The sequence below is a fragment of the Pseudomonas sp. NPDC089534 genome (assembly GCF_044749305.1).
GTDB lineage: Bacteria > Pseudomonadota > Gammaproteobacteria > Pseudomonadales > Pseudomonadaceae > Aquipseudomonas > Aquipseudomonas ekonensis.
On the sequence record NZ_JBIVHR010000007.1, the window covers coordinates 57,672 to 104,321 of the forward strand.

Below are 46,650 nucleotides of genomic sequence, written 5' to 3' on the forward strand. Positions count from 1 at the left end.
GCTACCTGGCGTTCTATTTCTGGCTGCGCCGCACTTACGGCGCCCATGCGCTGATCCACGTCGGCAAGCACGGCAACCTCGAATGGCTGCCGGGCAAAGGCGTGGGGCTGTCCGACCAGTGCTGGCCGGACGCATTGCTCGGGCCTTTGCCGAACATCTATCCGTTCATCGTCAACGACCCGGGCGAGGGCGCCCAGGCCAAGCGCCGCACCCAGGCGGTGATCATCGACCACCTGATGCCGCCGCTGACCCGCGCCGAAACCTACGGCCCGCTGCGCAACCTGGAGTTGCTGGCGGACGAGTATTACGAAGCGCAACTGCTCGACCCGCGCCGCGCCCGCGAGCTGCAGCGCGACATCCTGCAACTGGTGCGCGAGACGCAGATCGACCGGGAACTGCAACTGGACGCCGCGCTCGACAGCGATGCGGATGCGGCGGTATGGCTGCCGCGTCTGGACACCTACCTGTGCGACCTTAAGGAATCGCAGATCCGCGATGGCCTGCACGTGTTCGGCGAGTCGCCCACCGGACCGCTGCGCACCGACACGTTGCTGGCCTTGCTGCGCATTCCGCGGGGCGACGGCAAGGGCGCGCAGTCGAGCCTGCTGCGGGCGCTGGCCAAAGCGTTCGGGCTGGGTTTCGACCCGTTGGATTGCGCATTGGCCGAACCGTGGGCGGGGCCGCGTCCGGATGAACTGCAAGCGGTCAGTGACGACGCCTGGCGCACCTGCGGCGACACCCGCGAACGCCTGGAACTGTTCGCCGCCCAGTTGATCGCCTCGACGACGACGTCCCCCGGTGGGAGCGGTGTGTCCGTGGAACGCAATGCTGAAGGCTCAACCGATTCACATCCAAAGGAACCTCGCTGGGCGCCGGTCAATGAGATCCTGGCGAACCTGCGCGAGGTCATTGCTCCGCGCCTGGACGCCTGTGGTCCTGCGGAGATGCGCGGCCTGCTCGATGCCCTGGACGGTCGCTTCGTGCCCGCCGGCCCCAGCGGCGCGCCGAGCCGCGGCCGCCTCGATGTGCTGCCCACCGGGCGCAACTTCTATTCGGTGGACGTGCGCAACCTGCCGACCACCACCGCGTGGCGCATCGGCTTCCAGTCCGCCAGCCTGATCCTTGAGCGGCACTTGCAGGATCACGGCGACCATCTGCGCCAGATCGGCCTGTCGGTGTGGGGCACGGCGACCATGCGCACCGGCGGCGACGACATCGCCCAGGCCATGGCGCTGATGGGCGTGCGTCCGGTGTGGGCCACCGGCAGCCAGCGGGTGGACGATTTCGAGATCCTGCCGCTGAGCCTGCTCGACCGGCCCCGGGTCGACGTGACGCTGCGGGTGTCCGGGTTCTTCCGCGATGCCTTCGCCAACCTGATCCGCCTGTTCGACGCCGCCGTGCAGGCGGTGGCCGAACTGGACGAGCCGGACGACCTCAACCCGCTGGCCGCCAAGGTGCGCGCCGAACGTGAAGCGCTGGTGCAGTCGGGGCTGGACGAAGACGCCGCCCGGCGCCAGGCCGGTTGGCGGATCTTCGGCGCCAAGCCCGGTGCCTATGGCGCGGGCGTGCAGGGCGCCATCGATGCGCGGCTGTGGCAGACCCGCGAGGATCTGGCCGAGGTCTACCTGAACTGGGGTGCCTATGCCTACGGCGGCGCGGACGAAGGCACCGCCGCCCGTGACCGTTTCGCCCGGCGCCTGAGCCAGGTGCAGGCGGTGCTGCACAACCAGGACAACCGCGAACACGACCTGCTCGATTCCAACGACTACTACCAGTTCCAGGGCGGCATGCTCGCGGCGGTGGAAAGCCTGCGCGGCGAGGCCGCCGCCAGCTATCACGGCGACCACAGCCAGCCAGACCTGCCGAAGATCCGCACGCTCAAGGAAGAGCTCAACCGGGTGATCCGTTCCCGGGCGGCCAATCCGAAATGGATCGACGGGGTCAAGCGGCACGGCTATAAAGGCGCGTTCGAACTGGCGGCGACCGTGGACAACCTGTTCGCCTTCGATGCCACCACGCAACTGATCGACGACCACCAGTACGCGTTGCTCGCCGACGCCTACCTGCTGGATCCGTCGACCCGCGAGTTCGTGCGCGAGCACAACCCCCATGCCCTGCGGGACATGACCGAGCGGATGCTGGAGGCGCAGCAGCGGGGGATGTGGCAGGATCCGGGCGCGTACCGCGAGGCGCTGGAGAACCTGTTGCTGGATATAGAAGAAGAGACCTGACCCATGCCCCTGTAGGAGCGAGCCTGCTCGCGATAGCCTTGCCCCAGAACTTGCCTGTTCCACCGTGATCGCGGGCAGGCTCGCTCCTACAGTTGCTTAAGGCCCGACCTTGATTGAGTACCGAACGATGACCGACACCTTCCATTTCCCCCTGTCCGCCGTGGTCGGCGCCGATGACCTGAAACTGGCCCTGTGCCTGACCGCCATCGACCCGAAGATCGGCGGCGTGCTGATCGAAGGCCCGCGGGGCATGGCCAAATCCACGCTGGCACGGGGGCTGGCTGACCTGCTCAACGGCGGTCAGTTCGTCACCTTGCCGCTGGGCGCCACCGAAGAGCGGCTGGTGGGCACGTTGGATCTGGACGCCGCGCTGGGTGAAGGCCGGGCGCAGTTTTCGCCGGGCGTGCTGGCCAAGGCCGACGGCGGCGTGCTGTACGTCGATGAAGTGAACCTGTTGCCCGACCACCTCGTGGACCTGCTGCTCGACGTGGCCGCCAGCGGCACCAACCTGATCGAGCGCGACGGCATCTCCCACCGCCACTCGGCGAAGTTCGTCCTGATCGGCACCATGAACCCGGAAGAGGGCGAACTGCGGCCGCAACTGCTCGACCGCTTCGGCCTCAACGTCGCCTTGGGCGGCCACACGGCGCCGGCCGAGCGCGGGCAGATCATCCGTCGCCGGCTCGATTTCGACAGCGACCCCGAAGGGTTCTGCGCGCACTGGGAAGGCGAGCAGCAAGCCCTGCGCGAGCGCTGCCGCAACGCCCGCGACAGGCTTGCGGACGTTCCGCTGGACGATGACGCCCTGGCGCAGATCACCGAGCGTTGCTTCGCCGCCGGCGTCGATGGCTTGCGGGCGGACCTGGTCTGGCTGCGGGCGGCCCGGGCCCATGCGGCCTGGCGCGGGGCCAGCGCGATCGACGGGCAGGACATCGACGCGGTGGCCGAATTCGCCTTGCGCCATCGCCGCCGCGAACACCCTTCGGCCCCTGCGCAGCCACCGGCGCATTCTCCGGCCGACAGCCAGGCCGACCGCCGCGAAGGGCAGGGCCAATGGGGCGAAATGCCCGCACCGGCGCAAGCCACCGGTGCCCGCCGCGAAGTGCCGCACTGGCCAAAAAAGCCCTAGGCATTCGCCCCCGGTCCGACGCGGGGGCGAATGCCAGACCCCGCGCCGGACGGCTGGACAACGGCAGGCAAGGCAAGCGCCACGCCGCCCGCAGCGGCTCGGTGAACTGGCCGGGCACCTTGCTCAACGGCCGGCCCCGGTGCCGGGCCGACCTGCTGTTGCAGATGCGCACCCGCACGGCCCATGAACTGTGGCTGGTGATCGTCGATGCGTCCGGCTCGACCCGCCGCCATCAGGCCCTGAGCGATGCCAAAGGGTTGCTCGCCCAGGTGTTCGACGACGCCTACCGGCAGCGCGCGCGCCTGGCGTTGCTCACCGCCAGCGGCGCAGCGCCGAAGTGGCAGGTGCAGGGGCTCAAGTCCGGCAGTGGCCTGCGGGCCTGGCTCGACGGCTTGGGGGCCGGCGGCGGCACGCCGCTGCTGGCGGCGCTCGGGGAGGCCGGGCAATGGCTGACGGTGCGCCGCCAGCGTTTCCCGGCGGAACGGCAACGGTTGCTGGTGGTGACGGACGGGCGGTTGAAGGATCTGGTAGGGCTGCCGGCACTGGCGTGCCCAGGCCTGCTGATCGACATCGAACGCGGGCCGATCCGCCTGGGCCGCGCCCGGCAGCTCGCGGCGGCGCTGGAAGCCGAATACCGGCACATCGATGAACTGCCCCTGAACTGACCCACCGCCATCGCCAGCAGGCTGGCTCCCACCAGGGATCACGGGTGTATGCAGAATCTGCGGCCACCCCAAAACCCTGTGGGAGCTGGCTTGCCAGCGATGAGGCCAGCACAGCCGACATCCCTGTTGCCTGACCCACCGCCATCGCCAGCAGGCTGGCTCCCACAGGGATCACGGGTGTATGCAGAATCTGCGGCCACCACAAAACCCTGTGGGAGCTTGCCTGCAAGCGATGAGGCCGGCACAGTCAGCATCGCTTTTGCCTGATCTGCCGCGTCAAACCCGCCGCGCTGCTCTATGCTCCACCCCAGTCCATCACAAGGAGTGAACCATGCGCGTACTGGTCGCCAACCCCCAGGACGATTTTCGCGTCAAGGCCTACGCCGGCACCAACGGCGTGCTGCTCGCCATGGACGTCGCCGAACCCCGGCGCAAGGGCCTGCTCGGTTTCGCCATCGAGAAGCAGCAGGGCGACAAGCCGTGGCTGTTCCTGTTCAACAGCCTGACCTTTCCCGGCAAGGCGCATACCCGGCCGGAGTTCCACGCCACCCCCAGCGACCTGGCCCCCCTGCAGAAATTCCGCTGGGCCGACTACGCCGTGAACCCCGGCATGACGATCCATTACCGCGTGCACCTGGCCTACGGCACGCCGGACGCCCCCGCGCTCGGCGAATCGCTGGAGCTGAGCATCCGCTCCGACGACGGCCACCCGGCCAATCAAGGCGTGATCTTCAACCGCGCCGTGGCGGCCAGCCAGGCCTTCCAGCGCAAGTTTCCCGACCTCGACGCGCAGATCAGCGCCAACCGCAACCTGCCCATCGAAGCCTGGCCCGACGCGGCGCGCCAATGGCTGGAGAACGGCCTGCTCGGGCGCTTGCAGGGGTTCATCCAGCGCGCCACCGACGGCCAGTGGGCGCTGGACATCGCGATCTACGAGTACCAGCTGCAAGCGATCATCGACACGGTGAACGCGGCGTTCGACCGCGGGGTGCAGGTGCGGGTGCTGTACCACGCCCGGCCCGACGACGAAGACACCACGATCAACCAAGCGAGCCTGGCGCACCTGCCAGAGGCCAGCAAGCGCGGGCGGGTCACCCACAACATCTTCCACAACAAGTTCATCGTCTTGAGCCGCCTCGATGCCGGCGGCGTGCGCCAGCCGCAGGCGGTGCTGTGCGGCAGCACCAACTTCACCGCCAACGGCGTCTACCGCCAGGCCAACGTGGTGCATGTGCTGGACGATCCGGCCATCGCCGCCAGCTACCTGCGCACCTTCGAGGAAATCTGGGCGACGCCCGCCGATGTCGGCGCCACCCGCGACTGGATCACCGACGTCAATCCGATGGATCCGGCCAAACCGCTGTTCGCCGGGTTTTCGCCGCGCACCGGCGGCGCCGACCTGCGCGAGTTCGTCGACATCATCAATGCGGCCAAAAAGGACGTGCTGTTCGTCACCGCGTTCGACTTGCCTGACTCGATCCTCAACGCGTTGCTCGGCCAGCCCCACGACGACATCCTGCGCTACGGCCTGCAGAACACCGCCAGCCGAATCACCGGCTTCCACGCCGACCGCACCGCCGAATTCGCCGCCACCGCACTGCTCAACACCGGCCTGGAAGGCTGGCTGCGGGAAAACATGAAAGGCCAGAAGGGCAACCTGCTGGTGCACACCAAAGCGGTGGTCACCGACTTCACCACCGACGCCCCGACCATCATCAGCGGCAGCCACAACCTCAGCACCTCGGCCAGCAACGGCAACGACGAAAACTTCCTGATCATCCGCGGCGACACCGACCTGGCGGACCGCTACGGCCTGGAACTGCTGCGCTTCTACGAGCATTACCGCTTCCGCTATTTCGCCAAGAAGCTGGATCTGAAGCAGGTGCAGCCGCTGACCCCGGATGACAGTTGGGCCGACAAGTATTACGCCGAAGGGGATTTGCGGCAGTTGTCGCGGTTGCGGTTTTCCGGGCGGTAGCAGGCAGACAGGAAGGGGGCAGGCCCTCACACCTGAATGACTTCTAATGTCGTACATACGAGGCGGAGTGTTTCGTGAACACAAATGACGATGAACCCACAAGTCGTGACGATCAGTCGAGACCATCGGCCCCCTCAAGGAATCAAAAAGCAAAATACAATGCGTCTTCGCCATCGAGTTCCGATCTGCGAGAAGCGCAGCAGCGATCGCGGTATCCAGACCAGGATGCTTCTGCGCCACAGGAAAACGATCCGAACGGGCCGCCAGAGTCCAAAGAGAAGCCGGGCGATAGTGGGAACACCCTGACTCGGGGGGAGGAACCACCGGTTACCCGTCCGGGCACCACCTCCATCGCCATCACCCAAAACGACGACCCATGGGCGTCTGACCTGGATGACCGTCTGGGCGCCAATGATGAGGCGAAAGCCTTTGCGCGCCTGGCCGTGGCGAAGGATTTCATACCACCTCTGGCTATCGGGCTGTTCGGCAACTGGGGCAGCGGCAAATCGTTTTTCATGCGCCTGATTTATCAGCACATCGAACGTCTCAGCCAGGGCAAGGCAAGTGTTCAGGCCCCTGAAGCTGGCTCCACGGCGTTCCACACGGACGTTGTGCAGATTCGGTTCAATGCCTGGCACTACGTGGAGACCAATCTGTGGGCCAGCCTGGTGAGTCACCTGTTTATCGAATTGGATCGTTGGTACATCAAGCACAATGCCGAAGTTCGCGACCCGTTGCTCGAACACCTGTCAACTTCGCGAATGCTGACGCTGGATGCTGCCAAAGAGCTGGTTCGTCGCCGTCGCGATCAGCGTGCGGCCGCAGAGCAACTGCTCAAGGCCCGCCAGGAGCTCGCAGAGGTTCAAGCCAATACCGCGACTTCGCCGTCTGTCTATCTTGCGGCGTTGAGTGAGGTGTTCAACGGTGAGGATCCCGGCGAAGAGATCAAAAATGCGAAAGACGAGTTCGCGAAGGCTGCCAAGGTACTTGGAATCGATGCCTTGACCGAGCGTACCGAGGCCTTTCAGAGCGTATCCGATGCCCTGCATGAAGAAGCGGGAAAGGCTAAGTTGCTTGCCAGTGGATACAAGTCCCAACTGCTGAGCTGGTGGAACGTCGGTGCCTTTGTCGCGATTGTCTTGGCATTGCCGTGGATTGCGACAGAGGGCGTGGCAATCCTCAAGGCACAATTCCCTTCCCTGCAAGGTCTGCATGACGGCTTGATGTTGGCGAGTGTTGCGGTGGCGGCGGTGACTGCCCGGCTGCGCTGGGTCTGGGGCAAGGCCCGTGGGGCGTTGAAACAGCTGGAGGCGGGTAAGAGGGCGCTGGACAAAGCCATCGATAGCCGACTTGCCGAACAAAAGAAAGCATTTGAGCAAGCCGTTCAGCGACAGGCCAAGGCGAATGCCGGCGTCGAAGAGGCCAAGGCCTTGGTGCAAGTCACCAGTGAACAGTTGGCGCTTGCCACTCACGATTTCTCTCAAGGAACCGGTGCCGGGCGCCTGAAGAAGTTCGTCCGGGCCCGGGCGACGGACGGCGACTATGCGCAACATCTGGGATTGATCGCCACGGTACGCAAGGACTTCGAGGAATTGGCCTTCAACGTGACGGGGGCGAGTAGTCTCCGGGCTTCGGTCGAGGCGGAACGCTCGGCGTTTGTGTTGAAAATGGATGCGTTCCTGGAGGCCAACAAAGCATTGCTGGACGACGAAGACATCCAGAAGCTGCGGGCGGCCGCCGCTCATTCCCTTGAGGAAGTACGATCCTTCAAACGGATCGCGCTGTACATCGACGACCTGGACCGCTGCCCGCCGGACAAAGTCGTCGAGGTGCTGCAGGCGGTGCATCTGCTGCTGACTTTTCCCTTGTTCGTGGTGATGGTCGCAGTGGATGTGCGTTGGGTGCGCCAGGCGCTGCTCGATCACTATCCGAACTTGATGGCTGCGAACGGCGAGCAGCAACAGACGGCCTCCGTGTCCGATTACCTGGAAAAGATCTTTCAGATTCCCTACTGGATGCGCCCGATGGATAGCGTATCCAGTGAGCAGTTTTTGCAGAGCCAGTTGAGCCGGATAAAAGGTGGAGATCAGACTGACGGCGACGTACCGGTAGCTGATGGGCCTGGCACAGGCGAAGCCGTCAAAATTGAAGACGTCAAGACGACCATGCTGAGCATCTCTCCCGGTGAAACTGACGCGCTGCAACTGCTGGCCAGGTACATGGGATCTTCCCCTCGACGCGCGCTGCGTTTTCTCAATGTCTATCGCCTTATCAAGGTCAGCCTCAAACCCGATGACCTCGCGGCACTCGAAGCGGGTGAATACAAAGCGTTGCTGACCTTGTTGGCGATAGCGCTGGGCACTCCGTTGTGTTTTTCGAGTTTGCTTCAGTCTCTCGATTCGAAGAATGACACCGTCGAAATGAGCGAGCTAAAAGCGCTGATCAACTTCAACCCATCTGATGGAAACATCGCTGAATTCGAGCGGTTCAGGGAAATAATGGCGATTTACACTGACTTGATCGCCAAGCAGAGGAAGCCGCCTCGCCATCGAGTGAAGAAGTACACCGCCATCATCCAGCGCTACTCGTTTGACGGCTGACGCAACGCAGGAGCGGTCTGGCGACGGCAAGTGTCGCAAATGACGGGCATCAGCCAGACATCGCCTGCCGGTACTGCCGCGTACGCCGCCCCAGGTATACCCGGTCGAGGATTAGCGCCCACAGCGCCGAGACCTCGGGCCTGGGCTTGCGGCCACGGCTCAGGCGCGCCATCTGGAAACGCACCACGGCCATGTTGGCGAGCGACGCCAGCGGTTTGCGCTTCCAGCGGATCGGCGGCAGCTGCGGCTCGCTCGGGCGGCCGGCGCGCCAGTGGTTGACCAGGTCCGGCTCGATGGCCAGCGCCGTGGCGATGCCGGCCATGTCGATACCGCTGTCGAGCACCTGCTCGACGATCGGCAGGCGGCGGATGCCACCGGTGACCATCACCGGCATCCGAGCCGCGCTGGCCAGTTCGCTGGCCATCTCCAGGAAGAACGCCTCGCGGGCCAGGGTGCGGCCGTCCCGCGCCTCGCCCTGCATGGCCGGGGCCTCGTAGCTGCCACCGGACAGCTCCAGCAGATCGACGGGCAGCGCGTTGAGCCATTCGATCACCTGGCGCGCATCGTGGGTGTCGAAGCCGCCGCGCTGGAAGTCCGCCGAATTGAGCTTCACCGCCACGCAGAACTGCGGCGAGACTGCCTGACGCACGGCTTCGATCACCGACAGCAGCAGGCGTGCGCGGTTTTCCAGCGAGCCGCCCCAGCGGTCGGTGCGGCGGTTGGTCAGCGGCGACAGGAACTGGCTGAGCAGGTAGCCGTGGGCTGCGTGGATCTCGACCCCGGTGAAACCGGCCTTTTCCGCCAGGGCGGCGCTGGTGGCGAAGCGCTGGATGACCTCTTCGATGTCGCTTTCGCTCATCGGCCGGGGTTCGGCGAACAGCTTGGAGAACGCGCCCATCTCCAGCGCCACCGCCGACGGCGCCATGGCCGGCTGGCCCATGTTGGCGAAGGTCTGGCGGCCGGGGTGGTTGAGCTGCATCCACAACTGCGCGCCGCCGGAGCGGCCGATCTCGGCCCAGCGGCGGAACTGCTCCAGATGACGCTCATCTTCCAGCACCACACCGCCGGGGCCGGTCATGGCGCGGCGGTCGATCATGACGTTGCCGGTCAAAAGCAGGCCGGCGCCACCATCGGCCCAGGCCTGGTACAGGCGGTACAGGGCGGTGGAGGGGGCCTGGTCGGCGTCGGCGAGGTTTTCCTCCATGGATGCCTTGGCGATGCGGTTGCCGACGGTCTGGCCGTTGGGCAGATTCAGGGTGTTGAAGGGCGACATGCTTGACTCCTCATCAGTGATGCAGCGAGGCTAAGCTTAAAGTCAAGTTTAAGGTCAAGCAGGAATGCGAGGTATCCATGAAAATCGGTGAACTGGCGCAACAGAGCGGGCTGAGCGCCTCAAGGATCCGTTTCTACGAGGCCCAGGGCCTGATCCCCAAGGTCGAACGGCTGGGCAACGGCTACCGGCGCTACTCGCCGCAGGTGCTGCAGACCCTGCACATCATCCAGAGCGCCCAGCGCGCCGGGTTCTCCCTGGATGAACTCAAGCTGCTGTTGCCGAACGCCGTCACCGGCGAGTACGACCAGGACGAACTGGTGACCAGCCTGCAGGGCAAGGTCCAGGAGATCGAAGCCATGCAGCGGCACCTGGCCGAGAGCCGGGCGCGCTTGCTGGAGGTGATCGACGGCATCCTGTCGCGGCCCGAAGGCATGAGCTGCGGGGCGAATGCCGAGCGGCTGCTGTCGGCGATCAAGCCTTAGCCTCCAAAACTGTGGGAGCCAGCCTGCTGGCGATGGCGTCAGTCCGGGCCCCATCGCCAGCAGGGTATCTGTCGCCCGGTGTTTTACAGATTTTGAAATGATTTGCCGCTGTGGCGATGGCCGCGTGAGCCTGTACTCTCCAAGTCCTTTTTCCCATTCAGGACTTGCATGAACACCCTCACGGAGCCTCCCAGTCGCCCCTTTCTTTCGCGCCCAGGCGCGGTCTTGACGCACTCGCAGCATCCGGTCTTCCGACGCCCGACTATCGTTGATGGCGCAGCCTTCGGGCTTTCGCGCCGCGCTTTGCCGTGCCCGGCAGCCCGAAAACACTGAAGAGAGACCGAGACAGAATATGGAATGGTTAGCGGATCCCACGGCCTGGCTGGGCCTTTTGACGTTGATCGTGCTGGAGCTGGTGCTCGGCATCGACAACCTGGTGTTCATCGCGATCCTGGCGGACAAGCTGCCGCCGCATCAGCGCGACCGCGCGCGGATCATCGGCCTGTCCCTGGCGCTGATCATGCGCCTGGGCCTGCTGGCGAGCATCTCCTGGCTGGTCACCCTGACGCAGCCGCTGTTCGAGGTGTTCGGCAAGAGCTTCTCCGGCCGTGACCTGATCATGCTGTTCGGCGGTGTGTTCCTGTTGTTCAAGGCCACCATGGAACTGCACGAACGGCTGGAAGGCCACGTCGGCCAGCGCTCGGCCAACACCGCTTACGCGCTGTTCTGGCCGATCGTGGCGCAGATCGTGGTGCTCGACGCGGTGTTCTCGCTGGACGCGGTGATCACGGCCGTGGGCATGGTCGATGAGCTGGCGGTGATGATGATCGCGGTGATCGTCTCCATCGGCCTGATGATCGTGGCCAGCAAGCCGCTGACCCGGTTCGTCAACGCGCACCCGACGGTGATCATGCTGTGCCTGGGCTTCCTGATGATGATTGGTTTCGCCCTGACCGCCGAAGGCCTGGGTTTCCACATCCCTAAAGGCTACCTGTACGCCGCCATCGGCTTCTCGATCCTGATCGAGGTGTTCAACCAGATCGCCCGGGCCCGGCGCAAGCGTTCGATGCAGGGCCTGCGGCCGATGCGCGAGCGCACGGCCCATGCGGTGATGCGCCTGCTGGGCGGGCGCAAGCTGGCGGTGGAGGAGGTGGGCGAGGAGATCTCCGACCTGCTGGATGACGGCGACGCGCCGAGCGCCGAGCTGTTCGACCGCCGCGAGCGGGTGATGATCAGCGGCGTGCTGCAACTGGCCGAGCGCCCGATCCGTGCCTTGATGACGGTGCGCGCCGATGTCGACCACATCGATCTGGCCGACGATGCCGAGACGATTCGTACCCGGTTGATGCATTCGTCCTACTCGCGTTTGCCGCTGATCCGCAACGGCGCGGTGGACGAGCCGCTGGGCTTCGTGCACAAGAAGGAACTGCTCAAGGAGTACCTGGCCGGTCACGAACCGAACCTCGAACACCTGGCGCGCAAGACGATCAACCTGCTCGACAGCTATTCGATCCTCAACGCGCTGGAGCAGATGCGCGCCGCCTCGACCCACATCGCGTTCGTGGTCAACGAGTTCGGTGACTTCGTCGGCGTGCTGACCATGACCGACATCCTCGAGTCGATCGCCGGCGAACTGCCGGACGCCAGTGAGATCGAGGGGCCGGACGTGGTCGAGGAGCAGGGCGGTTTTCTGGTCAGCGGTGCGCTGAACCTGGCGCGGATCCGTGAGCGCACCGGTTTCGGCGCGCCCGCCACCGAGGATTACCAGACTCTGGCCGGCCTGGTGATGAGCCTGCTCGACCGGTTGCCGATGATCGGCGACCGGCTGGAGCACGACGGCTGGCGGATGACCGTGATGGCGGTCGAGGAGCGGCGGGTGACGCGGGTGCTGCTGGTGCGCGGGGCGGCGTGAGGGCGGCCTTGAGTGAAAACGCCGCCCGTACCTGTTATTTCTGACAGTAGACGGTCGTGATCGGGGCTTTTAGATTCGTCTGGACGAGAAGGGTGGGTGGCCGGTCGCTGCTTCACCCAGCGTACCGACAATCTGCAATGGAGCACTGTGATGAACAACACCGTTGACGGTTCCTTTGTTCCGGCCGCCCCCATGAATGTTCCGCGGGCCTCTCACTCGGCCACCGTGCTGCCGGATGGCGATGTGCTGGTGGTGGGTGGGTTCAATGGCATGGCGCTCGCTTCATGGGGGATGGGCGGTACACGCGGGACGACCGGTCAGGCTCCTTGGCATCACCTCGGCAAAGGGCTGTCCGGCGCTTTGGCGGACGTCGAACGCTACAGCCTTTCAAACAACGCCTGGACGCGGGTGGCTGCGCTGCCTGAACCCCGTTCGGGGCATCAGGCTGTTTGTCTGAACAGCGGGCAGGTCATGGTCATTGCCGGCAGCGGGGCGGCGGGCTCGATCAACGGCGTCGAGCTGTACTCCCCGGCAACGGATCAATGGGCGGCGGCGGCGCTGAAGACTCCGCGCTTTGCCCATACGGCGACGCTTCTGGACAGCGGACATGTCATGGTCTGCGGAGGCAACAATCTGTCCCAGGTGCAGGGGCAGGTGCTCGCCAGCGTCGAAATCTACGATCCGGTCGCAAACCGGTGGAGTGCAGCCGCCGATGTTCCGTTCGCCCGCATGAATCACACAGCGACCTTGTTGGCGTCGGGCAAAGTGCTGGTGTCGGGAGGGTATTCGGCGCAACTGAATGCGGCCATCGATGACGCTGCATTGTTTGATCCGGCCACGGGTGAATGGAGTACCGTCCAGCCGTTGCCCGAAAGACGCATGCAGCACACGGCAACGCGGTTGGCCGATGGCCGGGTTCTGGTGGTTGGCGGGGCGGATGCCCCGTTTTATCCTGGACGGGCGGACGCGTACCTCTACGATCCGCAAGCGGACCGCTGGAGCCTTGCCGGGACAATGGTTCATGGCCGCACGGGGCACGATGTCACCCGACTGCTTTCGGGGCGCGTCATGGTCACCGGTGCTGCTTCAAGCGTGGAGGCCGGCCACATGACGGAACTGTTCGATCCCGACACCCGAGAATGGACAATCGGTGCCGAACTGGTGACGGAACGCTTCGAGCACACTGCCAGTTTGCTGTCTGGGGGCCAGTTGTTGGTGTCGGCCGGCCTTCTGTCCGCAACGAGCCATCCCGGCTACCTGGCCAGCACCGAGCGTCTGACGGAGTGAAGGAGGGCGGTCAGAACGACCGCACGATCCGTCCCAGCGTTTCCATCGCCTTCTCCGACGCCTCGGTCCACGGGCTGCCGTAGTTCAGCCGGATACAGTTGCGAAAGCGCTGGGCCGGCGAAAAGATCGGGCCGGGGGCGATGCTGATGCCTTGGGCCAGAGCCATCTGGAACAGTTTCAGCGAGTCCATCTGCGGCGGCAGTTCCAGCCACAGGAAATAGCCGCCCGCCGGCTGGCTGACCCGGGTCTGCGCCGGGAAGTACCGGGCGATGGCCGCCAGCATCGCGCTTTGCTGTTCCTCCAGGGCATAGCGCAGCTTGCGCAGGTGTCGGTCGTAGCCGCCGTGCTGCAGGTAGTCGGCGATGGCCGCCTGGGCCGGCATCGAGGCGCACAGCGAAGTCATCAGTTTCAGCCGTTCGATCTTCTGCGCGTAGCGCCCGGCGGCGACCCAGCCGATGCGGTAGCCGGGGGCCAGGCTCTTGGCGAACGAGCCGCAGTGCATCACCAGGCCCTCGGTGTCGAACGCCTTGGCCGGTTTCGGCGCCTGCTGGCCGTAGTAGAGCTCGGCGTAGACATCGTCTTCGATCAGCGGCACCTGATGCCGGCGCAGCAGCTCCACCAGTTCCTGTTTCTTGGCCTCGGGCATGGTCGCGCCCATGGGGTTCTGGAAGCTGGTCATGCACCAGCAGGCCTTGATCGGGTGGCGCTCCAGGGTCTGGGCGAGCACGCCCAGGTCGATGCCGTCGCGCGGGTGCACGGGGATCTCCACGGCCTTGAGCTTCAGGCGCTCCAGCACCTGGAGGCTGGCGTAGAACGCCGGGGCCTCGATGGCCACCAGGTCGCCGGGCTCGGTCACCGCTTGCAGGCACAGGTTCAGGGCTTCGAGGGCGCCGTTGGTGATCAGCAGTTCTTCCATCGGCAGCATCAGCCCGCCGACCATGTAGCGCAGGGCGATCTGCCGGCGCAGTTGCGGGTTGCCCGGCGACATGTCGGTGACCACCATGCGCGGATCCATCTCCCGCGCGGCGTGGGCCAGCGAACGCGACAGGCGCTGCAACGGAAACAGGGTCGGGCTGGGGAAGGCCGAACCGAACGGCACGGTGCCCGGATCCTTGATCGACTCCAGCACCGAGAACACCAGTTCGCTGACGTCGACCTCGGTGGACTCGTTGACCTGGCTGCTGATCACCGGCTCCGAGAACGGGCTCGGGGCGTGGGTGTTGACGAAGTAGCCCGAGCGCGGCCGGGCGCGGATCAGCCCGCGGCGCTCCAGCAGGTAATAGGCCTGGAACACCGTGGACGGGCTGACGCCGTAGGTCTGGCTGGCATAGCGCACCGACGGCACGCGCTGGCCGGGCCCGAGGACGCCGGAGCGGATCAGTTCAGCGATGTCGTCGGCGAATTTTTCGTAGCGTTTCATCGGTATCCCGCGATGGACTGAATTCGAAGGGCGTTGCTTGCGCACGGAGCAGAGGAACCTGTGGCGAGGGAGCTTGCTCCCGCTGGGCTGCGCAGCGGCCCCAATGACGGTGAGTGCTGCGCACTCAAGCGGGAGCAAGCTCCCTCGCCACAGGGCTCCGCGCTTCGGGGGCCGTTGCTACAGGTTTCCGGTCCATGCCCTGGCTGCACTGGGCAGCCATCTTACTGGCTCAGCGGTTCATTGGCGCGACAAACCGGCTCTTGGCCACGCTGTAGACCTGCGGATCGTCGCTGTCGGCGATCCTGAAGCTCAAGGTCTGCGAACTGCTGGCGGCGCGTTCCGTGGTCATGGCCACCGACACCGGCACATCGACGATTTCGCCTGCGGCCAGGCTCAGTTCGGTGCGGCCCTGCAACTGGAAGCCGTCGCCGTCCACCAGGCTCAAGGTGTAGTCCTGGCGCTGCTGGGTCTTGTTGATGACTTTGAGGGTGTAGATGTTTTCGATCTGGCCCTGGCCGTTCTCGCGGAACAGGCCGCGGTCCTTGGTCACGTCCAGCGACACCATCGGCCGCTCGGCCAGCGCCAGGGCGAGGGCGCCGATCATCACCACCAGCACGGCGGTGTAGCCGATCAGGCGCGGGCGCAGCAGGTGGGTCTTGCCGCCCTGCAGCTCGCGCTCAGAGGTGTAGCGGATCAGGCCGCGGGGGTAGCTCATCTTGTCCATGATCGAATCGCAGGCGTCGATGCACGCCGCGCAGCCGATGCATTCCATTTGCAGGCCGTCGCGGATGTCGATGCCGGTCGGGCACACTTGCACGCACATCTGGCAGTCGATGCAGTCGCCGAGACCCGCTTCGGCAGGCTTGATGTCGCGCTTGCGCGGGCCGCGGTTCTCGCCGCGGGCCGCGTCGTAGGAAATGGCCAGGGTGTCCTTGTCGAACATCACGCTCTGGAACCGCGCATACGGGCACATGTGCATGCACACCGCTTCGCGCAGCCAGCCGGCGTTGATGTAGGTGGCGGCGGTGAAGAACAGCACCCAGAACAGGCTGACCCCGCCGATCTGCAAGGTGAACAGCTCTTGGGCCAGCGGCCGGATCGGGGTGAAGTAGCCGACGAAGGTCAGGCCGGTCAGCAGGCTGATGCCCAGCCACAGCGTATGCTTGGCCACACGCCGCGCGAGCTTGTTCACGCCCCAGGGGGCGGCCTGCAGCTTGATCCGCTGGTTGCGCTCGCCTTCGGTGACCTTTTCGCACCACATGAAGATCCACGTCCACGAGCTCTGCGGACAGGTGTAGCCGCACCAGACCCGGCCGGCGAACACGGTGATGGCGAACAGGCCGAAGGCGGCGATGATCAGCAGCGCCGACAGCAGGATGAAGTCCTGCGGCCAGAACGTGGCGCCGAAGATGTGGAACTTGCTTTCCGACAAATCCCACAGCACGGCCTGGCGACCGCCCCAGTTCAGCCACACGGTGCCGAAGAACAGCAGGAACAGGAAACCGGCGCCGCTCATGCGCAGGGTGCGGAACAGGCCGGTGAAGCTGCGGGTGAAGATCTGGTTGTCGCTGGACTTGGCCGTCGCCTTCATTGGGCGTGCGGGCACACTTTTTATGTTCGGTGTCGCGGCTGGATCAATGGTTCGGACGGGAATGTGTTCGCTCATGGTCGTTCGCTCATCAGCCTCCATCAGGCCTGTGCACTATGAGCGCCGATCTGTTTGCATAACAGACTCAGGTATTTCAATAAAAAGCGTATCAGATGCGCTTTTCATCAGGCCCTGCGACAACTTGAAGCAGCCCGCCGGCCAAGGCGCAAACGCCTATCCCAGGCGTCTGCGCCGGGTCTTGACCGAGGTCAGTCAAATCACCGAATCACTGTCGCTGGCTTTCAGGTGCTTGCGCCCGTCCGTGGCGCCGGCAACGGTCAAGGCATCGGCTTCCGCTTCGGTGACGTAGATGCGCCGGCCCTCGATCTCGACGGCGGACATCGCCTTTTCGCTGTCGGTGATGACGGTGAGGTCGCCGCACAGACGGATCTGCTCACCGTTTTCGGTGGAGAAAAAACAGGTCTGGTTTTCGATGCGAACGGGCATGGGACGGTCCTTTTGCGAAGGCTGTTGAAAGGTTAGGGCGTCGTGTCGGCGCGGGGTTCTGCGCAACCGATCAGCGGTCGGCGCTGTCCACCCCTTAAAGGCCCTTGGTGAGGACGGTGCGATGAACGCTTGGTGGCATGAAGTGCGGGAAACGCTGCAGACGGAATTCGCCGACATCGGCGATGCGTCGCAAGTGACGCGGATCACCGTGCGCCTGCTGATGGCGGCGCTCCTGGGCGGGATCCTCGGTTTTGAGCGCGAGCACAAGGGCAAGGCCGCCGGGGTGCGCACCCATATGCTGGTGGCGCTCGGCGCGGCGCTGTTCGTGCTGGTACCGCAGGTATCCGGGGCCCAGGCCGACGCCATGAGCCGCGTGGTGCAAGGGGTGATCGCCGGCATCGGTTTCCTCGGCGCCGGCACGATCCTGAAGAACCACGAAGGGGACGAAGGCCACGTCAAGGGCCTGACCACCGCCGCCGGCCTGTGGATGACCGCCGCCATCGGCGTCGCGGCGGGGTTGGGCCGCGAGGCGACGGCGGTGCTCAGCACGCTGCTGGCGCTGGGGATCTTCAGCGTGATGCCGAGGATCGTCAGTCTCTTCGAAAGGGATCACACGCCTTGAGCGGGCCGGACGATCACCGGCGGCATGGTGGTCGGCGGCTCCTCCCTGGCTGGCGGTGTGCTGCCGGGCGGCTCCTGCTCGGGGACCTGTGACGGTTCGGTCTCCGGCAGCACGGGCTTGTCGATGTTCGGATCGGGTGTTTCGGCCGGGATCGGGATACTCATCGGTGAACCTCCTCAATGGCACATGGCACATGGCACATGGCGCAAGAAGTGCTTAAGTGGATTGACCGCTCAACGACGGATTCGATCCGGTTTTGCGGCACGGCAAATCCCGGTGAACTTTTCCCGAGGGCGTTCGCTCGGAACCTAAGTGAGTGCGTGGCGGGCGGATCCGCCATGGCTATCCGACAGGCAAGCGAGCGTCCTTGGGGCGTTAAGGAGAGATGCTCAATGACCGCTGAAAACCCTTCCGCTCCGGGCTGCAATCCGCACATGCCGCTGTCGCAGGCGTTGCTGCTGCCGCGGATCGTCATCGAGAACACCCGCCCGGTCATCGACGGCGGCCAGTTCGCCGCCAAGGCCATCGTCGGGCGCGAGGTCGTCGTCACCGCCAAGGTGTTCGCCGACGGCCACGACAAGCTGGCGGTGCGCATCCGCTGGCGCGAGGACGGCGAAGAGTCCTGGAGCAGCCAGGTCATGACCGACCAGGGCAACAACGGCTGGGAGGGACGTTTCCGGCCGGGGCGCCAGGGGCGTCATTGGTTCCTGATCGAAGCGTGGATCGATACGTTCGCCAGTTTTCAGTACGAGTTGGAGAAAAAGCACCTGGCGGCCGTTCCGGTCAGCCTTGAGCTGCAAGAGGGCCGCGCCCTGGTGCAGCAGGCCGCCGAGCGCAGCGAAGGGCCGCTCAGCGAACGGCTGGCGGCGCTGCACCACGAACTGTCCGGCCTGCCCGAAGCCGAGCAGGTCGCGCTGTTCCTGCACCCGCGTAGTGCGCAGCCGATGGCCGAGGCCGACCACCGCGCCTATTTGAGCATCAGCAACCCTTACCCGTTGGACGTCGAGCGCGAACAGGCGGAGTTCGCCAGTTGGTACGAGCTGTTTCCCCGCTCGGTCACCGACGATCCCGCCCGCCACGGCACCTTCAACGACGTGCACGCGCGTCTGCCGATGATCCGCGACATGGGCTTTGACGTGCTGTATTTCACGCCGATCCACCCGATCGGCCGCAGCCACCGCAAGGGCCGCAACAACGCGCTGACCGCCGGCCCCGACGATCCCGGCAGCCCTTACGCCATCGGCAGCGAGGAGGGCGGGCACGACGCCATCCACGCCCAGCTCGGCACCCGCGAGGACTTCCGCCGGCTGGTGGCCGCCGCCGCCGAGCACGGCCTGGAGATCGCGCTGGATTTCGCCATCCAGTGCTCCCAGGACCACCCGTGGCTCAAGCAGCATCCGGGCTGGTTCAACTGGCGGCCGGACGGCACGATCAAGTACGCGGAGAACCCGCCCAAGAAGTACCAGGACATCGTCAACGTCGATTTCTATGCGCCGGAGGCCATTCCGGGCCTGTGGCTCGAGTTGCGCGACATCGTCGTCGGCTGGGTGAAAGAGGGCGTGAAGATGTTCCGCGTCGACAACCCGCACACCAAACCGCTGCCGTTCTGGCAATGGCTGATCGCCGATGTGCGCACCTTGTACCCCGAGGTGATCTTTCTCGCCGAGGCCTTCACCACGCCGGCGATGATGGCGCGCCTGGGCAAGGTCGGCTACAGCCAGAGCTACACCTATTTCACCTGGCGCAACACCAAGGCCGAACTGGCCGCCTACTTCACCGAACTGAACGAGTCGCCGTGGCGCGAGTGCTACCGGCCGAACTTCTTCGTCAATACGCCGGACATCAACCCGGCGTTCCTCCATGAGTCGGGGCGGGCAGGCTTTCTCATCCGGGCGGCGCTGGCGACCATGGGCTCGGGCCTGTGGGGCATGTATTCGGGGTTCGAGCTGTGCGAGTCGGCGCCGGTGCCGGGCAAGGAGGAATACCTCGACTCCGAGAAGTACGAGATCCGCGTCCGGGACTTCAATGCGCCCGGCAACATCATTGCCGAAATCGCCCAGCTCAACCGCATCCGCCGGCAGAACCCGGCGCTGCATACGCACTTGGGGCTTAAGGTCTACAACGCCTGGAACGACCGGATCCTGTATTTCGGCAAACGCAGCCCCGACGGCGGCAACTTCATCCTGGTGGCGGTCAGCCTCGACCCGCACAACGTCCAGGAAGCGAACTTCGAACTGCCGCTGTGGGAGATGGGCCTGCCGGACGACGCCACCACCCACGGCGAAGACCTGATGAACGGCCACCGCTGGGACTGGCACGGCAAGCACCAGTTCATGCGCATCGACCCGGCCCATCAGCCGTTCGGCATCTGGCGGATCAGCGCTTCTTGAATCGGCGTCAATCGCCTGTGGCGAGGGAGCTTGCTCCCGCTGGGTTGCCCGGCAACCCCCATCGGTGCGCACAGGCATCACGCCGCCGGATCTGCGACGGCTGCGCAGTCGAGCGGGAGCGAGCTCCCTCGCCACGGGGACATGTCAGCCCGGGCGGCCTCAGTGAATTGGACAGGAGTTTCACATGGCGAAGAAAACCAGGTCAGCCACCTTCATCAAGGACCCGCTCTGGTACAAGGACGCGGTGATCTATCAGGTTCACGTCAAATCCTACTTCGACTCCAACAACGACGGGATCGGCGATTTTCCCGGCCTGATCGCCAAGCTCGACTACATCGCCGAACTGGGCGTCAACACCATCTGGCTGTTGCCGTTCTACCCCTCGCCACGGCGCGACGACGGCTACGACATCGCCGAGTACCGGGGCGTGCACAGCGACTACGGCACCATGGCCGACGCCCGGCGCTTCATCGCCGAGGCGCACAAGCGCGGCTTGCGGGTGATCTCGGAGCTGGTCATCAACCACACCTCGGACCAGCATCCCTGGTTTCAGCGTGCGCGCCGGGCCAAGCGCGGGTCGGCGGCCCGGGACTTCTACGTGTGGTCGGATGACGACCAGAAGTACGACGGCACCCGGATCATTTTCCTCGACACCGAAAAGTCCAACTGGACCTGGGATCCGGTGGCCGGCCAGTATTTCTGGCACCGCTTCTATTCCCACCAGCCGGACCTGAACTTCGACAACCCGCAAGTGATGAAAGCCGTGCTGGCGGTGATGCGCCACTGGCTGGACATGGGCATCGACGGCCTGCGCCTGGACGCCATCCCGTACCTGATCGAGCGCGACGGCACCCACAACGAGAACCTGCCGGAAACCCATGACGTGCTCAAGGTGATCCGGGCGGAGATCGACGCCAACTACCCCGACCGCATGCTCCTGGCCGAGGCCAACCAGTGGCCGGAAGATACCCAGCTGTACTTCGGCGACACCGACGCCCAGGGCCTCAACGGCGACGAATGCCACATGGCGTTCCACTTCCCGCTGATGCCGCGCATGTACATGGCCCTGGCCCAGGAGGATCGCTTCCCGATCACCGACATCCTGCGCCAGACCCCGGAGATTCCGGCCAACTGCCAATGGGCGATCTTCCTGCGCAACCACGATGAGCTGACCCTGGAAATGGTCACCGACAAGGAGCGCGACTACCTGTGGAACCACTACGCCGCCGACCGCCGGGCGCGGATCAACCTCGGCATCCGTCGCCGGCTGGCGCCGCTGATGGAGCGCGACCGCCGGCGCATCGAGCTGCTCAACAGCCTGCTGCTGTCGATGCCGGGCACGCCGACCCTGTACTACGGCGATGAGATCGGCATGGGCGACAACATCTACCTGGGCGACCGCGACGGCGTGCGCACGCCGATGCAGTGGTCGGTGGACCGCAACGGCGGATTCTCCCGCGCCGATCCGGCCAGTCTGGTGCTGCCGCCGATCATGGATCCGCTGTACGGCTATCAGTCGGTCAACGTCGAGACCCAGGCCGGCGACCCGCACTCGCTGCTCAACTGGACGCGGCGCCTGCTGGCGGTGCGCAAGCAGTCCAAGGCGTTCGGCCGCGGCAGCCTGAAAATGCTTTCGCCGACCAACCGCCGCGTGCTGGCCTACACCCGCGAATACACCGGCGCCGACGGCAAGCACGAAATCATCCTGTGCGTGGCCAACGTCTCGCGCAGCGCCCAGGCGGTGGAGCTGGACCTCTCGGCCTACGTCGGCATGGTGCCGGTGGAGATGCTCGGCGGTAATGCGTTCCCGCCCATCGGCCAGTTGAGCTTCCTGCTCACCCTGGCGCCCTACGGCTTCTACTGGTTCGGCCTGGCGGCGGAGAACCAGATGCCGAGCTGGCACGTGGAGCCGGCCCAGAGCCTGCCGGACTTCACCACGCTGGTGCTGAAAAAGCGCATGGAAGAGTTGCTCGAAGCGCCGGTCCGCACCACGCTGGAGCAGGGCATCCTGCCGGACTGGCTGCAGAACCGCCGCTGGTTCGCCGGCAAGGACGCCGCCATCGAGCGGGTCGAACTGGCGTACGGGGTGCGCTTCGGCGACGCCCGGCACCCGGTGCTGCTCAGCGAGATCGAAGTGACCGCCGCAGGCCAGGTCAGCCGCTATCAGTTGCCGTTCGGCTTCATCGCCGAGGATCAGGTCGGCCCGGCGTTGCCGCAGCAACTGGCGTTGGCCCGGGTGCGCCGGGGGCGTCAGGTCGGACTGATCACCGACGCCTTCAGCCTGGAGGCGTTCATCCGTTCGGTGCTGCAGGGCCTGCGTTCCGGCACGGTGCTGGAATGCGACGCCGGCGAGATCCGTTTCGAGGCCACGCCGCACCTGGCGGCCCTGGGCCTGGGGGAAGAGCCCGAGGTGCGTTACCTGTCCGCCGAGCAGTCCAACAGTTCGGTGGTGATCGGCAACGCCCTGGTGCTCAAACTGATCCGCAAGGTTGCGTCGGGCGTGCACCCGGAACTGGAGATGAGCGCCTACCTGACGGCGGCGGGGTTCGCCAACATTTCACCGCTGCTGGGCTCCGTGGTCCGTCGCGGCGCCCAGGGCGAAGACAGCCTGCTGATGATCGCCCAAGGCTACTTGAGCAACCAGGGCGATGCCTGGGAATGGACGCAGAACAACCTGGAGCGGGCGCTGCGCGATGAGCTGGCCGCCGTCCGCTCCGAGCAGGAACAGCACTACAACGCGCTGGGCGAGCTGAAGGATTTCGCCGCTATGCTCGGTCAGCGCCTGGGCGAAATGCACCGGGTGCTGGCCGCCCCGAGCGACAACCCGGATTTCGCGCCGCAGGTGTTTTCCGCCAAGGATGCCCAGGCCTGCGGCAAGGACGTCGCGGCCCAGGTCGAACATGCGCTCACATTGCTCAAGACGCATCAGGGCGAGCTCGGCGAGGCGGACCGGGCGCTCGTCACGCGCCTGCTGGACAACCGCAAAGCCATCCTCGGCCACGTCCAGGCCCTGGCGAAACAGTCTGCCGGCGGCCTGCGCATCCGCGTCCACGGCGACCTGCATCTTGGCCAGGTGCTGGTGATCAAGGGCGACGCCTACCTGATCGACTTCGAGGGCGAACCGGCGCGGCCGCTGGCCGAGCGGCGGGGCAAGCACAGCCCGTACAAGGATGTCGGCGGCGTGTTGCGTTCCTTCGGTTACGCCGCCGCCATGGCCCTCAATGTGCATGCCGTCGACAGCAGCCCCGAGGCCGACGCGGCGCGCCGGCGGGTGGCCGAGCGTTACCTGGGCGAATCCAGCGAGGCATTTGTCCGGGCGTATCGCCGGGCGGCAGCTAGTCTTGATCATGCCTGGCAAGATCCTGAAGGTGCCGACGCCGCACTGGCGTTGTTCGGCCTGGAGAAAGCGGCCTACGAAGTGGCCTATGAAGCCGAAAACCGCCCCGCCTGGCTGGCCGTGCCGTTGCGCGGTCTGCACGGGCTGCTGAGGGGGCTCAAACCCTTTTCCGGTCTTGATGGAGAGCAGTCATGAGTGTCTCGAACAGGGAACAGGGTCACGTCAAACACGGCGCGTTGCCGCGCGCCAAGGACATCGAAGCCTTGGTGCGCGCGGAGCACCACGATCCGTTCGCCGTCCTCGGCCCCCACGGCGACGGCGCCGGGGGGCAGTTCATCCGGGCGTACCTGCCGGGCGCGTTGAGCGTCTCGGTGCTGGACCGGGACAGCGGCGAGGCGCGCGGCCCGCTGGAGGCCACGGCGACACCGGGGCTGTTCGTCGGCCATTTCGACCAGGCGCGGCCGTATCTGCTGCGCACCCAGTGGGCCGGCGGCGAACAGGTGGCGGAGGATCCCTACAGCTTCGGCCAGTTGCTCGGCGAGATGGATTTGTACCTGTTCGCCGAAGGCAATCACCGTGATCTGAGCGCTTGCCTCGGTGCGCAACTGAAGACGGTCGACGGCGTCGACGGCGTGCGTTTCGCGGTGTGGGCGCCGAATGCCCGGCGGGTGTCGGTGGTCGGCGACTTCAACGTCTGGGACGGGCGTCGCCACCCGATGCGCCTGCGTCATCCGTCGGGGGTGTGGGAGCTGTTCGTCCCGCGCCTGCAGGCCGGCGACCTGTACAAATACGAGATCCTCGGGCCCCACGGCATCCTGCCGCTCAAGGCCGATCCGATGGCGCTGGCCACCAGCCTGCCGCCGGACACCGCGTCGAAAGTCGCCACGCCGCTGCGCATCGATTGGCAGGACGGTGACTGGATGAGCGGCCGGGTCGAGCGGCAGCGGCACTCGGCGCCCTTGGCGATCTACGAGCTGCACGCCGGTTCCTGGCAGTGCGAGCTGGACGACCTGGGCGAAGTCGCCCGGCAATACACCTGGCCGGAACTGGCCGAGCGGCTGATTCCCTACGTCAAGGACCTGGGGTTCACCCACATCGAACTGATGCCGATCATGGAGCATCCGTTCGGCGGTTCCTGGGGCTATCAGCTGCTGTCGCAGTTCGCGCCGAGCGCCCGCTACGGCACGCCGGACGAGTTCGCCGCGTTCGTCAACGCCTGCCACCTGGCGGGGCTGGGGGTGATCCTCGACTGGGTGCCGGCGCATTTCCCCACCGACACCCATGGCCTGGCCCAGTTCGACGGCACGGCGCTGTACGAGTACGGCAACCCGCTGGAAGGGTTCCACCAGGACTGGGACACGCTGATCTACAACCTCGGCCGCACCGAAGTGCACGGCTATATGCTGGCGTCGGCGCTGCACTGGCTCAAGCATTTCCATGTGGACGGGCTGCGGGTCGACGCGGTGGCGTCGATGCTCTACCGCGACTATTCGCGCAAGGCCGGCGAATGGGTGCCCAACCGTCACGGCGGGCGGGAGAACCTGGAGGCCATCGACTTCCTGCGCCATCTCAACGATGTGGTGGCGCTGGAGGCGCCGGGTGCGCTGGTGATCGCCGAGGAGTCCACGGCCTGGCCCGGCGTCAGCCAGGACACCCAGCAGGGCGGCCTCGGGTTCGCCTACAAGTGGAACATGGGCTGGATGCACGATTCGCTGCACTACATCCAGCAGGATCCGGTGTACCGCGCCCATCATCACAACGAACTGAGCTTCGGCCTGGTGTACGCCTGGTCCGAGCGTTTCATCCTGCCGATCTCCCACGACGAGGTGGTGCACGGCAAGCATTCGCTGATCGACAAGATGCCCGGCGACCGCTGGCAGAAGTTCGCCAACCTGCGGGCGTACCTGAGCTTCATGTGGGCCCATCCCGGCAAGAAACTGTTGTTCATGGGCTGCGAGTTCGGCCAGTGGCGCGAGTGGAACCACGACCAGCAGCTGGACTGGTACCTGCTGCAGTATTCCGAGCACCAGGGCGTGCAGAAACTGGTCGCCGACCTTAACCGGCTGTACCGCGAAGAGCCGGCGCTGCACGAACAGGACGACGTGCCCCAAGGGTTCCAATGGCTGATCGGCGACGACGCGATCAACAGCGTCTACGCCTGGCTGCGCTGGAGCCGCGAGGGCACGCCGCTGCTGGTGGTGGCCAACTTCACCCCGGTGCCGCGCCAGTCCTACCGGGTCGGCGTGCCGTTCACCGGGCGCTGGAACGAGTTGCTCAACAGCGATTCCGACACCTATGCCGGCTCCAACTACGGCAACGGCGGCGGGGCGTTCGCCGAAGAGGTGCCGAGCCATGGGCAGGCGCTGTCGCTGGAACTGAACCTGCCGCCGCTGGCGGTGCTGATCCTCAAGCCGGAAGGTTGAACCGCCATCGCCAGCAGGGCTGGCTCCCACAGGTTTTTATGGTGTGCATAACTCCTGCGAGCAGCCGGGAACCCCTGTGGGAGCCAGCCCAGCTGGCGATGAGGCCAGTGAGAGCGCCACGGGGCCGAGGCAGGGCGGTTGATCCCACAGGTTGCGCCGGTGTTCACCAGCGCATCCGCACCCCCAGGCTGCCGATCAGTCCATTGAGGTCGTTGTCGTCCACGTCGCTGCTGTAGTCGGCGCTGACGTACAGGCTGACCGTCGGCGTCACGCGGGCCACCAGGCCCAGCCCCAGTTCCACCGTCGATGACTTGCGGCTGCTGCTGATCTTGTCCACCTGGTCCAGCGTCACGGTGTTGCCGGTGTACACCGTGTGCCACAGGTTGGTGCGCACATAGGGTTCGACCGGCAGGCCGTTGAGGTCGTAGCTGCCTTTCAAGCGGGCGCCGACCCGGCCGCTCCACGCCGAAATGTCGCTGGACGATGCATTGCCCGATCCCGCATACGGCGTGTCGAGGGTGATGCGCTGATTGATCAATTGCGCCTGCGGTTCGACCACCCAGTTGTCGCTCAGGCCGATGGGGAATCCGCCCTCGACCGAGAACGTCAGCGCGCTGCCTTCGGTGGCCAGGCGCGCACCTTGCTCGTTGCGGCTGAAGCCGCTGACCCGGCCGCCGCTGGCCGACAGGTCGACGTGCCAGCCCTGGGCCCCGGTCAGGCTGTAGTAGGCGCCCAGGCTTTGGCCTTGCAGGTTGAGGGTGTCGCTGGTCGGGTCGGCGAGGGCGCGGTTGGTGATCAGCCCGCCGCTGTTGCCCTGGATCTGGTTGACGCCGCTGATCAGGCCGATCCGTTGGATGCCGCCGTTGTCGCTTTTCACCGTCAGCATTGCCGGGCCCTTGAAGTCGCCGCTGCCGGGCATCGCAAAGCCCGGTGTGAGGACGTCCATCTGCGCCTGGCGCGAACTGGCGCCGTACAGGCGGTCCCAGGCGCCGGGGGCGAGGTCTTCGGTGATCAAGTGTTCGCCCTGGCGGTCGGGGCGGGGGCTCAGGCGTTGCGCCTCTGGGGTGACGACGGTCGCGGGCAAGGTCATGACCGGTACGTCCTGGCGATACCACGGCGTGGTCTCGTCCTCCGCAGGACCGGCCTGCGCCTCCATGGACGAGCACAGCAAGATGGAGCTTGAAACGGTGCAGAAGGTGATTTTGATCTCATGTGGGGTGAGTGAGGTTTTCATGGAGGTCAACCTTGCTATCGCATGCGGTATCTCGCCTTGGCGTCTCTCCTACCCCGAATGAGGGGCGACCGAATGGAGCGGGGCGAACCGTGGCCGCCCGTTTTCGCGAGTGTCCCGAGGTCCGCCCCGGGTAGTGATTCCGGGGGTAGTAAGGTAGAGATAAGAAGACCTGCGCCAGTGCGTCAAGAAATTGGACGATGAGCGGTAGCCTCAAAACAGACGGCCCAAGCAGTTGTTTAAATGGATTTATCTAAGTTCTTGTTTGTGCGACGGATCGCTCCGCGAGCACCCGGATAGAGGCGTCCGGACAGCCGACAACCGGTCACCAATCGATGCGCAGACCCAGGTTGGCGCTCATTTCGCGGCTGTCGTTGCTGTCAATATTGCGGCTGTAGTCGGTGCTGGCATACACGGCCACCGACGGGGCCAGCGACACCGTCACGCCGAGCCCCAACTGCGCGGTGGAGGCCGCCTGCCGGGTGTCGATCCGGTCGGCATGGTCGAACGTCACGCTGTCGGTGCCGGCGAACGTGCGCCAGAGGTTGGCGCGCACATAGGGTTGCACCGGATGCCCCGAGACGGTGCCGTGGCCCTTGAGCCGCACGCCGAGGCGTCCGGTCCAGGAGTCGTCGGCGTGGAACGTGACCCGCGCGACACCGTCGTCCTGGCTGTCGAGGCTGATGTTCTGGTGGATCACCTGCACCTGCGGTTCGACCGTCCAGCCACCGGTCAGCGCCACCGGATAGCCCGATTCCGCCGAGAGGGTCAGGCCGTGGCCGCGGTTGTCCAGTTTCAGGCCCCGGTCGGAGCGGCTGTCGCCCGTGAAGCGGGTGCCCATGGCGACGGTGTCGAGATACCAGCCGAGCGGGTCGATCAATGTCCAGTAAAGGCCGGCGCTGTCGCCCTCGAGCCGGACCTTTCCGGCGGGTTTGCCTTGGATGCCCTGGTTGAATCCGTCGACATCGCCCCGCAAGCGGGTGTGGCCGATGAAGAACCCGAGGCGGTGGGTACGACCCTCGGCTGAGATTGTATCGACGAGGTCATGGCCGACCTGGAAACCGGCAAGCGAGCCGTCGAGACGCGGGCCGACGGTGCCGGCCCAGGTGCGGTCGACCTGGTTGCCGTAGGCCCTGGCCCATCCGGCGCCGAGGGTGGCGGGTTGACCGCTGAGGCGTTGATCGCCTTGGCGCTCGTGATAGGTGCCCAGCGCATTGAGGGTCAGCAGGGCGGCGGCAGGGGGCAGCGCCGACCAGGTCGGCACTTCCGGGCGATAGAGTGCAATCGGCGCTGCGCCGGGGACGGCGACCGGCAAAGGCGCAGGCGTGGACACGGCGGGGGCGCCGGGGGAAACCGCTGTCGCCGTGACCGGTGCCGCGACCGGCACAGGCACCACGGGCACCGACAGCGGCGGCAGCGCCGGATCGGGATTGGGCACGCTGACGACCTGGGGCGCGACGACGGCCGAGCGCAAGTACCAATTGTTTTCCGTCCCGGCGGTGACGCCGCCCTTGAACAGGAAGTAATCGTAGGCGCCGGCGGACACCGGGCCGCGCAGGGAAAACGCCGTGTTGTCACTGGTGGCGGTGCCCAGGGCCTGCACCAGCTCGATGCCGTTTTCCCGGGTCAGTGCGCCTGCGCCCTGGACGTTGGTCACCGAGATGACCGTCGTGCCGGTCAGGCCGCCGTTGTTCACCACCAGTCGGTCGCTGGGCGAGCTGTCACCGGCGACCAGGCTTTGCAGCCGCAGTTGACCGCCGTTGCCGGCATAGTTGCCCTGAATCGTCAGGGTGTCGTCGGTGCGGGTGTTGTCGCGGGTCAGGTCGATGGCGCCGGCATTGTTGACGGTCACCGCCCGCCCGGCGATGGCGGGGGCGACTTCGCCCTGTGCGGCGCTCAGCACGCTGCTGGCGTCGATGTTCAGCGCACCGCTGCCGCTTTGCGGGTCGCCCAGCACCAGTCGGGCGGCCGCCAGATCCAGCTGCGTGCCGTTGCTGAGGTTGACCGTTTCCCAATTGACGATGCGCTGGGCGAGGGCGGTCCGGGTGTTGTCGTAGGTCAGCGTGTCTTGGCCGGGGCCGCCGTCGATGCGCGGCGTCTGGCCGAGGAGGCTGTCGTCGAGGTTGCGCAATGTCGCGCTGTCGTTGTTGTCGCCCATCAGCACCGCGGAGCGGATGATCCCGCCACCGTCCCACAGGAAGCGGTCGTTGCCGAAGCTGGTGCGGATTTCGCCGACGATCTCGCCGCCGCTGACCGTCACGCTGTCGTTGCCGCCGCTGACGCTGAGGTTGCCGCCGATGCGGCCGCCGGACACGATGATCGTGTCGGTGCCGAACCCGGTCACCAGATTGCCCAGGATCTGGCCGCCGGAGAGGTCGAAGACGTTGTCGTCCAGTTTCATGTCGACCCGGCCGATGGTGCCGCCGCTCATGCGGGCGGAGTCCCCGTCCTCGAATGCGCCGGTGATCGTGCCGCCGGTCATCGTGAACTGGTCGTACCCGTCGCCCTGGGCCAGCGAACCGATGGTGCCGCCGTTCATGATGAACGTGTCCACGCCGCTGTGCTGGTGCACCTCGCCGGTGATCCGTCCGCCGTCGATCTGCAGCACATTGGCGCCGTCGCCCATGTCGAGGTTGCCCTGAATCGTCCCGGACTGCATGAGCACCCGGTCGGCGCCGCCGCCGAAGGTGACGTTGCCGGGCACGCTGCCGTTGCCGCCTGTGGGGAACGTCAGGCTGTTGTTGCCGGAAAGGTCGGTGAGCGGGCCGCTGCCGGGGCTGTCGCAGACGTAGCGGTCGTCTCCCGCTGTCGGGGTGAAGGTGCAGAGGGCGAGGGCGTCCTGCGGGACGAAGGCGGCGAGCCACAGCGACAGGGCCAGCGTTCCGATGGCGCGTGATGCAGAAAAGCCGGGAGATTTCATGCCGTATCCCCGCACATTGGCGCCGGCGAGCAGCGCAATGCTTGCACCCTAACAAGGCTTTTTTGAGGTGCCTACTGTCAGATCTGACAGGTGTGCGGAGGTGGACAGGCTTAGCGGGGCCTCAGATGCGCACCTCCACCGCCAGCGGCAAATGGTCCGAGAGGTGCGTCCACGGCTTGTTGCCCAGGATCTGCGGGTCATGGCTGCTGGCGTTGCGCAGGTAGACGCGGTCCAGGCGCAGCAGCGGGAAGCGGGCGGGGTAGGTCTTGGCCGGCCGGCCATGGTGGCGTTCGAAAGCTTCGTGCAGGTAGTCGCGCCGTCCCAGGGCGACGTTGCCCTGAAGCTGCCAGTCGTTGAAGTCGCCGGCGATGATCACCGGCGCGTCATCGGGCAGGGACTCAAGCAGTTGGCACAGCAGCTGCAGCTGCAGTTGGCGATGGCTTTCCAGCAGGCTCAGGTGCACGCAGATCGCGTGCACCGCCGAGTGCCCCGGCACATCCAGCACGCAGTGCAGCAGGCCGCGCCGTTCGGGGCCGGTGATCGAGACGTCGAGGTTGCGGTACTCGCGGATCGGGTACTTGGACAGCAGGGCGTTGCCGTGGTGGCCATCGGGGTAGACCGCGTTGCGCCCGTAGGCGAAGTCGCTCCACATGCTGTCGGCCAGGAACTCGTACTGCGAGGTCGGCGGCCATTCGTTGTAGCGGCTGGAGTGGCGTTCGTGTTCGCCGACCACCTCTTGCAGGAACACCAGGTCCGCCGAGGTGCTGCGCACCGCCTCGCGCAGTTCCGGGAGGATGAAACGGCGGTTCAGCGCGGTGAACCCTTTGTGGGTATTGACCGTCAGCACCCGCAGCCGATGGATGGCCGGCGGGCTTGAATGCTGTGCGTTGCGGCTGTGACGCTCGGGATCGCTGGACACGTTCGCTCCTCTGAATCATGGCTGCCTGTGCATGCGACTGGTCGCAGCCCAGGCAGTTCATTTTGCCTGTGCACGCCTTCGCGCGGGAGGCGCATCAGACGAAGACGATTTCGTAGGGCAGGCGCATGCGCTCCAGGATCACCTTGGGCAGCAGCGGCTCCAGGCCGAGCGCCGGCTCGCCGTTGAGCTGGCTGGCATAGGCGTGGGTGGCGTGGCTCTTGCGCGCCACGGTCCAGGTGTCCAGCCGCAGCTTGCGCGCCCGTTGCCAGGGGATCAGCGAATGGTCGCGATCGGGCCAGTGCCAGGCCCAGACCGGCACGTCATGGTAAGTGGCGCCGGCCTTGTAGGCGGCTTTGGCGCTGGCCCGTCCCACCGCTTCATGGTCGGCGTTGCCGTCCTCGCACCAGGTGCTGAACACCACGTCGCCGGGGCGCAGGTAGCGGGTGATGAAATCGGTCAGCTGGGATTCGTGCTCGGCCAGGGCGTTGTCGGTGAAGCCGCCGCGCACCCATTTGAGGCTGTGCATCGGCAGGCCGAGACGGCGCAGGGCCTCGACGCTTTCCTGGGGACGGAACACGCTCAGGCGCTTTTCCGACCATTGGCGCGAGCCGGGGTGGCTGGCGCTGCCGTCGGTGACCGAGAGCAGTTGCAGGGGATGGCCGAGGCCGCACAGCAGTTGCAGCAGGCCGCCGCAGGTCACCACTTCATCGCCCGGATGCGGGGCGATCACCACGGCGCGGGCGCCGGGGGGCACGAGGCTTTGGGTGTTGATGACGGGGATGTGGTCGAGTTGCGACGCACTGTTCCAGATCTGCGAAGGCAGCCTCTGGTCACTCAGGGATAACGGTTTCATGGGTGCTACGTCCTTGTTATGCCTTGCCCGCGGCCGTGTGCGGCGCTTCAGCGCCGGGCGCCATCGGCCCGCTGGGGCAGTGGATTGCCGTGCGGCGCTCCGAACCCTGGATTGCCGCGATGCAGAGTATTGCTCAAGAAGCGCGGTTCGTCGCGCTGTGGATCAATCTGATCCGCTTTTTTTTGCCGCCGCTGTGTCGGGCATCGCAGTTGCGCCCGAAAAACCGGGCCTGCGCTCATTCATCCTCTTCACGTTGCAGCTCGAACAGCAGCAGCGAACGGCCGGTGACCGAATAGCGATGACCGAACGCGAACCGCTCCTGGCCGCGGACCGTCGGTTGGTGGGTATCGATCATGCAGGTCCAGAAACTGCCTTCAGGCACTTCCGGCAACGTGAAGTCGACGATGTCGTGGTGGGCGTTGACCACCAGCAGCAGCGTCGCGTCGCCCCCCTTGCGGCGGATCCCGGTTTCCTGGGCGCGGCCGTCGAGCAGCATGCCCAGGCAGCGGTTGTGCGCGTCATGCCAGTGTTCGGTGGTCATTTCGCTGGCGTCCGGGGCCAGCCAGGTCACGTCCTTGACCCCGATGTCCTCGTTGTAGTTGCCCACCAGGAAGCGTCCCCGGCGCAGGATCGGATAGGCCAGGCGCAGTTTGATCAGGCGCTTGACGAACTTGAGCAGGGCCTTGCCGTCCTCGCTCAGGTCCCAGTTGACCCAGCCGATCTCGCTGTCCTGGCAGTAGGCGTTGTTGTTGCCGTCCTGGGTGCGGGCGAACTCGTCGCCGGCCACCAGCATCGGCGTGCCCTGGGCCAGCAGCAGGGTGGCGAAGAAGTTGCGCATCTGGCGGTGGCGCAGGGCGTTGATTTCGGGGTCGTCGGTGGGCCCTTCGACGCCGTGGTTCCAGGACAGGTTGTGGTTGCTGCCGTCCTGGTTGTTCTCGTCGTTGGCCTCGTTGTGCTTGTCGTTGTAGGACACCAGGTCGTTGAGGGTGAAGCCGTCGTGGGCGGTGACGAAGTTCACCGACGCGTAGGGCCTGCGCCCGCGCTGGTTGAACATTTCGCCGGAGGCGGTCATGCGGCTGGCGAAGTCGGCGAGCTGGCCTTCATCGCCTTTCCAGAAGGCGCGCACGGTGTCGCGGAAGCGGTCGTTCCACTCGACCCAGCCCGGCGGGAAGTTGCCGACCTGATAGCCGCCGGGGCCGCAGTCCCAGGGTTCGGCGATCAGCTTCACTTCGCTGAGCAGCGGATCCTGGCGGCAGGCCACGAGGAAACTGTGGCGCTCGTCGAAGCCGTCGTGATAGCGGCCCAGGATGGTCGCCAGGTCGAAGCGGAAGCCGTCCACGTGCATCTCGCCGGCCCAGTAGCGCAGCGAATCGGTGACCATCTGCAGCACGCACGGGTGGCTCAGGTCCAGGGTGTTGCCGGTGCCGGAATCGTTGATGTAGAAGCGCTTGTCGTCGGGCATCAGCCGGTAGTACGAGGCGTTGTCGATCCCGCGCATCGACAGGGTCGGGCCCTGTTCGTTGCCCTCGGCGGTGTGGTTGTAGACCACGTCGAGGATCACCTCCAGCCGGGCTTCGTGCAGGTGCGCCACCATCTCCTTGAACTCGGCGATCTTGCCGCTGGCCAGGTAGCGCGGATCCGGGGCGAAGAAGGCGAGGCTGTTGTAGCCCCAGTAATTGGTCATGCCCTTGTGCAGCAGGTGCTGGTCGTTGACGAAGGCATGGATCGGCAACAGCTCCACCGACGACACGCCGAGCTTGCGGATGTGGTCGAGCACGTCATCGACCATCAGCCCGGCGAAGGTGCCCCGCACGTTCTCCGGCACCGAGGGGTGGCGCATGCTGAAGCCGCGCACGTGGGCCTCGTAAATGATGGTCTTGTCCCACGGCACGTTGACGCGCTGGTCGTGGCCCCAGGTGTGGGCCGGGTCGATGACCTTGCACTTGGGCACGAAGGGGGCGCTGTCGCGTTCGTCGAAGCTGAGGTCGGCGTCCGGGTGGCCGATGGTGTAGCCGAACAGCGCTTCGGACCATTTCAGCTGGCCGATCAGTTGTTTGGCGTAGGGGTCGATCAGCAGTTTGTTGGGGTTGAAGCGGTGGCCGTTGGCCGGGTCGTAAGGGCCGTGGACGCGGTAGCCGTAGATCAGCCCCGGATGGGCGTCGGGCAGGTAGCCGTGGAAGATCTCGTCGGTGTACTCCGGCAGTTCGATGCGTTCGAGCTCGACTTCGCCTGCGTCATCGAACAGGCACAGCTCGACTTTGGTGGCATTGGCGGAGAACAGCGCGAAGTTCACGCCCAGGCCGTCCCAGGTGGCGCCGAGCGGGAACGGCCGGCCTTCACGGATGCGGGTGGGCTCGGTGTGCGGTGCGGGCTCGGTCTGCTTGGGATGGGTCATACCAATGCTCCTGCGAAACGGGAAGGTGCGGTCCGGTCACCGTCTTCCCTGTGGGGGCGAGCCTGCTCGCGATGGCGTCGTGTCAGGCGACATCGGCGTTGGATGACCGTCGGCAATCGCGGGCAAGCCTGCTCCCACAGTGATCGGGGTGGAGATCGAAGTGTCAGGCCACCGGCGGCTTGCGCGGGGCCCGGGGCCTTTTCTCGGTGGCCTTTTCGCCCGGCGGGAGCACTTTGGCGGCGCCGGCCGGTTTGGCCTTGGCCGGGGCCTTGGGTTTGGCCGCGGCGGTTTTGGCGGCGGCCTTCGGCGGTTTCTTCGGCGCCAGCGCCTCGGCCTCCGCCAGCTTGCACGCCATCTCCCAGTGGCGCGTCTCCTGGCCTTCAGGTTTGCCCTCGGACTCCCAGATCTGATAGGCGAATTCGCGGATGCGTTTATCGTCGTTACTCATCGCAATGCTCCTGAACTGAACTCATGCTCTTAGAAGAGTTGGATAAACAGATTGACCGAGAGGTCCCCCAGCGCGGCGCTGACGCTCAGCTCCCTGTTTTTTGTGACTGCGGTGCCGGAAAAAAGTCCCTTCAGGTTTGCGTCCCCGGCGGCGAACGGCAGAACCACCCGCGTATCGCCCCAATGCAGCGCATCCACCTGAGGCACGGCACCGTTTTCCAGCAAGGTCGCGCAACGGACCGGCACCACGATGATGGCCCGCTGTCCCTCGTGTTCGCGGGCGAACGCGAGCACGTTGTGCGCCCGGCTGCCCAGCACCTCCAGGGCCTGGTACGAACCCCGGCGGAACAGTTCGCCGTGCTCGGCGCGCCGTTGCAGCACCTGGCCGATCAAGGCCTGCTTGATGCGCCCGTCGCGCCAGTGCGGCAGAAGCTGCGACAGCGGCGCACCGGCCCGCAACGCCTGATCCCGCACCGCGTAGTCCACCGGCCGGCGGTTGTCCGGATCGACCAGGCTGAAGTCCCAGAACTCGTTGCCCTGGTACAGGTCCGGCACCCCCGGCACGGTCATGCGCAGCAAGGTTTGCGCCAGGCCGTTCAGGGCGCCGGCGGCGGCGATGCCGTTGACCGACTTGGCCAGCGCCGCCCGCAGCAGTCCGCCCTCGGGCGCCAGCAGCAGGCGTTCGGTGAAGGTGCGCACGGCGTTTTCGTAAGGCTCGTTCGGCGCGCTCCAGCTGCTTTGCAGCTTGGCCTCGCGCAGGGCCTTGCGTTGCCACTGGACGATGCGCCCGGCGTACTCGGCCATGGACGCTTGGTCGTCGGGGTCGAGCTGCAATGGCCAACTGCCGAGCAGCGCCTGGTAGAGGATCAGTTCGTCGCCGGACGACGGCGCTTGATCTTCGTCGCGCAACGGTCGGGCGAGGGCGCGCCACAGCTCCACCTGTTCGGCGTACCACGGGCCGCGCTCGCTGACCGCCGCCAGGCGCGCACGGGTGTCTTCGCCGCGTTTGTGGTCGTGGGTGGCGGTGGTCAGCAGGTTGTCGGGAAAGCTCGCCAGGCGCTGTGCGTTCGCGGCGTGGAACTCGCCGAGCGGGGCGCTGAAGCGTTCGGTGTCGTAGCCCACGTCATTGCGCGACAGCAGCACCGCCGAACGGTACAGGGCGGTATCTTCCACGGCCTTGGCGGCGGTCGGGGACGTCAGTTGCTGAAAGCGCACGCAGGCATGGCGCAGGATCTTGCGCGAGCGTCCCCGCGGCCTGCTTCGCCATGGGGCGCCGCCGAGCCAGCGGGCCACGCAGTCGAGCACCGGCCAGTCGCCTTCGCCCAAGGCCTGGCGTGCGCCCTCCATGGCCTGGGCGAAAAACACCTCGTCCCTGGCCGAACGCCCCATCGGGCCGACGTAGGTGCGGTAGACCGGGAAGTGCACGATCAGCGCCTGCAGCGTCCGGCGGATCGCGCCCAAGGTGAGGTCGCGGGTCATCAGGTCGTCCCGCGCCACCTGCAGCAGGGCCTGGGCGACGCTTTCGAAATCGCTGGCCAGCGAGCCGTTGAGGATCTGTTGCCGCGCCAGCCGGGCCTCTTCGGCAAACGCAGCGGGCCGCTCCGTGCGGCGTTGCCACAGGTCGCCCAGCGCGGCTTCGCCGGCCGGATCGTGCTGCAGCAGCGACAGCTGATTCATGAACTCGTAACCGGTGGTGCCGTCCACCGCCCAGTCGGCGGGCAGGGCCTCGCCGGGGCCGAGGATCTTTTCGACGTAGATCGGCAGGTGACGCCCCGGCGCCAATCGGTCCAGCCGACGCCTCAGCTTGCGGCAGTAGCTGCGCGGGTCGGCCAGGCCGTCGATGTGATCGATGCGCAACCCGTCGACCAGGCCCTCGGCGATCAGGCGAAAGATCGTGCCGTGGGTGGCCTCGAACACCGCCGGGCGCTCGACCCGCAGGCCGCCCAGCTCATTGACGTCGAAGAAGCGCCGCCAGTTGATGTCGTCGGCGGCGGTGCGCCAACTCGCCAGCCGGTAGCTCTGGCGCTCCAGCAAACGGTGCAGGCGTTCGAAGCCGACGTCGGTCTTGGAGTCGTGCAGCGCCAGGTTGCGTTCGATGGCTTGGCGGATCGGCCCGTCGTTCGCCAGTGCCAGGAGTTCTTGCTTGAGCGGGATCGACAGGGAACGGGCGTCGCTCTGGTAACGGAGCGACTCGAAGCGATCCGCCAGCGCCTTGAGCCGGATCCGGCGCTCCTCGTCCAGCGATTCGTCGGGCTTGAGCAATTCGCCGTAGTCGCTGGGGCAGACCGGGAAGCGGTGTTCGTAGTGTTCGACGTGGAAGCCGCCGGCCGAGGCGTCGAACACCAGCGGCAGGGTGGCGTCCTGCAAGGCGACGCCGTAGTCGCTGCCCAGGAACGGCAGCAGCAGTTGGCCTTCCATCAACGGGTCGGGGGAATGCCACTGGATGTCGAAGAACTCGCCGTAGGGACTCAGCCGGCCCCATTCCAGCAGGTCGAGCCACCAGGGGTTGTCGGCGCCGCCCACGGCCATGTGGTTGGAGACCACGTCGAGGATCAGGCCCATGCCGTGTTCGCGCAGGGCCGCCACCAGGCTGCGCAGGGCCGTTTCGCCGCCGAGCTCCGGGTTGAGCCGGGTCGGATCGACCACGTCGTAGCCGTGCAGGGAACCGGCCCGGGCGGTGAGCAGCGGCGAGGCGTACACATGGCTGATGCCCAGCCGCGCAAAGTACGGCACCAGCGGTATGGCCTGCCCGAGGGTGAATCCTTTGTGGAACTGCAGCCGCAACGTGGCGCGCAGCGGCCGGGCCGGCGGCGCGCTCATCGGTCACGCTCGGCGGCCTGGAGGCGGGCGCAGGCGAGCAGCTCCAGGCGCCGTGCCGCGTCGGCGCCGTCGAGCAACGCTTCGCTGGTGCCCGGCAAACGCCGCGACCAGTTCGGGTGGGTGTCGATCGTGCCGGGCAGGTTGGCCTGCTCGTCCAGGCCGAGGGCGTCCTCCAGCGGCAGCAGCACCAGCGGCGCCCGGGTGTGGCCGAGGAAGCGGACGCTGGCGTCCACCACCTGGTCGGCTTCGTGGGACTCTTCGCGAAAGTTCTGCGGATCCTGGCTCAGGGCGCCGCGCAGGCCTTCGCGCTCGCGCTCGCGGTGGCGGCGCCAGTCGATTTCGCCGTTGGCGTCGATCAGCCCCAGGCGCGCGTTCCAGTCGATGTCGCGGCCGTGCCACCAGCCGTTGAGCGTCGGCAGGTCGTGGGTGCTGGTGGTGGCCAGCGCGTTGTCCGGCCAGTCGAGGATCGGCTTGAACCGGGTGTTGTCCTGCTCGAACAGCAGCACGCGCATGCCGAGCATGGCCCTGGCGCTGAGCTTCTCCCGCAGGCCGTCCGGCACGGTGCCGAGGTCCTCGCCCAGCACGATGGCCTGGTGGCGGTGGGATTCGAGGGCCAGCAGGCGCAGCAGGTCGTCCACGGGGTAGTACAGATAGGCGCCGTCCGCCGGCGCCGAGCCGTTCGGGATCACCCAAAGACGTTGCAGGCCCATGACATGGTCGATGCGCAGGCCTCCGGCGTGGGCGAAATTGGCGCGGAGCATTTCGATGAACGCACGAAAGCCGTTGCGCACCAGGCCTTCGGGGGAAAACGCGGAGATGCCCCAGCCCTGGCCGCTGCGATTGAGGATGTCCGGCGGCGCACCGACCGTCAGCGAGGCCAGCAACTCGTCCTGAAAGCTCCAGGCCTGGCTGCCCGCGCCGTCGGCGCCCACCGCCAGGTCGGCGATCAGCCCGACGCCCATGCCGGCGCTGCGGGCGGCGGTTTGCGCACGCTCCAGGCAGCGGTGGATCAGCCATTGGCAGAAGGCGAAGTAGCCGATGCGGTCGGCATGCGCCTCGGCGAACGCACCCAGCGCCGCGCCCTGCGGGTCATGCCACTGCGGCGGCCACTGACGCCAGTCGAGGCTTTCGCCGCGCTCGGCGCGCATGGCCTGAATGGCCTCGAACCGGCAGTGGTTCTCCAGCGCCTCGCCGCCGGCGTGGCGGAAGCTGGCGAAGTCCGGGTGCAGCGGGTGCTGGCCGGCGATGAATCCGTCGTACAGGGCCTGCAGCAAGGCTTGCTTGGCGTCGGCGGCGGCGGGCCAGTCGATCAGCTTCAGGTCCTCCAGTTGCCTGAAGCGGTCGGCCAGGCCGCAGGCATCGATGGCGTCGCGCAGGGCCCGTTCGCCCAGGATCGTCCCCGGCGCGGCATACAGGGCATTGAGGAACAGACGGCTGGAAGGCGAATAGGGGCTGTACCGCCCGGTGTCGGCGCTGAACATCGCGTGCAGCGGACTGATCGCCAGCGCGTCGGCGCCGCGTTCACCGGCGACCCGGGCCAGATCCTCCAGGGCCTGGGTGTCGCCGAAACCGCCGTCGCCGGGCCGGCGCAGGCCGTACAGCTGCACGCTCAGGCCCCAGGCGCGGGGAACCGGCTGGTCCACCGCGTCGGCGACGCCGTAGCAGCGCGGCGGCGCCACGGCCAGGGTGAACCGCTGACCGGCGATGTGCACCTGCTGGTAACCCACCGGCACCAGGCCCGGCAGCCGTGCCTGGGCGTCGAGCCTCAAGGACAGGCGTGCGCCGTCCTCAAGATGGATTTCGCAGGGCGTATCGGCTTCGAAGTAACGGGCCAGGTCCAGGGGGGCGTCGACATCGACGGTCAGCAGCGGCGGCAAACGGTGATCCTGCTGACGCTGCTGCAGTTCCAGCAGGCTGGCGTCGATTTCCTGGGCGGTGCCGGCCGGGTGCCCGAGGCCGGTGAGCACCGCGCGCAGCACCGCCGGAGCGACCTTCTGCGGACGGCCGTTGGCGTCGATCCAGTCCACCGCGAGGCCTGCCCGGCTGGCGAGGATTTCCAGTTGCGCGTCACTCATGGGCGCTCTCCGTCAAAAGGGGGCAAAGGGATTGCGGCCGTGAGGCTGACGAGCGCGCAGCAGGGGGGCAGCAGGCCTGCTTGCGGCCACTCGTCGGCCGCCGGAAACAGCCGTTGGGCGTCGGGCCATGGAGGGTTGACCTGCGGCGAATCGCCGAGGTTCAGGTCGATTCGCAGTTCGCTGCCGTCGTCCAGCCGCCAGCGTGCGCTGACGGCGCCGGGGCCGAGCACCTGGGCCCCCAGCGCCTGGGTGCCGGGCAGGTGCGGGATGATGTGCCGGTGGCGCAGTTGCAGCAGTTGCCGGTACAGGGCCAGCGTGGCCTGTTGGCGCGAGGCGTCGGCGCTCGCCGGGCGCGGCTGCGAGGCGTGGAAGGTGCGTTCGGCGTTGGGGTCGGGAATCCGTTCGCGCTGGTGCGGGTCGGCGAAGGCGCTGAAGGCCGCGAACTCGTTGCGCCGGCCTTCGCGCACCTGCTTGGCCAGTTCGCCGTGATGGCTGGTGAAGAACAGGAACGGCTGCTCGGCGGCGTACTCGTCGCCCATGAACGTCAACGGAATCATCGGCGAGAGCAGGAGCAGCGCCGTGGCCGCCCGCAAGGCCCGGGGATCGGCCAACCGGTGCAGGCGTTCGCCGAAGGCGCGGTTGCCGATCTGGTCGTGGTTCTGCAGGAACAGCACGAACGCGGTCGAGGGCAGGTGCTCGCTGGGTTCGCCGCGCGGCGTGCCGTGGCGGGTGATGTCGCCCTGGAACACGAAGCCCTGGCTCAGGCAGCGGGCCAGCTGTTCGGTCGGGTGTTCGGCATAGTCGGCGTAGTAGGCCTCGGTCTCGCCGGTCAGCAGCACGTGCAGGGCGTTGTGGCCGTCGTCGTTCCATTGGGCGTCGTAGGCGTCCTCCAGCAGGCTGGCCTGGTTGCGTTCGTTTTCCAGGGTCAGCCAGACATGCCGGGCCGGGTCGATCTGCCGGCGCACGCGCCGGGCCAGCTCCTGCAGGAAATCCGGATCCTCGATGGCGTGCACCGCGTCCAGGCGCAGGCCGTCGAAACGGTATTCGAGCAGCCACATCAGCGCGTTTTCGATGAAGAAGTCCCGCACTTCACGACGGCGGAAGTCGATGGCCGGGCCCCAGGGCGTGTGCCGGTCCTTGCGGAAAAAATCCTTGGCGTAGCGGTGCAGGTAGTTGCCGTCGGGGCCGAAGTGGTTGTAGACCACGTCGAGGATCACCGCCAGGCCATGGCCGTGGGCGCTGTCGATCAGGTGCTTGAGCTGTTCCGGGGTGCCGTAGGACGCCTGCGGCGCATAGGGCAGCACGCCGTCGTAACCCCAGTTGCGCTCGCCGGGAAACTGCGCGACCGGCATCAGTTCGATGGCGGTGAAGCCCAGCCCCGCCAGGCGTTGCAGGTGCTGTTCGACCTCGGCGAAACCGCCCAGGGCGCCGACATGCAGTTCGTGGATCACCGCCTCGTTCCAGGGGCGGCCATGCCAGGTCGTGTGGCGCCAGGCATAGGCCAGGGGATCGACCACCACGCTGGGCCGGTCGAGGTCGCCGTCCTGCGCCCTGGAGGCCGGATCCGGCACCTCCAGTTCGCCGTCGATGCTGAAGCGGTAGCGGGTGCCGGCCGGACAGCGGGTCTTGATCACGAACCAGCCGTCGGCCTGGGGCAGCATCGGCAGGGACCGACCGCCGTCCAGTTCGACGCTGACGTAGAACGCATCCGGCGCCCACAGGGCGAACTGCGTGTGCCCGGCCTCCAGCAGGGTCGCGCCGTGGGGCCATGATTCAAGGGACCGTGACGGCATCGCTGACAACCTCCCTGGTCACTTGTGGTTCGCTTTGCCCAGTGCCTTGGCCACCAATTGTTCATAGAGTTCGGCGTAGGGCTCGACGGCCTTGCACCAGTTGAACGGTGCGGCCATCGCCCGGCAGCGCATGGCGTTGAGCAGGCCGGGGTAGGCGAACACCTTGAAGGCGCGGCTCAAGGCCTCGCGGTAGCTCTCGGCCGTGGACTCGTTGAACAGGAAACCGGTGACGCCGTTCTCGATGGTGTCGGCCAGGCCGCCGGTATTGCGCGCCACCGGCAGCGAGCCGAAGCGCTGGGCGTACATCTGGCTCAGGCCGCACGGCTCGTAGCGCGAGGGCATCAGCAGGAAATCGCTGCCGGCGAACATCCGCCGGGCGTCGGTCTCGTTGAAGCCGATGCGCACGCCGATCCGCCCCGGAAAACGCAGGGCCAGTTCGCGCATGGCCTGTTCCTCTTCCGGCTCGCCACGGCCGATGATCGCGATCTGGCCGCCGTTGCGCACGATGTACTCCGACACCGCCTCGGTCAGGTCCAGGCCTTTCTGGTAGACCAGCCGCGAGACCACGGCGAACAGCGGGCCATCGGAATCGTCCAGGCCGAACAGTTCGCGCACGTGGTCGGCGTTGGTCGCCTTGCCGTCCCAGTCGCCGATGGCGAACGGCGCGAACAGGTGCGGGTCGGTCGCCGCGTCCCAGCTCTCGTCGATGCCGTTGGGGATGCCGCTGAGCAGGCCTTGCTGGGTCTTGGCGGCGAGAAAGCCGTCCAGGCCGCAGCCGAAGTCCGGCGTGGTGATCTCCTGCGCGTAGGTGGCGCTGACCGTGGTGATGTGGCTCGAATAGGCCATGCCGGCCTTGAGGAACGACATCTTGCCGTAGAACTCCATGCCTTCCTGCTGCAGGGCGTGGGCGGGAATGCCCAGTTCCGGGCAGGAGCCCAGGCTGGTCACGCCCTGGTAGGCCAGGTTGTGGATGGTGAACAGGGTCGGGGTGCGCTGCCCGCGCCAGTGCATGTAGGCGGGGGCCAGGCCGGCGGGCCAGTCATGGGCGTGCACCAGGTCCGGGCACCAGTGGATCTGCGCCAGGTTGGCGGCGATGTCGGCGGCTGCCAGCCCCAGGCGGGCGAAGCGGATGTGGTTGTCCGGCCAGTCGCGGCCGTTGTTGGCGCCGTAGGGCGAACCCTCGCGGGCATAGAGTTCGGGGCAGATCAGCACATAGATGACCAGGCCGTCGGGCATGTCCATGCGCCCGATCTTGCACGGCGGCAGCGCGGCATGGCCGCCCAGTTCGCCGATGACGTGGATCGGGTTTTCGCTGTTCATCACTTGCGGGTAGCCGGGGATCAGCACCCGGACATCGTGCAGGTGCGCCATGGCCCGGGGCAGGGCGGCGGAGACGTCGCCCAGGCCGCCGGTCTTGACCAGGTCGGCGATCTCCGAGGTGACGAACAGCACCTTCTTGCGGTTGGGGTTCTGGCCGGTCGCCGGCGTCAGCGGACGGGGTGCCGGGGCGTTGATCGACCGGCTGCCGGAAACGGTCATGGCGTTCGCATCGCCGAGGGACGAATGGGCACGCTCTCCCTGAATATCCAATGCCGCTCTGATCATATGAATCTCCCGTGTCTTTGAACTGATTCTTGTCTTGAACAAGCGATGTCCATGGCCGGATCCTGTGGCCGGGCGCAAACGCGCCACGCATCGGAGAGCACACGCTACCCAACACGCGCAAGCAGAATGGGTGAAGAGGCCATTGCAAGAGTCGAACCAGCCGCCTTGGCCCTGTCTTTCTGATGACTCGCCGCGATCAGCAAAAGTTTCTATTGTTTTTCCACTTTGTGACCGGCCGGTCGTGTGCCGCGAAAATCAGTCTAGGCCAGATCCTAGAGCGGGCCATGACAAACGGATGAATTGTTTGACAATCCGTTTCCGGGCCTTGGAAACCGTGGGTTGCGGGGCGAGGCGCACCGACGAAGTGCAGGTTTTGCGGCGGGCTTGGCCCCATGTTGGTGACCGGTCAGTCACGATTTCGGGCGCGGGGAAGGGGCAGGTGCACTGTTGCGGTGCGGACAGTGCTGTTGGCGGGGAGACAGTCAGGCAACATTGCGGGCAGGCTCGCGGCTACAGCATTCAACTGTAGAGGCGAGCCCGCCCGCGAGGGCGGAGTCAGTTGAGCAAACGCAGCGGTTCTCCGGCGGCCCAGGCCTGAATGTCTTCGATCATCTGCAAAAAGAACAGGCTGTAGTTCTGCCGGCTGACATAACCGACATGAGGCGTGGCCAGCACGTTGTCCAGCGTGCGGAACGGGTGCAGCGCCGGCAGCGGCTCCTGGTCGAACACATCCAGCGCGGCCCCGGCGATCTGCCGCATCTGCAATGCCCTGATCAGCGCCGCTTCGTCGACGATCGGCCCCCGCGCTGTGTTCACCAGCAGTGCGGTCGGTTTCATCCAGCCCAGCGCCTGGGCATCCACCAGGCCACGGCTGCGCTCGCCGAGCACCAGGTGCACCGACAGCACGTCGGCCTGTTCGAACAGTGCCTGTTTGCCGACATGGGTGACGCCGGCCTGCGCCGCGCGTTCGGCCGTGAGGTTCTCGCTCCAGGCGATCACGCGCATGCCGAACACCTGACCGAACTGCGCCACCCGCTGACCGATGGCGCCCAAGCCCAGGATGCCCAGGGTCTTGCCGTGCAGGTCGCCGCCCAAACCCTGCTGCCATTGGCCTGCGCGCAGGGCGTTGGCTTCGTTGACCAGGTTGCGGGTGGCGGCCATGACCAGCGCCCAGGTCAGCTCCGGCGCCGCGTGCCTGTAGCTGTCGGTGCCGCAGACCTTGATCCCCAGCCGGGCGGCGGCCGGCATGTCCAGCGCGGCGTTGCGCATGCCGCCGGTGACCAGCAGCTTGAGGTTCGGCAGGCGCCCGAGCAGGTCTTCGTCGAAGCGGGTGCGTTCGCGCATCACGCAGATCACTTCGAAGCGGGCCAGGCGTGCGGCCAGGGTGGCGTTGTCCGCCGGGTAGTCGTGGATGAACGTCACTTCGCCGAGACGGTCCAGCACCGACCAGTCGACCACGTCGCGGGCCACGTCCTGCCAATCATCGAGCACTGCAATCTGTACCGCCATCAGCCTTACCTCTTCAACGAACGGGAGGGGTGTTGTCCAGCCAGCCCAGCAGCGCCTTGTGGAACTGCGCGGGTTCTTCCATCTGCGGCGCGTGGCCGAGGCCCGGGAACTCCACCAGCGTGGACTGCGGGATCAGCCGGGCGACCTGTTTGCCGAGCTCGTCGTAACGGCCGATCCTGGCCTTCACCGGCGGCGGGGCGATGTCCTTGCCGATGGCGGTGGTGTCCGACGTGCCGATCAGCAGCAGGGTCGGCATCTTCAGGTCCTTGAACTCGTAGTAGACGGGCTGGGTGAAGATCATGTCGTAGATCAGCGCCGAGTTCCAGGCGACCTGAGCCTTGCCAGGGCCGTTGCTCAGGCCGGCGAGCATGTCCACCCAACGGTCGAATTCGGGTTTCCAGCGACCGCCGTAGTAGGTGGTGCGCTCGTAGTCGCGGATGCCTTGGGCGGTGACGTTCAGTTCACGCTGATACCACTGGTCCACGGTGCGGTAGGGGACGCCGAGGGCTTTCCAGTCCTCCAGGCCGATCGGGTTGACCAGCGCCAGGCGCTCGACCTGATCGGGGTACTGCAGGGCGTAGCGGGTGGCGAGCATGCCGCCGGTGGAGTGGCCGAGCAGCGTGGCTTTCTGCACGCCCAGCGCCTTGAGCAGTTGCTGGGTGTTGGCCGCCAGTTGCTGGAACGTGTACTGGTAGTGAGCGGGTTTGCTGGAGGTGCAGAAGCCGATCTGGTCCGGTGCGATCACCCGGTAGCCGGCGTCGCTCAAGGCCTTGAGCGAGCTGTCCCAGGTGGCGCCGCAAAAGTTCTTGCCGTGCATCAGCACCACGGTGCGCCCGTTGGCCTTGCCGTGGGCGGCGACATCCATGTAGCCCATTTGCAGGGATTGCCCCTGGGACTCGAAGGCGAAGTGCTTGAGCGCGTAAGGGTATTCGAAGCCTTGCAGCTCGGGGCCGTATTGCGGGCCTTCGGCCAGGGCGGTCAGCGGCAGGGAAGCGGTCAGGAGCAGGCCGGGCAGCCAGCGGCGCAGCGGGACGGGCATGGGGTGGACTCCGGTTGAAATCGGCCGATGCTGTAACGGCCGGATTAGGGCGACGTTAAACACAGGCACTGTCCGCTTGCGGACGTTCAACCGGTCCAACCCAGTGTGAGCAGTGCCAGCACCCCGTAGCGGGCACCTTTGGCGACAGTGACGATGGCCAGGAAGCGGGCGAGCGGCTCGCGCATGACGCCGGCGACCAGCGTCAGCGGATCGCCGATCACCGGCACCCAACTGAGCAGCAGCGACCAGTGCCCGTAACGCCGGTAGTGGGCACGGGCGCGCTCCATGTGCCGCGGGCTGACCGGGAACCAGCGCCGCCCCTGGAACCGTTCAAGCCTGCGTCCCAGCCACCAGTTCACCAGCGAACCGAGGACATTGCCCACCGTCGCCGCCGCCAGCAGGCCCCAGAGCCAGTAACGGTCGCTGGCCAGCAGGCCGACCAAGGCCGCTTCAGATTGCAGGGGCAGCAGGGTCGCCGCGCCGAACGCGGCCATGAACAGCCCGACGTACGCGGTGGCCATCAGTGGGCCGGGTAGTCCGCCACCACCACGTCAGTGCCGTCCTTTTTCAGGCCGATGACCTGATAGGCGTCGCTCATGCCGTCCATCTCCATGCCCGGCGAGCCCATCGGCATGCCCGGCGCGGCCACGCCGAGCAGGTCGTCGCGCTGGCTCAGGGCCCGCACCTGATCGGCCGGCACGTGGCCTTCGACGAACTTGCCGTTGAGGATCGCCGTGTGGCAGGAGGCCAGGCGCGGCGGCACGCCGTGCTGTTGCTTGAAGGCGCTCATGTCGGACTCGACATGGTCCTCGACCTTGAAGCCGTTGGCCTCCAAATGGCTGACCCATTTCTTGCAGCAGCCGCAGTTGGCGTCGCGGTGGACTTCGATCGGAATGAGGTCGGCGGCCTGGGCCAGGGAAGAGAAGAGCAGGACGCCCAGGGCGGTCAGACGCAGGTGGTTTCGCATGGCAGGTTCTCGACTCGGGTGACGGCCAGAAAAGGAACGCATTCTGACCGGTTTTTCCCGCTCGGCATCAACGGAGTGTTTCCAATTAATACAAAAAGGGCTGGCAGCTCTGTGGCGAGGGAGCTTGCTCCCGCTGGGGGCGCAGCGCCCCAAAAGAGGGTCTGCTCCGCAGCCCAGCGGGAGCAAGCTCCCTCGCCACAACAGCCACAACAGCCACAACAGCCACAACAGCC

The 46,650-nt window shown here is 66.4% G+C and carries 31 protein-coding genes (1 of these 31 cut by a window edge); 12 read left to right on the forward strand and 19 right to left on the reverse strand.

Features of this window, described 5'->3' with window-relative positions:
- The 5 genes from cobN to ACIP0B_RS03580 all read left to right on the forward strand — a co-directional run.
- Positions 1-2,231, forward strand: the 3' portion of a protein-coding gene (cobN, locus tag ACIP0B_RS03560) for a cobaltochelatase subunit CobN (RefSeq protein WP_400829837.1). It extends 1,588 nt beyond the left edge of the window; 2,231 of the gene's 3,819 nt are visible here — the last part of the coding sequence; its start codon lies off the left edge, out of view; it ends in the stop codon at positions 2,229-2,231.
- A gap of 127 nt (positions 2,232-2,358) precedes the next feature.
- On the forward strand, positions 2,359-3,360 hold the full coding sequence (locus ACIP0B_RS03565) for an ATP-binding protein (protein WP_400829839.1): 1,002 nt from the start codon (positions 2,359-2,361) through the stop codon (positions 3,358-3,360).
- Positions 3,285-4,025 (forward strand): VWA domain-containing protein, encoded by a 741-nt coding sequence (locus tag ACIP0B_RS03570; protein ID WP_400829841.1) that lies wholly within the window; start codon positions 3,285-3,287, stop codon positions 4,023-4,025. The genes ACIP0B_RS03565 and ACIP0B_RS03570 overlap by 76 nt, the downstream gene beginning before the upstream one ends.
- 331 nt (positions 4,026-4,356) lie before the next feature.
- On the forward strand, positions 4,357-6,003 hold the full coding sequence (locus ACIP0B_RS03575) for a phospholipase D-like domain-containing protein (RefSeq protein ID WP_400829842.1): 1,647 nt from the start codon (positions 4,357-4,359) through the stop codon (positions 6,001-6,003).
- A 74-nt stretch (positions 6,004-6,077) separates the two neighbouring features.
- Positions 6,078-8,603, forward strand: coding sequence for a P-loop NTPase fold protein (locus ACIP0B_RS03580; protein ID WP_400829844.1), 2,526 nt, complete (start codon positions 6,078-6,080; stop codon positions 8,601-8,603).
- A 49-nt stretch (positions 8,604-8,652) separates the two neighbouring features.
- On the opposite strand, the gene ACIP0B_RS03585 is transcribed toward ACIP0B_RS03580, so the two are convergent.
- A complete protein-coding gene (locus tag ACIP0B_RS03585) occupies positions 8,653-9,876 on the reverse strand; it encodes an NADH:flavin oxidoreductase/NADH oxidase family protein (protein ID WP_400829846.1) in 1,224 nt (407 codons plus the stop codon).
- 77 nt (positions 9,877-9,953) lie between these two features.
- Here ACIP0B_RS03585 and ACIP0B_RS03590 point away from each other — a divergent pair, with 77 nt between their 5' ends.
- From ACIP0B_RS03590 to ACIP0B_RS03600, 3 genes are all read left to right on the forward strand, one after another.
- Complete coding sequence (locus ACIP0B_RS03590) at positions 9,954-10,358, forward strand: MerR family transcriptional regulator (protein ID WP_400829847.1); 405 nt, start codon at positions 9,954-9,956, stop codon at positions 10,356-10,358.
- Positions 10,359-10,710: 352 nt separating this feature from the next.
- On the forward strand, positions 10,711-12,270 hold the full coding sequence (locus ACIP0B_RS03595; RefSeq protein ID WP_400829848.1) for a transporter associated domain-containing protein: 1,560 nt from the start codon (positions 10,711-10,713) through the stop codon (positions 12,268-12,270).
- 150 nt (positions 12,271-12,420) lie between these two features.
- Positions 12,421-13,557: a Kelch repeat-containing protein gene (locus ACIP0B_RS03600; RefSeq protein WP_400829850.1), complete on the forward strand. Its 1,137-nt coding sequence runs from the start codon at positions 12,421-12,423 to the stop codon at positions 13,555-13,557.
- A 10-nt stretch (positions 13,558-13,567) separates the two neighbouring features.
- Here ACIP0B_RS03600 and mapR read toward each other — a convergent pair whose 3' ends face one another.
- The 3 genes from mapR to ACIP0B_RS03615 all read right to left on the reverse strand — a co-directional run bounded on the left by mapR (position 13,568) and on the right by ACIP0B_RS03615 (position 17,072).
- Complete coding sequence (gene mapR, locus ACIP0B_RS03605; protein WP_217891769.1) at positions 13,568-14,977, reverse strand: GntR family transcriptional regulator MpaR; 1,410 nt, start codon at positions 14,975-14,977, stop codon at positions 13,568-13,570.
- Between the two features lie 229 nt (positions 14,978-15,206).
- The gene (ccoG, locus tag ACIP0B_RS03610) at positions 15,207-16,643 is read right to left on the reverse strand and encodes a cytochrome c oxidase accessory protein CcoG (protein ID WP_400829852.1); all 1,437 of its coding nucleotides are present in this window, start codon (positions 16,641-16,643) and stop codon (positions 15,207-15,209) included.
- Between the two features lie 195 nt (positions 16,644-16,838).
- Positions 16,839-17,072 (reverse strand): DUF3203 family protein, encoded by a 234-nt coding sequence (locus ACIP0B_RS03615; protein WP_217891771.1) that lies wholly within the window; start codon positions 17,070-17,072, stop codon positions 16,839-16,841.
- A 121-nt stretch (positions 17,073-17,193) separates the two neighbouring features.
- Here ACIP0B_RS03615 and ACIP0B_RS03620 point away from each other — a divergent pair, with 121 nt between their 5' ends.
- The gene (locus ACIP0B_RS03620) at positions 17,194-17,694 is read left to right on the forward strand and encodes an MgtC/SapB family protein (RefSeq protein WP_400829853.1); all 501 of its coding nucleotides are present in this window, start codon (positions 17,194-17,196) and stop codon (positions 17,692-17,694) included.
- Here ACIP0B_RS03620 and ACIP0B_RS03625 read toward each other — a convergent pair.
- Positions 17,682-17,858, reverse strand: a complete 177-nt coding sequence (locus ACIP0B_RS03625; RefSeq protein WP_400829854.1) for a hypothetical protein — start codon at positions 17,856-17,858, stop codon at positions 17,682-17,684. The genes ACIP0B_RS03620 and ACIP0B_RS03625 overlap by 13 nt on opposite strands.
- A 228-nt stretch (positions 17,859-18,086) precedes the next feature.
- Here ACIP0B_RS03625 and ACIP0B_RS03630 point away from each other — a divergent pair, with 228 nt between their 5' ends.
- The 3 genes from ACIP0B_RS03630 (at position 18,087) to glgB (ending at position 25,844) form a co-directional block, all read left to right on the forward strand.
- On the forward strand, positions 18,087-20,084 hold the full coding sequence (locus ACIP0B_RS03630; protein ID WP_400829856.1) for an alpha-1,4-glucan--maltose-1-phosphate maltosyltransferase: 1,998 nt from the start codon (positions 18,087-18,089) through the stop codon (positions 20,082-20,084).
- A 184-nt stretch (positions 20,085-20,268) separates the two neighbouring features.
- Complete coding sequence (gene treS / locus ACIP0B_RS03635) at positions 20,269-23,616, forward strand: maltose alpha-D-glucosyltransferase (protein ID WP_400829857.1); 3,348 nt, start codon at positions 20,269-20,271, stop codon at positions 23,614-23,616.
- Positions 23,613-25,844, forward strand: a complete 2,232-nt coding sequence (glgB, locus tag ACIP0B_RS03640) for a 1,4-alpha-glucan branching protein GlgB (RefSeq protein ID WP_400829859.1) — start codon at positions 23,613-23,615, stop codon at positions 25,842-25,844. Before treS ends, glgB begins: the two co-directional genes overlap by 4 nt.
- A gap of 163 nt (positions 25,845-26,007) precedes the next feature.
- Here the strand turns inward: glgB and ACIP0B_RS03645 are convergent, their stop codons facing one another.
- The 14 genes from ACIP0B_RS03645 to ACIP0B_RS03710 all read right to left on the reverse strand — a co-directional run bounded on the left by ACIP0B_RS03645 (position 26,008) and on the right by ACIP0B_RS03710 (position 46,417).
- Complete coding sequence (locus ACIP0B_RS03645) at positions 26,008-27,078, reverse strand: autotransporter domain-containing protein (RefSeq protein WP_400829861.1); 1,071 nt, start codon at positions 27,076-27,078, stop codon at positions 26,008-26,010.
- 322 nt (positions 27,079-27,400) lie between these two features.
- Positions 27,401-29,995: an autotransporter outer membrane beta-barrel domain-containing protein gene (locus tag ACIP0B_RS03650; protein ID WP_400829863.1), complete on the reverse strand. Its 2,595-nt coding sequence runs from the start codon at positions 29,993-29,995 to the stop codon at positions 27,401-27,403.
- 121 nt (positions 29,996-30,116) lie between these two features.
- Positions 30,117-30,914: an endonuclease/exonuclease/phosphatase family protein gene (locus ACIP0B_RS03655; protein ID WP_400829864.1), complete on the reverse strand. Its 798-nt coding sequence runs from the start codon at positions 30,912-30,914 to the stop codon at positions 30,117-30,119.
- A 94-nt stretch (positions 30,915-31,008) separates the two neighbouring features.
- Positions 31,009-31,767, reverse strand: coding sequence for a PIG-L deacetylase family protein (locus ACIP0B_RS03660; protein WP_400829866.1), 759 nt, complete (start codon positions 31,765-31,767; stop codon positions 31,009-31,011).
- Between the two features lie 235 nt (positions 31,768-32,002).
- Entirely contained in the window at positions 32,003-34,162 is a 2,160-nt protein-coding gene (glgX, locus tag ACIP0B_RS03665) for a glycogen debranching protein GlgX (protein WP_400829868.1), read from the reverse strand.
- Between the two features lie 163 nt (positions 34,163-34,325).
- On the reverse strand, positions 34,326-34,610 hold the full coding sequence (locus ACIP0B_RS03670) for a DUF2934 domain-containing protein (protein WP_400829870.1): 285 nt from the start codon (positions 34,608-34,610) through the stop codon (positions 34,326-34,328).
- Positions 34,611-34,639: 29 nt separating this feature from the next.
- Positions 34,640-37,429, reverse strand: coding sequence for a malto-oligosyltrehalose synthase (locus ACIP0B_RS03675; protein ID WP_400829872.1), 2,790 nt, complete (start codon positions 37,427-37,429; stop codon positions 34,640-34,642).
- Entirely contained in the window at positions 37,426-39,504 is a 2,079-nt protein-coding gene (gene malQ, locus ACIP0B_RS03680) for a 4-alpha-glucanotransferase (RefSeq protein WP_400829874.1), read from the reverse strand. The genes ACIP0B_RS03675 and malQ overlap by 4 nt, the downstream gene beginning before the upstream one ends.
- Positions 39,501-41,297 (reverse strand): malto-oligosyltrehalose trehalohydrolase, encoded by a 1,797-nt coding sequence (gene treZ, locus ACIP0B_RS03685; RefSeq protein ID WP_400829875.1) that lies wholly within the window; start codon positions 41,295-41,297, stop codon positions 39,501-39,503. The genes malQ and treZ overlap by 4 nt, the downstream gene beginning before the upstream one ends.
- Before the next feature lie 18 nt (positions 41,298-41,315).
- Positions 41,316-42,902 carry a glycogen synthase GlgA gene (glgA, locus tag ACIP0B_RS03690; RefSeq protein ID WP_400829877.1) on the reverse strand — a complete coding sequence of 529 codons (1,587 nt, stop codon included), beginning with the start codon at positions 42,900-42,902 and terminating at the stop codon, positions 41,316-41,318.
- 555 nt (positions 42,903-43,457) lie between these two features.
- The gene (locus ACIP0B_RS03695; protein WP_400829878.1) at positions 43,458-44,411 is read right to left on the reverse strand and encodes a D-2-hydroxyacid dehydrogenase family protein; all 954 of its coding nucleotides are present in this window, start codon (positions 44,409-44,411) and stop codon (positions 43,458-43,460) included.
- Positions 44,412-44,424: 13 nt separating this feature from the next.
- Complete coding sequence (locus tag ACIP0B_RS03700; RefSeq protein WP_400829880.1) at positions 44,425-45,450, reverse strand: alpha/beta fold hydrolase; 1,026 nt, start codon at positions 45,448-45,450, stop codon at positions 44,425-44,427.
- 86 nt (positions 45,451-45,536) lie between these two features.
- Complete coding sequence (locus tag ACIP0B_RS03705) at positions 45,537-45,971, reverse strand: YqaA family protein (RefSeq protein ID WP_400829882.1); 435 nt, start codon at positions 45,969-45,971, stop codon at positions 45,537-45,539.
- A complete protein-coding gene (locus ACIP0B_RS03710) occupies positions 45,971-46,417 on the reverse strand; it encodes a DUF411 domain-containing protein (RefSeq protein ID WP_400829884.1) in 447 nt (148 codons plus the stop codon). Before ACIP0B_RS03710 ends, ACIP0B_RS03705 begins: the two co-directional genes overlap by 1 nt.
- Positions 46,418-46,650 lie beyond the last annotated feature (233 nt).

What these genes read in the sequence shown, in the direction of transcription:
- treS (WP_400829857.1), top strand. Translation starts at nt 20,269, where the DNA reads ATGGCGAAGAAAACCAGGTCAGCCACCTTCATCAAGGACCCGCTCTGG.
- ACIP0B_RS03675 (WP_400829872.1), bottom strand. Translation starts at nt 37,429, where the DNA reads ATGAGCGCGCCGCCGGCCCGGCCGCTGCGCGCCACGTTGCGGCTGCAG.
- ACIP0B_RS03650 (WP_400829863.1), bottom strand. Translation starts at nt 29,995, where the DNA reads ATGAAATCTCCCGGCTTTTCTGCATCACGCGCCATCGGAACGCTGGCC.
- ACIP0B_RS03710 (WP_400829884.1), bottom strand. Translation starts at nt 46,417, where the DNA reads ATGCGAAACCACCTGCGTCTGACCGCCCTGGGCGTCCTGCTCTTCTCT.
- ACIP0B_RS03565 (WP_400829839.1), top strand. Translation starts at nt 2,359, where the DNA reads ATGACCGACACCTTCCATTTCCCCCTGTCCGCCGTGGTCGGCGCCGAT.
- mapR (WP_217891769.1), bottom strand. Translation starts at nt 14,977, where the DNA reads ATGAAACGCTACGAAAAATTCGCCGACGACATCGCTGAACTGATCCGC.
- ACIP0B_RS03585 (WP_400829846.1), bottom strand. Translation starts at nt 9,876, where the DNA reads ATGTCGCCCTTCAACACCCTGAATCTGCCCAACGGCCAGACCGTCGGC.
- ACIP0B_RS03660 (WP_400829866.1), bottom strand. Translation starts at nt 31,767, where the DNA reads ATGAAACCGTTATCCCTGAGTGACCAGAGGCTGCCTTCGCAGATCTGG.
- ccoG (WP_400829852.1), bottom strand. Translation starts at nt 16,643, where the DNA reads ATGAGCGAACACATTCCCGTCCGAACCATTGATCCAGCCGCGACACCG.
- ACIP0B_RS03615 (WP_217891771.1), bottom strand. Translation starts at nt 17,072, where the DNA reads ATGCCCGTTCGCATCGAAAACCAGACCTGTTTTTTCTCCACCGAAAAC.
- ACIP0B_RS03590 (WP_400829847.1), top strand. Translation starts at nt 9,954, where the DNA reads ATGAAAATCGGTGAACTGGCGCAACAGAGCGGGCTGAGCGCCTCAAGG.
- ACIP0B_RS03705 (WP_400829882.1), bottom strand. Translation starts at nt 45,971, where the DNA reads ATGGCCACCGCGTACGTCGGGCTGTTCATGGCCGCGTTCGGCGCGGCG.
- ACIP0B_RS03595 (WP_400829848.1), top strand. Translation starts at nt 10,711, where the DNA reads ATGGAATGGTTAGCGGATCCCACGGCCTGGCTGGGCCTTTTGACGTTG.
- ACIP0B_RS03700 (WP_400829880.1), bottom strand. Translation starts at nt 45,450, where the DNA reads ATGCCCGTCCCGCTGCGCCGCTGGCTGCCCGGCCTGCTCCTGACCGCT.
- ACIP0B_RS03695 (WP_400829878.1), bottom strand. Translation starts at nt 44,411, where the DNA reads ATGGCGGTACAGATTGCAGTGCTCGATGATTGGCAGGACGTGGCCCGC.
- glgX (WP_400829868.1), bottom strand. Translation starts at nt 34,162, where the DNA reads ATGACCCATCCCAAGCAGACCGAGCCCGCACCGCACACCGAGCCCACC.
- ACIP0B_RS03645 (WP_400829861.1), bottom strand. Translation starts at nt 27,078, where the DNA reads ATGAAAACCTCACTCACCCCACATGAGATCAAAATCACCTTCTGCACC.
- ACIP0B_RS03570 (WP_400829841.1), top strand. Translation starts at nt 3,285, where the DNA reads ATGGGGCGAAATGCCCGCACCGGCGCAAGCCACCGGTGCCCGCCGCGA.
- malQ (WP_400829874.1), bottom strand. Translation starts at nt 39,504, where the DNA reads ATGAGTGACGCGCAACTGGAAATCCTCGCCAGCCGGGCAGGCCTCGCG.
- treZ (WP_400829875.1), bottom strand. Translation starts at nt 41,297, where the DNA reads ATGCCGTCACGGTCCCTTGAATCATGGCCCCACGGCGCGACCCTGCTG.
- ACIP0B_RS03600 (WP_400829850.1), top strand. Translation starts at nt 12,421, where the DNA reads ATGAACAACACCGTTGACGGTTCCTTTGTTCCGGCCGCCCCCATGAAT.
- ACIP0B_RS03630 (WP_400829856.1), top strand. Translation starts at nt 18,087, where the DNA reads ATGACCGCTGAAAACCCTTCCGCTCCGGGCTGCAATCCGCACATGCCG.
- ACIP0B_RS03620 (WP_400829853.1), top strand. Translation starts at nt 17,194, where the DNA reads ATGAACGCTTGGTGGCATGAAGTGCGGGAAACGCTGCAGACGGAATTC.
- glgA (WP_400829877.1), bottom strand. Translation starts at nt 42,902, where the DNA reads ATGATCAGAGCGGCATTGGATATTCAGGGAGAGCGTGCCCATTCGTCC.
- ACIP0B_RS03670 (WP_400829870.1), bottom strand. Translation starts at nt 34,610, where the DNA reads ATGAGTAACGACGATAAACGCATCCGCGAATTCGCCTATCAGATCTGG.
- glgB (WP_400829859.1), top strand. Translation starts at nt 23,613, where the DNA reads ATGAGTGTCTCGAACAGGGAACAGGGTCACGTCAAACACGGCGCGTTG.
- ACIP0B_RS03625 (WP_400829854.1), bottom strand. Translation starts at nt 17,858, where the DNA reads ATGAGTATCCCGATCCCGGCCGAAACACCCGATCCGAACATCGACAAG.
- ACIP0B_RS03575 (WP_400829842.1), top strand. Translation starts at nt 4,357, where the DNA reads ATGCGCGTACTGGTCGCCAACCCCCAGGACGATTTTCGCGTCAAGGCC.